Source organism: Pyrococcus kukulkanii (genome assembly GCF_041647995.1).
GTDB lineage: Archaea > Methanobacteriota_B > Thermococci > Thermococcales > Thermococcaceae > Pyrococcus.
In genome coordinates this window covers 278,196-334,620 of sequence record NZ_JARRIB010000002.1, presented here as the reverse complement: position 1 = coordinate 334,620, position 56,425 = coordinate 278,196, and the positions used below count along the sequence as shown (strand labels likewise).

Genomic DNA, 56,425 nt, shown 5'->3' with positions numbered 1-56,425 from the left:
CACCTGAAGGGGTACAGGAACCTTCAGAACATTGGGGTTGACGAGGAAGTAGATGAAATTCCCTGTCCAGAGTGCCACGGTAAAGGCGTAGTTCCCGTCTATGATACGTGCCCAACCTGTGGTGGAACTGGGAAAGTTCTAGTATGCGATATCTGTGGGCGAGTAAAGGGGCCCTGGGAACTAGGGATGGAGACAACTTGGGTCTGCCCTGAGTGCGAGAGGAAGTTTAAGGTTGTGTACGTTCTGGACAATGCCTGCGATTATGAGGATGTTGAAATAGGTAGTTATTACAAAGGAGTGATTGACAGGGTTGAAAGATTTGGAGTTTTCGTGAGGTTGAACAAGCACGTTCTCGGACTAATAAAGAAGAAGGATCTCCTGGGCAAGAAGCAGTACATCCCTGGGCGGGAAATAATAGTCCAAGTATTGGACGTCAGGCCAGATAGGAAGGAGATAGACTTCCTTGAGGCACCTCTAACGAAGTACAGGGAAGTTCAAGTAAAGAAAGAGCTTCCAGTGACACCAATTGGTGAGCTTAGGGAGGAGCTGGCCGGCAAGACGGTGAAGATTAGGGGCAAGGTTACGCAGGTTCAAGTTACCGGTGGTCCAACGGTCTTCACCTTAACGGATGGAACGGGAATCACTTGGGCAGCAGCATTTGAAGCTCCAGGAGTTAGAGCATATCCAAACATAAACGTTGGAGATATAGTTGAGGTCATCGGAAAGGTTTCATTCCACGCGGGGAAAATCCAAGTTGAAATCATTGACATGTACAGATTATGGGGACCAGAGGCCGCTGAAGTCAAGAAGAGGATAGAGGAAGAGCTTGACAGGAAAGCTAAGCCTGAAGATGTTGGCTTCTTGGTTAAGAGCGAAGTTCTCGAGGCTCTTAAGCCTAAAATTATGCAGGCAGCCTTCATGATAAGGAGAGCTATCTTCGAGGGAAGGCCAATAATACTGAGGCATCACGCGGATACTGATGGCTATACAGCCGGAGTTGCCCTCGAAACTGCCATAGTTCCGCTAATCGAAAAAGTTGCTCCAGATCCAGATGCAAGGTGGCACCTCTTCAAGAGAAGGCCTTCAAGGGCCCCATTCTACGAGCTTGAAGACGTCCTAAAGGACATAATCTTCATGATGGAGGATCACATGAGGTTCGGGGATGAGCTACCCCTTATAGTTATAGTCGACAACGGAGGAACGAGCGAGGACATCCCAGCCTACAAGAGACTTAAAGCCTATGGGGTTAAGATAGTGGTCATTGACCACCACGACCCCAGGGACTGGGTAAGCGAGGATAAAGCAGCGGTTGACGAGTACGTTGACGTTCACGTCAATCCGCACCATGTCAAGAGGGGTTATTACGAGCTAACTGCAGGAATGCTTGCTACTGAAGTTGCCAGATTCATAAACCCGGAGGTTGAGGACAGGATAAAGCACCTCCCAGCTATAGCTGGAACTGGTGACAGAAGTAAAGCCCCAGAGTTCTACCAATACCTTGAGTACGCCAAGGAGAAAGGGCTAACCGAGGAGGACCTGAAGAAGATTGCAGAGGTAATTGATCATGAAGCATTCTACTGGAAGTTCATGGACGGCAGGGGGATCATCGAGGAGATTCTACTGGTTACGGGAAACCTCCAGAGACATAGAATGCTTATTGAGTCAATCTACCCAGAGGTCAAGGCGAAGCAGGAGAAAGTCCTTAAGGCCGTCCTGCCGCACGTTAAGAGCGTTGTTTTGCCCAACGGCATAAGGTTCAACACGATAGACGTTGAGATGTACGCTCCAAAGTTTGAATATCCAAGCCCAGGGAAACTCTCAGGAATAATACACGACCACTTCAAGGAGAAGTACGGGGAGGATTCTCCAATTGTGACGCTAGCTTACGGCCCAGACTTTGCCGTGGTCAGGGCAAGTGACGGAATGGCCAAGTACAACTTCGACCTAAACAAGATCGTCAAGGTTCTCGAGGAGAAGCTTCCGGATGCTGGAGTAGAGGGAGGGGGCCACAGTTACGCTGGCTCGATAAAGTTCTTCGAGGGTAAGAGGAAGGAAGTCCTTGAGGCCTTTGCCAAGGAGATACTCAAACTGAAGGCTGGTGCATGAAATGAATCCAGTATTTGAAGCTTTCTGGTACATCCTTCCCGCTTACTTTGCAAATTCCTCCCCTGTTATCTTGGGTGGAGGAACTCCAATGGACTTCGGCAGGAAGTGGAAAGATGGAAGAAGAATCCTAGGGGACGGAAAAACTTGGAGAGGATTTTTTGGCGGCCTAATAGTGGGGACGCTCATCGGCGTCATCCAGTACTATTTAATGCCTAGTTATTATGGTTCTCTGGGGTTGGCACTTAAGCTGGCCTTTCTCCTAGCCTTGGGAACCCTAGTTGGTGATTTAATTGGTAGTTTCATAAAGAGAAGGCTAGATCTGCCCAGGGGATACCCAGCAGTTGGCCTTGACCAGTGGGGTTTTCTGATTTCAGCTTTATGCTTCGCCTATCCAGTAAAAACTATTCCTACGGGAGAAGTCCTGTTCCTGCTCGTTGTAACGCCAATAATCCACTGGGGCACGAACGTATTTGCCTACAAGATGGGATGGAAGAGCGTGCCTTGGTAGTGAGAAATACTTTTAATCATGCCCTTAAACTTCCAAAGTAGGTGAGACTGTGAGGCTGAAGAAGCTCGTCGTTAAGAATTTCAAGAGTCTTCGGAACTGTGAGATTGAGCTCGGCAAGTTTAACGTTTTAGTTGGGCCGAACGCTTCTGGAAAGTCCAATCTTGTCGAGGTCTTCAAGCTACTTCGGAAAATCTATGTGGAGAGAGACTACAATCCTTTTCTCGAGTGGTGGGGATACAATAATGTCGTCTGGGCAGGCAGAGAAGAACTTCCCATAACAATTGGAATGCTCTTCGATGTTGAAGGCTACGATGTCTACTTCGAGATGACATTTACGGGAACAGGTGGAAGTTTTAGAATTTTGAAGGAGGTCATAGAGGTTAGAGAGTACCTAACTATCGAGAAAAAGGGTCGAAATGTTCTCCTTAGATATTCTGAAGACTTTTATAGATCAATAAGGAAAACCCTTGGACTTTTTGATTCATTGTTTGTTCATCCAGAAACTGAACTCGTGTTAGAGGCCCCTGAACAGAGTTCTCTTATTTTCTTGATATCCCCTGAGAAACCAGAGGATGCCCTTGTCTCGGAATTTCTAGGAAGGTTATTTGGTATTCTACCCCTTGTTGGGGTGAGGAGGCTCGATGATAAGAAAGATATTTTCGTGGTGTCTCCAAAGATAAAAGAAGATCTCGTTATTCATCGCTTTGTTAAAGGATTTCTCCAATTACTATCCTTCCAGCAACTTAAGCAACTTGATATAAGGAAAATTAAAAATCCCCAGCATCCTCGCAAAGAAACAACACTAAAAGAAGATGCCTCAAACCTTGTTCCCCTCCTCTACAACATATGGCTCCGGGAGGGAAGACTTCCTGAAGAGATAGCCAAGCCTCTCTCCATAGTCTTTCCAGACACAAGGGTTTTCTTCCAGCTGACCGAGGATGGTAGGGTCATGATGAAGGTTTTTGAAGGCGACCTTGAGCTTGCTCCTCCCAGCATCTCGGATGGATTCTATAAGGCTCTCGCGATACTTACCGCTGTTTACCTAAAACCTCCTCTCCTGATAATAGATGAGATAGAGAACTCCCTCCATCCCGAAACCCTTGAGCTCATTATTGACACGCTTAAGGAGAGCGAAAGTCAGGTAATAATAACTACCCACTCTCCAGTGGTTGTTGACATGGTTGAACCCTCCGAATTAATCCTCGTTGATAAAGAAAAGGGCGAAACAGTATTCAAGAGGATAGAAGATCCCGAGAAAATCAAAAAGTTCCTCAACGAGAAGGGGATTACCCTCAGCGAAGGATGGCTCTACGGCTCTTTATTCGAAGGAGATTAGCAGTGATGAGCCATGACAAAGGAGATCGTCATAATAACGGAAGATGCCTACGGTGGGGAGTTCTTTAGACGGCTTCTGGAAAGGCTGAGTAGCGAGTCAATAGTAGACGTTAGGCTAAAGAAAATCCGCGGGAGGAAAAATCCTATTCACGCTCCTTTCTTATGCAATCCCAAGCTCGAGAGAATTATCAAGGCTGCGGAACTTGCTTTACCTGATTTAATACTTCTCGTTTATGACGGCGATGGTCCCTCAAGTTATGCCTCCCGGAGGAATAGGATCAAAAGACACATCCCCAGGGACTTGAAGACACCAGTTAGGATACTCCTCTTTGAGTACGAAATTGAGGAGTTGATATGCAAGAGCCTGGGATATCACTGGAGCACTAAGCCTTCGGAAGAATTAAAACTACGAGAAGGATACGCCAAGCATAGGTTACCAGACTATGTCCATAAACTCGATTTTGAGAAACTCAAGAAGAACTGCAACTCTTTTCGTGAATTTTTGAAAGTTTTGAGAGAGTGAAAATCATTAGATAGCGTATTGGGCATAATAAGCCAACGCATTCAAAAGTTCATTGAATCCCTCATAGGTTACTAGAGAGAGTAAAATCGGCCTCTGCTCAAGTCTTTTCTCTACTATTTTTGCTAATTCTTCAACTTTTTCCCTGGGAACCAGGTCTATCTTATTTATTACAACAATTATCGGTTTTTCATACCTAAACTTGAGCATGTAGTGGAGCTTTTCCATCCCCCTATGAAGCCCCTTCGTGGCATCTATCATGTGGATTATAACATCAGCATTCACAATTTCTTTTATTACTTCCTTAAACTTCTCTTCGCTGAGTACTTTCCCTCTAACTTCCTTCTCTGGATCAAAAAGACCTGCCGTATCTATAAGCACTAGCTCATCGGCACCTCCAAAAGGATTTTTCATAGTCTTTGGTAACTTAACTTTTCCAAAGTATCTTCTTATGGTTCCCTTGGTAGTTCCGGGAACCTCAGAGACCTCCGAAACTCTTCCTCCAAGTAGTGCGTTCATTAAAGTTGATTTGCCAACGTTCTCAGCTCCTATGATCGCAACCTTTATCATCTTCTCATCACCAATATTATGGTAGCCCAACGGCTTTAAGGGGTTGAGGGGGATGAAGAGGAGGGTGAAACTTGGCCATCACTATTATTATATAGTAACTCCAGACGAACTCAAAAATGGGAAGTATAAGGGCAAAAACGTTGTGGTAGAGGGAGAAATTGAGAGCAAACCTGTAATTGAATTTCTGCCAATGGAGCTTCCAAGTTATAGGACAATCTTTACGCTAGCAGGCTTAAAAATTGAGTTTTCAGGAACTCCTTATGTTAAATCCGGGGAAAAGATAAAGGTGTATGGAGTATTTGTTGGAGATGGAATAATAGCAAGGGCCATTGAGACTGAGGGTGCGATATATCTAACCGAGGAATGAGAACATGTTCAAAAGGATAAAGACAGTTGCGAGGCTGAAAACTCCTCTCAGAATGAAATGGCTATTCAAGGGTATGCCAAAGCCTGAAAGCATAGCTTATCACTCTTACCACTGCTACCTTATCATATTCCTGCTACTGAGCATTTTAGAAGGAGTGATAGGGAGAAGGCTCCCAAGAGGGCAGTATATGACATGGTTGAGGCGTAGTAACGAGCCTTCAACTTCCAGCTCAGAGATAGTTAGTTAAGTAAAAACTTTTATACTAAATAAGTTGTTAGGACTTTTAAGCGAAATCAGGAGGCTTAAGTCATGATAGAGGGTTTGGCTTTCATATTCTCTCTTGTCCTCACCTATTACATCGCAAAGATCATGAAAAAAGCTGGGATAGTTGGCAAAGATGTTCATAAGCCATATGAGGCTTATGTTGCTGAGATGGGTGGAATCTCGTTAGTTTTTTCAATAGCACTTTTTGGAGCCGTTGTTGAATCCTCACAGCAAATTTTGCTCATCTTTCTTCTCATGGGACTAGTTGGGGTCATTGACGATCTAACTAACCTCCCTCAATCCCATAAGGTATTGCTTTCGGCCCTGGCAACCCTGCCACTCCTTATGTGCTTTAGGAGGGAGTACATCATAATAGGCCCCCTAAAACTCCAAGCCCCATTCATTGTCCCAGTAATATTCTGGCTGTATACGATAGGATCAGCAAACTTGGTGAACATGCTTGCAGGTTTTAATGGCTTAGAAGTTGGTACCTCGGCAATAATATTTTTCTTCCTTTATCTACTTTCAGGAGATAAACTAGCCTTAGTTGCCTTCTTTGCTTCCCTCGGATTCTTAGTATGGAACAGGTATCCTGCAAGGGTCTTTCCTGGTGACACAGGAACACTTTCCCTTGGCGCATTGATGGCCATGATAGCCATAGACAATGGGCTTGAGTTCCCATTGGCGATAATGTTGTTTCCCCACGCTATAGATTTCCTGCTGAAGATGAGGGTTAAGTTTAAAGGGAAAAAGATGGGAGGAGCAAGACTTAGGGAGGATGGCACCTTATCCCCACCACCATATCTATCCTTTTTGGGCCTGATAATGAGGATGAAAAGGGTCAGAGAGTGGGAGCTTGTACTCTACGTGTGGATAATTGAAGTCTTGCTTGGCTTTATAGCACTTAATCTATCAGCTTGACCATTCCAAAGCCAAACCTTGTTTTTTCGCCAAAACCATTTTCATAACCAAACTTTGCTATTTCCTCTGAACCGAGGTATCTAAATACCATGAGCGATCCTCTAATATAGGAATCCCCAACCATTAACCTTGTAGGCTTGAACTTTAGCACCTCTATCTTGAATTCCTTATCCTCTGGGAGATACCCCATGATTTCGTTATAGCGAAGGAGCATTACCTTTCTCAGTCTATCCATGAATAGGTCATCATGAGGATAGAGATCCCAATGTCTAAGCTTTCCATTCTCAAACTTTATCGTCCTTACTACTATTGGACTCAGCGTAGAGAACATGTTTTCCCTTCCTACGCTCTTGACTTTTATCGCCTTTATATCACCAACAAGAAACGTTACCTCCCCTATTCTAAACTCGGGACTTTTCTCAACGGCCTCAGCAATTGTCCTAATTATCTCCTCGTTGGATGATGAAACGTAGAGGGATACATCGTCTGACAGTATTTCAATGCCCTTTTCAGGTAGTACCCTTCTCTTTCTCACGATAATCCGAGAAAACGTCCAATATCCGTGCGGAGAAGAAAGCATCTTCGACAAACCTGGCTCTATAGAATTCACTTTCTCTAATATTTGAGTGTAGACCTCATAATTGTAATTAAAAGGTAGAACGGCATTATCTTTAAGAGGAAGCAGTTTTATCTCTATTCTCATCTATACCCCTCCTTATTTGCACCGAGCTATTTTATTGGAAATAGGGTAAATAGAAATAAAAAGACTTCGTCAGCTTGAGAATGGTATTGGAACTGCTGACACTATAAATATGACAACGGCGACTATTGCAAGCATTTTCCTTCCCAACGTCAACGGTGTAACTTCATCCAGTGCTCCAGGATTACCCACCCTCCCCATCAGCAGGATGAGCAGACCCCACAGGAGCCATCCTGGCCAGAAGTAGCTCAACCCTATTGCAAGGAACCCTAGAGCATATGTTAAGACCCTGTGAATCCTTTCTGGCAGTAATGCCCTTGCAACGTGACCTCCATCCAGCTGAGCTGCAGGCATGAGGTTCAGGAATGTCACCAGTATCCCCACCCACCCCGCAATCGCTAGTGGATGGAGGATTACTCCAACATTATCTCCAAGGTTCCCTAAGACTAGCTTAGTAAGCGCGTAGAATAAAATACTTGTTCCGAAGTACACCGTTTCATTCTGCTTGAGGTATCCCATAGGAACTATAGCAGAAAGTTTAAGCCCCACAATCGTCACGGGAATCGCCACTAATAGTCCTGCAATTGGTCCGCTAACTCCCAAATCTATAGCTGCGTTTCTGGTCGGAATTGGGGATTTTACCCTTATCACGGCCCCAAGGGTTCCTATAAAGGAGGGAAATGGAATAAAGTAGGGAAACGTTGACTTAACACCATGAAGAGTTGCCGCTATTTTGTGCCCCATCTCATGAGTGCCAAGGATCGCCATTATCCCTACTGAAAAAGCTAAAGCGTTCAGATAGACATTTTTAACCCCAGGAATACCAAGATCTTCAAGGGTCTTTATGTAGTTCAAGGAGAGAACGTAGCCTGCAAAAAACGTGCTAAGTAAGGTTAAAATGAACAGTAAAATACCAATCATGGGGTTTTCTTTAGTTTCAACTCTCTGGGCTGGAAAAACATAGAGAACTACCTTTCCGTTTCTTTTTTTCAAGGCTATCCAATAACCGAGCTTTTCAACCTCCCTTAGAACTTTCTCAAAATTTTCCTCCTTTATCGAAATGACTTCATAAACTAAGACTTCTCCCCTCCTCTCAAGGAGGGGTCCCAGTTCATAGTACTTCAATAATTCCTCCTCTATTCTAGGACTCTCCTCTCCCTCTATCTCAACCTCGTAGCCGACGAGTATCATATCCCCCCCACACACGGGGCACGCACCGGGGAGAAGGGGTCGAGTTGTATCCCTAACCTCCCTGTGGCCACACTGTATGCACTCATAGATTCCCTTCGCCAATTATCTCCACCTCCCCAGTCTCGGCGTTCACCCTAACCCTCATCCCGGTTTTCAGCTTTTTAATATCTATCCCGGTTACGAGAGGTATCCCAGAGATTATTGCGCCAACTGTCACTATCGTCTCTGCGTCCTCGATGATTAATGCCTTAGGACCATTACCACTCTTTGCTAGGGCATATATTACATAAGAGCCGACGGTCGACCCTTTTCCCCTAGGGAAGGCCAATATTTTCCCCTTTATGCTCTCACCCTTTATATCGCTCTCAGCGTCCGTAATAATCCCAGTTTCTGGATCCACACCACCTAAAAATGAGAGTGGCTTCTTCGAAACTATGACTTCTCCCTCGACGATGCCTTTCCCTATGCCCTTCCCCTTTAACTTCATTATGGCGCCTCCATAATTATTTTTTCAAGGCTATCTAGTCTAACGTTCAAACCAAACGACTTAAAGTAGAACGCCGCCTTTCCGCTATTAGTTGCTACTCCAGAGTACCACTCATCTACTGGAGACACCACAAGGCAGACATCGCTTAATAATTTACCGTTGTACCTTTCAATTATCTCCGTGTAGCCTAGATAGTCCGCCAACGCTTTCACAGACCTGCTAACAGTTACGAAAAGGGGAATCTTTAGGGGCTTATCCCTCATCCTCAGCAGTTCCACTAACTCTTTGATCTCCCTGAGGGATGCATGTGGGCATCCTAATGAGATGAAGTCAACCTCCCTCCACTCGGCCGAGAACCTCTCCTTAACTTCTTGAAGATCCCTCTCATCAATTGTTATCTTTTCAACGTTATCATTTATGGCCACCTTCCATTCAGGGGTCTCCTCTTCGACGTGGTACAGGGCAACGCTACCGCTCGCAGCCATGCTCGCCCCCATGGCCTTTAGATCATCGACATCAGGCTTTACCCCTCTTATGTATGGGATACCATCCTTCACTATCTCTCCCACTCTATAACCTAAGATTGAGTAGTCTACTCTACCTTTCACTTTTGTCTCAACCTTTATTATGTGGGTGGCCTTTCTGTTCTCCTCCAAGTGAAGGCCATAGTTTGGTGTCTTCCCAACTATCGCGGCGGCTAAGCTTGAGGGGCCTCCCTCTCTGTTTGTCCTCGCACCCAACACGGAGTTAGCGAAACTTACAGCTGAGCTTTCACTCCAAGCAAGATGATCGCCGAACTTGGGGAGGTTTGGGCCATAGTAAGGGGTGCATGTGGAAGTTACCTCAATGCCCATTGCCCTGTATAGGTCAAGAATTTCCTGCTGCTTTTCCGTGAACTTCTCATCCCCGATTCCTGCAGGATTTAAGGTTGTATATACGGAAACCCTGGCTCCCATGTCAACGAAGTCCTTTAAGAACTGCATTCCATACTCCCCAAGGTTCTTATAGCTAACTCCAGCTATCTGGGCGCTTTTTATCGGAATTAATCTGTCAGCGTTGTATATATCACCGAGAACCACCAAAATTTCCATGGCTTTCTGAACGGCTGGGCCGTATTCTCCCGAAAGTGCGAGCTCTTCCTCTTTGGTCAGATACATTCACTCTCCCCATACCTTAATTATCCTGTCCATTAATAAGCTTGTATATCTTTGTTTCTCCGTCGGAATATACAAGCTTTAGCATCCTTTTTAGCTTAGGATTAATCTTGAAATCAACTAGACATGCCTTTATCTTTATACATACTCTGTGGATCTGCCGGATCATACCTAACGTATCCAACCCTACATTCAACCCCTTTCTTCCTAAGAACGCTAGCGTATTTATAAGGCACCCATATTGGATCGCTCTTTGTGAAGCCATCTATATAGATGTACGTCACGTTGTACTTTCTGAGAATTTTTAGCGATTCTTTGGTGTCATTACCTGCCAGTGCAATGGCTATATCAAAGCTTCTCCTATCATAATCTACAAATGGAGATGCATGAGTTCTCCTAAACAGTACCGTTTTCCTTCCAGAAATGGAAAACAGAAAAAATGAACTTTCATAGTTACTCAAGAACACAGTATTTATGTCGGAGTTGGTAAGTATCCAGCGCCTGAGATCATTGTACCACGGATCTTTAAACCCAATGGCAGTCCATGAAGAGTTTGCATAATCACCCACAGTCATGGCCGAAGTCCCCATAAGGAGAATAACTGCTAAAGACATTATTTTACTCCACTTCAAGTTCTCAGAGAGCCAGTTCAGCGATTCAAGGATTGCGAGGGCATTTAATGTGAAATAATACGAGGACAGCTTGTACGCTACTAAGTTGTCACCTAACACAATAAACAGAACTCCCGCTCCCAGTATTCCCAAAAGTGAAGGCAAGAATACATCACCATCCCTAATTAAGCCGAGTATAACCCCAGGAATTGTCAGCATCCCCAAGAGAATTTTTAACCCTGGGAAGGAGAGGGGGAAGCTAAGGAACGAGAGTATAAACTCGTGGAGCGTGAAGTGCCTCATTACCAGCTCCTGATACGGGTTAGGTGTTTTTGCATGATACACGAGTAATAGAGGGCCCAAAAAAGGAGGAGTATCGTAACTCCAATACTCATTGCCACGATGTTGTACCAGATTTTCACCCTCCCTATTTTATCAATGCCTGTCTTCATGAATAAAATAGATCCCGCACCAAAAGTTCCAAGTACATGCGTCAAACCTGCCAAGCCCCAGGATATCCCCAGGAATATAGCACTTTTGATATTCCTGTCTCTGGAGAACCTAAACAGAGAAAAGTAGAACAGGGGGATCATAACCATCGAAAGCATTGTTCTTGGATGTGCTTCTGGAAACTTAAGAGCCAGTGATATTAAAACAGCAACCATTGCAACTTCACGACTAAAATTCTCCCTCGCTATTTTATAGAGAACGAGCATTGAGAGTGCTAAAATAAGGATCGGAACTACCTTTGTGACTACGAAAAATATCCCGAGGATCTTGCCCAGGAAGGCGACTATAAGGTGGTACAGCCAAAGGTAGAATGCATACTCTCCAACGTTTGTTGGATCCCTAAACGGGGGATTTCCAAACATTATTGCCTGCGCAATACCCGTATGGAACTACAGATCTCCTCCGTACGGAGGTCCTGGGATAGATTTAAACTTTAGGACTAAAATTATAACTAAACCGATTGGAAACAAGAAAAGGAATGAAAGAAGGGCTGGGTCAGACGACTGTTTATTCATCATGCCTCAGCACTCGGCAAAGTCATCATCCCTGGGTTACAGGTGCTGAATGGGAGTTTCGGCACCACACGCCTCGCACTTGAGGAAGTAAAACCTGTCCCTCTTGATGATCTTCGTATCGGGACTACCGCAGACGGGACAGATGACGTACTCCTTAATGTACTTCTTCAGCTTGTTGGCTATCAGGTAGGGGGTGAACCTACCCTGGAGGATGACCCTTTTACCCTCAAGCGTTCCGGCGGTAGCTATTTCCCTGAGCAGGAATTTAAGAAGGTGCTGTGGATCCCTGTTGAGGGCCTCGGCTATATCCTTGAAGTTTTCAATTATCGTCTTATTGCCTTCAATAGTTACGAGGGCTCCAGGAACCTCGAAACGTGACTTGTGGTGCTTAACGTTCTCTGGAAGCTCTTCATACGCCTTCTCAAGCAACTTTTCATAATCGTAATAGTCAATCTCCATTATATCTCACCCCCCATTCCTGAGTATTTGTCCTCGTATATAAATCAGACGGTCTCATAGTAACTTGTAGTAGCCAGTTTCGGGCATGTATATCTGGCCCTGCTGAAGCAACTTCTCTATTATCTCCCTTGCCTCCTGCTTCTCTATTCCGAACTTCTTAGCCTCTTCAAGTATCTCGTCAATGTAGGCACCCTTCTCGCTCGTCTTCTGGAGCTTCTCAATTATGTCGAGAATCCTCTCAACCTTGCTGATCTTCCTTGCACTCTGCCCGACTTCAAGGATTGTAACGTCTATTTGGCCGGTCTCATCCGTGGCTATCTGCCTAAGGGTGTACTCCATCAGCTTAATCGCCTCCCTCGCATCTTCCCTAGTAACTATCGGACTCAGCCTCATCCTAGCGTGGGCTTCGCTCAACCTTATTAGAGCTTCAAGTTGCCTCGCGGTGATTGGAATTGGCCTTATCCCCTCGTTCTCACTTCCCCTCTTTGCACTCCTCCTCATTCTCACGTAGTACTTCTCAATTTCCTCCATAGCCTCCTCGCTTATCAGGGGGTGAACGTTCTTCTTGGCGTAAGCTATGTACTTCCTCAGCAGTTCATGAGAGATCTTAGGTGTCACCACTTCGCTCTCTCCCCTCCTCACCCTTAGGATGTGCCTCGCTATCTCACTGTCCAGCTTTTCGTCAGGCTCGTCAACGAGAACGAAGATTAAGTCGAACCTACTTAGTAGTGTAGGAGGAAGGTCTATCTGCTCGAAGAGCGGCTTCATCCTATTGAACCTACCGTGTTTTGGATTTGCGGCTGCTATAACAGTTGTTCTAGCATTTAGAGTGGCTGTTATGCCCGCTTTTGAGATACTAATCGTGTTATGAAGTACTAATCCATGGGATACGAAGAGGTGATAAGGTTCGACTGTTACATCATATACCCACTTCCAATCTTTGTTGGGTATCTTTTCTACCTTTACAATTTTGAGAAATCTAATATTGCCATCAACTATTCCTTTAATTTTTTCAAGTTCTTCTTCGATGTTCTCAATTTTCTTAGTTGCAAATTCAAAAAGGGCTTTTATTGTTTCTTCTTCTCTCCTGTTGACTCTATAGAATGTTGTAGAGTAAGGCCAACCAAAAGACTTCGCTAACTCTTTTATTGTGACAAACCTTTTTAGTATTTTGATATCCCCATCCTTTAATGCATTTTTAATCCTATAAAGCTCCTTTTCGATTTTATTAAGGTATTCTTTAACTCTCTCCCTATTTGCATTGTAAGAGCGAGATATGTTATTAGTTAGACCTCCATCATTTATGTGAATTTCATTTAATATCCTTCTAATATTAATAAGGATGTCGGAAGGTATTATGTCCCTATAATTTCTTTTCTTCTTCGATATTTCTATGAGCCTTTTTACTTTTTCTATCCTCTTATCATCTTTAATAATTTGAGAAAAGCGCTCAAGATCTTTAGTTCCACTAATAATTACTTTATAATACTTCTTATCCCCCCTAACTTCCTCGAATAGGTATGAGTATATCCCAATGCTATATAAAATATCTTGAAGATCTTCTGCCATCGCTTTTGAGGATGTTGTAAATCCAACCCTATATTTATCTACAAACCCATCTCCCTTGAAAAATGTATTTAGGAAAGCAATCTTTATGTAATACGGTGATCTAATAATTTTTGCAGGAATTCTCTTCCTCCGAGCAGGCCTTTCATTTCCACTTTCTGGGAACATTTCTGGGAACTCTCTTTTTAGTCCTAGATAGAATTCTTTCGAAATAATACGGATAGTATAAAGGGCCTTTTCTCCTTCTCTTTTTCTTACCTGAATATTAAACTTAACTCCAAGTTTATGCAGAAGCTCTTTAAACTCCTCTACTAGTTCCTCGTCGGTATTTGTGAATCCAACTTCATAATATCCATTTTTAGGATTCACATAGGCAAAGCCTTCAGAAAGTAAAAAGCCAAGAAGTCTTGCTGTTACTTCATCAACACCGTCTTTCTCAATTAACCCTTCATAAGCGCGCACTCCAACAGCAATCTCACCCTCTTTAACCTCTTCAGCTGGCTTCTCCTTAATTTCCCCATTTTCCCATATCATGATTGGGTGCTCAGGAGTAACCACTATCTCCCTTCCGTTGGAGAACTTCAGCCTTATAAAGTACTCAGGAGCTTTATGCCTACTTACACGATCTGCTTTTACTTTCACTATCCTCTTGTTTTTAAGATCGTATGCCAAGATATGGATATCATCAACGGGTAAAATTTCGGTATCTTTACCAACAATTACTCTATCCCTATTCTTCTCAATTAGCGAATCAACAAGCTCTCCAATCTTAACCTTTCTTCCATCTGCCAATAATATCTCAAAGTCATGGTGGTAACTTTGTTGCTCCAGAGCTTCATGTATAACACTCCTATCCCTGTCGCTCATCTTATCGAGCTCGTCTATCAGCGCGTAACCTCCATCTGCCAAAACTAAGGCTCCAGCCTCAAGAACCCATCCACCAGTAAACTCGTCCCTTACTGCAGCGGCCGTTAATCCTGCGGCCGAACTGCTCTTTCCGGAGGTATAGATGGCCCTAGGGGCAAGGTTAGAGACGTACCTCAGAATCTGACTTTTCGCAACCCCAGGATCACCCACCAGTAAAACATGGATGTCCCCTCTAAGCCTGGTTCCATCGGGCAAAGTCCTGGGGACTCCGCCAAATAGAGCTAAGGCTATGCCCTTCTTTACCTCCCTGTAACCGTAAATTGCTGGAGCAATAGAATCAACTATGGCCTCCACTATGTCTTTCCTCTTCGCTAGCTCCCTGATCTTTTGCTCATCTTCCGGCGTTATTTCAAGTTCCTCTATTTCCTTGCTCACGGGCTCTATATGGTTGACCTCGAGGACCTTCCTGAACACTGGAGTCTTCTCCCTTCTCTCCTGCACGACCCTAAGTATTCCAGTTACAAGAACCCTGTCACCGGGCATTGCCGTATCCACGATATCATCCAGCAGTATCCCATCAATGAATCTGGGCATCTGCCCACCCTTCAAGGTCTCCGGTCTATCCTGAATCCTAAACATCTGGAAGTTAACGAACGAGCTCTTATCAACATCTAGGTAAACGTTCTTACTTCCACAAACTTCACACTTCTTTACGACAGTAAAGCCCTCGTAAGGCCTCTGAGTTACAACCATTTCATTGCCACAATCCTTACACACAAATACGGCCTTTGAAACGAAAGGTTTTATCTCAGTTACCCTTGTTATCACTCCTTCCACTTGAATCAGCTTATTTATGTGCTCTGCCCCAATGTCCTTTACCAACAGGGTTTCCGGAAGGTTGTAGAATCTCGCGTGTATCCTGGGTAAATCCTCTCTAAGGAATTCCTCCCTTAATATTATTTGAATAGCATCTTCCGCCGCCCCAATTCCTTCTTCTGGATGCTCGAGAATCTCGCTAGCTAATTCGGGATCGTAGGAGTTTAGATGCATCCAGTTTATTGTAACCGACCTCTTGGGGGTTACGGTGAGCAGGTCTTTTATTTTACCAAGATATAGGGGCTCCTCTTCTTCAGTGTACTCCCTGAAGAACTTAACGAACCTCTCTATCATCTCTTCCCTTTCCATTCTCACTCACCGATCCACTCGTTCCTTATCTTAGAAATCTGGAGGTATATCCTCTTCTCTTCTGGAGAAAGCCTCGCAAGAATTTCCATGCTATTGGGCCTTAACCTGACGGCCTCAAGGATTTTCTTAAACCTTATCTCCTTGAGCATCTTGTACTTCTTTTTCAAATTTTGAAGCTTCGTCAACTTAGTCTGTATAACGTCTATATTCCCTCTGCTGACCTGCACGAATTTCTCGAGGTAATAGATGTAGAACTCAGCCCTCTCGTATAGAGCTTCAGGAATTGGAGAAAGGGGAGGATTTTTCCTTTCCTCCGATAAAACCCTATCTATCTCGCCGATTACTTTATCAGCTTCATCAATGACCTCAACTATCCCCATCTCCCAAAGCTCTCTGGCCTTCCAATCCTCTAGGAGGATCATATCTCCCTCTTTCCAGTTTCCGAATGATTTAAGAACCTTGACGGGTATCAAGGCCTTGCCCGTTAGCATTAACTCTTCACCCAGCGTACTCGAACTTCTCCTTCTCGTCTTAAAGCCCTTACGTTAGGTCTCCACATGTGCAGTAGTGCTCATATGCGAGCGTTTCAAGCTCTTCGAAGCCTTCCCCAGTTTTCGCTGAGAGGTATATTACCCTAACTGGAGGTGAAACCTCAGGTAGCATTGTGCACATCTTATAGGCTAACAAACCCTGGGTTGAAGGATCAAACTTAAGGCTCGCGGTTAGATATCCTATGTCCTCAAACATCCTCTTGTGCCTTTCCAGCTCTTCCCTATCAAGGAGATCTACCTTGTTTAGTGCTGGAATTGTGGTCGCTCCAAGCCTCATATCTATCAAAAGAGCGAAGAATCTTACGAAGCAGTAATCATGAGGCTTCTTCAGAATCTCCGGGTCGGAGAGGTAAACAACCAGAGGGTAGGGAAGGTTTTCCATCAACTTAACTCCAAACTCATGGAATAGGAAGGTCTCCATTTGACCGGGTGTATCTATTAAAACGTAATCGTTTTCCTCCTCAAGTTCGAGTATCGCATTCAGGTAATTATCAAACTTCTCCATTAGCCTATCATAGCTCTCCACAATGGCGCCATTTGGTCCATATCCCTCTTTCATTATCTCCTCAACCGTGACTGACTCCCTCACATCAAGATCTGGTTTGTAGGGAAGGGTTTTTACTCCAGTGTCCAAGTTGACGTACGCGACTCTATGATTCTCCTCTAGGTACTTACCAAAAGCTCCTGTTAGCGCCGTTTTTCCACTTCCCGCCGTTCCCATGAACGCTATTATCATGGCTCCTCCCAAGTTGACTAAAATTAGGTGAGCCTAAAAAGTTTTAGTACATTATCCTGGCCTTTATTCCGGCGAGCTTGTCAACTTCCTCGGCGAGCTTAACGAAGGCCTTTGCCCCCTCGCTTTCGGGCTTGTACTTTACAGCAGGGATTCCTTCTAGGGTTCCTTCCCTAATGGCGGGATCTTCTGGTATGATAGCCAGTAGGGGAACTTCCATAACCTCTTCCGCGGCCTCTGGAGGTATGTCCTTCTCGGTTCTCCCATACCTGTTAAGAACGAACCCTAAGATTGCAAGCCCCGCCTTTTTTAGGACTATCCCGACTTTCATCGTATCGGTAAGGCACGATATTTCGGGATTCGTGACGAGCAGTGCCTCTTCACCACTCAGCATCGCGCTCATTGCATCTAGCTGCAGTCCAGCGGGACAGTCTATTAGGATAAAGTCATACTGCCCCTTAAGGGATTTTATTACATCGGGCAACTTTCTTGGGTCGGCTTTTATTACATGCTCCCAGTCAACGGCCCCAGGAAGAACGTAGACGTTTTCAAATTGCGTCATGTAAATTGCATCTTCTATTTTCGCTTCTCCCGCCAATACGTCATGAAGTGTAACGTCAGCATCATCAACCCCGAGAACTAAACTAAGGTTTGCCATCGTTAAGTCGCCATCAACCGCAAGCACTTTTTTTCCTCTCTCTCCAAGAGCCACAGATAGATTAGCAGTTACGGTGGTCTTCCCAGTCCCTCCCTTGCCCGAAACTATTGAGACTATCCTTGTCATGTCTAAAAACCTCCTATTACCTTTCATTTTCAAAAATTTATAATTTTTCTCTCATTGAATTTTTCATCGAAACGTTAAGTTTTTAAGTTAAGTGGTATAATGCCCATCATGATACTTGGAGTATTGTTTGCCCTGATTTCGGCCTTTTGCTGGGGAACAGCTTCAGTATTAATTAAAATTGGCTTAAGGGATAAAACTCCAATAATTGCCAATCAAATAAGGTTACTGTCCTCTTCTCTGATTTACCTCATTATTTTCACAATTGGGGGCAATTTCCAGGAAATAGGAAGGATGCCACTGAGATATCACATTATAGCTTTCATCTCGGCTCAATTTGGATTTGTTATAGGAGATTATTTCTACTTTTCTGCTCTTAAGTCATTAGGAGTATCAAGAACGGTTCCAATAACATCCACTTATCCCCTTTGGACGTTAGTGTGGGCGTACATATTCTTAGGAAGAGAGATAACCCCAAGGATAATCATTGGTGCATTAATGATAGTTTTCGGAATAATTATCGTAAGGCAGACCGAAGTTGAGGAACATGCCGATCCAAAAGGGATTTTGTATGCCTTCCTAACGCCGATATCCTGGAGTATTGCCATAGCCCTAATGGACTGGCTCTCAAATAAGATTTCTTCTCTTACCTTGGCTGGATTAAGGATAATATACGCAACTCTCGGCCTGACTGCTACCTCTATAAGAATTTTCCCCGAAATTAGAAAAGTTACCCCCACGGAAATGGCAATAATATCAACTGCAGGCATGCTTGGACTTGTCATTGCCCAGTACACGTTCGTATCTTCTGTGGCCATGCTAGGGTCTCAAATAGCAACCCCAATCACCGCTATAAATCCAATAATATCAACACTACTCGCAATTCTTCTCCTTAAAGAACCTCCAAACTGGAAAATATGGGTAAGTTTAGGATTGATAGTTCCGGGTATATGGCTGTTGACAGCCTAATCAAACTTTACCTTCTTTAGTACCCTAACTATAAATGTTTTCCCGCTCTTTTCCCTAACTACAATGCCTTTCTTCTCGAGGCTTTGAATAATCCTGCTAATGGTCGGTCTGGAGTAACCCACTATCTCCGGCAATTCTTCCTGCTTTATCTCTCCCCCATTTTCAACGATTGCCTTTAAAACAACGATTTCTTTTTCGTTTAATGATTCAAACAACTCCTGTTTTCTTTCAGCCCGCTTCTTATTTAAATAAACTATAAATGGACCCATGATGAGGAATGCAACCAACATCCCCATTATGAAAGATAAGCCAGCCCCCTTACCAGATGGCGGTGGAGTTGTGGTAGTGTTAGTTTCTATGGGAAGTGGCTCTATATCTCTCCCAATCCAATAAGTTTCATATCCCATCCCCTCCAAGGTCTTCTCAATTGTTTCATTTAAACCGAGACCAACCAGAATGACCATATTCGGATGAAGACTCTTTATTCCAGCCAACGCTACGGGAGAAAGTTGATTCTCCCATGTTAACAACAGAGGATACTTATACTCCATGGCGAATTTTGCAGCTGCTAGTGTAGACCCATAGTCCCAAGCACTAGCAAGCACAACAACTTTGCTCCCATTTGGGTAGAAATGTAAGGCCAGTTTTTCTGCTGTCTCCGCTCTATCTGCCCCGCCAATTCTTACAACTTCAAATCCCATATTCTTGAGCTCATTCTCAATATTTATGCTCACTGCATTTGCACTTCCAACGATAAGGATTTTATTTCTGCCAAGTTGGATATATGAGTATAGCTGAGCTTTCGTTACCTTATCTAACTTCTTAGGATTTACTGGCAGAATTGGAACATTTATTAAGTGGGAATATGGAAGAGCTATCAAGTAATCTATTATGTCATCGTTCCTTACAATTATTAAATCATATTGGGGGTAAGATGCATATACATACCCCAGGAAGATGGACATGAGAATTACTGAAACTAAAACTCTCTTCACTTAAACTCCCTCCTCTCTAACCCCAAGGTTTTTAAACTATTTAAATTTTCATGCATCGGGCTAAGGGGGAACCCGATGAATCCCGCTGATGAAAGTGGAGGTGGGAGGAAATGGCGACGTTCAAGTTGGTTATATCTGACCCAAAGAGCGGGATAGCAAAGCAGATTGAAATCACTGGAGATGCTGCAGAGAAGCTCATAGGAAAGAAGATAGGAGACCAAATACCAGTTAAAGAGCTTGGAATAGACCTAAACGCAGTATTTGGCAAGGAGTTTCCAGAAGATGTAAAAATGGAAATTAGGGGAGGAACTGACAAAGACGGCTTCCCAATGAGACCAGACGTACATGGGCCAAGGAGAGTTAGGATACTCCTTTCAAAGGGACCGGGATTTAGACCAAGGGAGAAGGGTGAGAGGAGGAAGAAGACGGTAAGAGGTAACACAATAAGCCCTGAAATAGTTCAGGTTAACGTTAAGTTAGTATATTAAAGTTTTTAATATCCTGCTTCTTATCATTCTTTGCGCGGCTCAGGCCGGCTGAAGCCGAAGCGATGGGGCCGCGCTGGATCAGGCTACATCGGGGTGTTGCTTTTGATATCACTAACGATCTTAATTTTAATTTTAGCTCCAGTATTGCTAATTACGATCATCTGGGATTCAAAAGAAAGTCAGTATCTGATTATAGCATCCCTTTTATATGTGCTTCTTCTTCCACAGAAGTATTTTCCCATGATAATTTTAATACCGGCGGTATTTACATTAGCACCAAAATTTGCTAGAGAAATGGGGTTTTTGATCCTTGGCCTATTCCTAATGGATCCTCAGGTAAGAGAAGGACTCACACCAATTAACATCTTAATCCTTTCAGCGTTTAGCCTGGTATTGGCCCTGAGGATATCACCTCTTCCCTCTGGAAAATTTACAAGAGCGCTTTATACTGGAATTCTGGGTATTCTATCTGGACTCCTTGGAATATTCATTCCTCCACTCCCTCTACTCTCAATAGCGCACATGATTGTATTTCCGCTAACTCCTCTGAGTTATGCGTATGCCTTTATAACTGTATTAACGTCCGTGGTACTCCATGAACTTGGACTCTATTCTTTTCCAGATCCAACGCTTCCAAGCCCCAAGATCTTAACAGCAATTGCTGTCCCCATAGTTATAATTATTTACTCAATTTACGTTGAGAAAGGGAACATATTAAGAAAAAGACAGACACTTACATTATTGGTATTCTCCCTATTTATGGCTCCCTTTATCCCCTATGCAACGCAAGCGTTTGTTCTGCTTTTGGCGGCTACCAGTGTTAGGTTAGTCATCTCTCTCCCTCATCCCGAGGAAACTTTATAGCTCCTATCTTGGCTGGCTTTATATATGGTCCTATTTCCTTTATAATTCCTGGAGCGTGGGTTCCTTTTTTTAAGATCAGCATAGTTTCCATAAGTCCAAGTTCTTCTATCCTTCTAACGTCTCTGCTATGGCCGGTTTCCACTAGCGCCCTCTCAACCTTCTCACTAATCGTTCCAACGATGAATAACTTATCGTACTTATCACTTGTCCATCCTTTTATCTTTTTGATCCACCTCTCCGTGAAGTATGCTTCAATTTCCTGGGCTAGTCTTTCAACTTTTTCTATTCTAATTTCTACTGGGAGATAGTCTACCCATCCAAACTCCCTTATCATTTGTCTTACAGGCTTTTCCCCAAATGTCCGCTTGAGCCAGTATAAGGGGACTAGAGCATCTTTGGGTCTTGGTTTTAATATTCCTATGTCAACATAAATGCCATATCCAACTTTACCAAGATCTATTAACCGACCAAAAAAGACATCCCCTTCATTTATATTCGACAGTGAATAAGGAATTTCACCCCATTCCTCTCTAATAAGGTTCATCGATATCTCCTCATCCTCCCCTTCAAGGGTTATCTTAACCCACTGCCTTGTAGTTATGGAAATTTTCCAGTTAACATCTAAATCTCCAATTAACGATTTTAACCTTTTATTTAACTTATTAAACCCGCTCCTGTCCCCATATATCTTTTGGGGAATCATGACTTCCATGACCCTTCACTTTTTCCTACTTTTTTTAGTTTTAGATTTTGGAGGTTTTCTGAGGCCTAACTCGATTTCCAGTTCTTCAATTCTCTTTTTGAGTTCTTCTATTATTGCTGAATTATCGTATTCATGAAGTATCTCCCCGCATATTGGACACGTAAACCCGTACTCAAAAGCTTCATCAAACGTTAACTTTGGATGTCCTGGGGTGCCGCAATGATAGTACACTTCATTAGTCTCTTCTTGTAACATTTTCTTTAGTTTTTCAAGTTCCTGCATTTTCCTAGCCCTAATTATTTCGGGCAATCTTTTAGTTTCTATGTGCCAATAATAGTAGTACCATCCCGTTTCATCATCTCTTATTCTCTTAAAATCCGCCAACTTAGCATCGTAAAGTGCATAAAGAATCTTCCTGACTGTATTAACCCTAATCCCAGTAATTTCAGCAAGCTCTTCATCAGTAGCTTCTCCTTTCTTTTCGAGAGCTTTTATAACCTCAACAGCTTCTTCCCCTCCGATATCTCTTGCTATTTCAAGAAGGGCCTTGCTCCTTCTGGCCATCCCCTTGACCTCCCAATTTTAACCACTTCTCCCAATGAATTAATATGGACATAACCCTATATATACTTTAAGGAAGATATTCAAGAAGGGTGGGGAAAGATCATTTCGTCAAATACTCATCGACAAGCTCTTTAGCGGAGGGTTTATATATCTCAAGAACTTCAATATCCTCTATTACATTTCCCTCTCTTAGCTTAAGCTTGACTTTTCCACCATAAACCTGCAAATCGAGAAGACCATAGACCACATCCTCTGCCTCTATTGGGCTCTTAAACTTCATAATGTACTCTCCATCTTCAGTGATAAGCTTTACCCACCACTCATTCTTTCTCTTAAACGGTCTGGTAACTTTTGGCTTGAACTTCTCGATGATTACTTCCAACTATGTCACCCCCACCTCTCTGAAGTTGCTGGCCCCTCAGGGATTTATCAACATAGCTCTCCACAAAAAAGCTTATAAAACTTCTGGCGAGTTACTCATCGGGTGGGCCGGTAGCTCAGCCTGGTTAGAGCACCGGGCTTTTAACCCGGTGGTCGCGGGTTCAAATCCCGCCCGGCCCGCCAAAGTCATTCTAACTTCTTTTGTCTTTTGGAAGCAAATTTTTATGTAAAAGCCTCATTATAATGGCCTCCTCAATAAATTGACTCCTATTTCTCGTAATCTTATCAAGAACATCGAACACAACTGGATCGAGCGTGATGCGGACAGGTATCCTAACTCTCTTTTTGGTTTTTGAGCCATATCACTCTTCCCATTAGTGTGGCGCACCATCGTTATATATCACCATCGTTATATATTATGCACAACTGGCTTTATAACCCTCTTAAAGGTTCTAAATAATAAGAGAGAATCGACGAGGTGATGAGTCATCCTAATTATCGGAATTGATATAATCAGTGAGAATCCCAAAAGGTTTGCTGTTGTAACTTGGTTTAATGGAAAGATTGAGAGAAAGGGAGAGTTTAACTTATATCGACTAATCCGGTTTATTAGGGCCAAGAGACCAGACATAATTGCCATGGATAGTGTTACCGAGTTAGGGGAGGATTTGAGGAAGTTCCTTCGTGCACTTCCCGAGGGGACCAAATTAGTTCAAGTAACTGGAAGACCAGGGGAACAAAGATCACTGTGGAGTTTAGCTAAGGAGCACGGAATTAGGATTACGGATAAGTTCGATCCATACGAGGAAGCAAAGGTTGCTGCCCTTCTCGCTTCTAAAGGAGTTGGTTATGAGGTCTTAGCTTTTGAAGACGAAGTCTTAATAACGGTAACTAGGGGAAGGAGTCAAGGGAAAGGAGGATGGAGCCAAGATAGGTACAGAAGGAGGGTGCATAGCTTAGTCCAGGCTAAGGTTAGACAGATTGAGGAAGCCCTCAGGAGGGCAGATATACCCTTTGACTTGGAGATAGAGGAGAGGGATTACGGCGTCTCGAGAGGAGAGTTCAAAGTTTATGCCAGCAGGGAGGAGCTTGCAGGGTTGGTAAAACCAATGCGAGGTGGAGACGTTGAAGTTAGGATAAAGCCAGTCGAAAGGAAAGTTCTTGAATTCGTCCCCCTAAAGGCCGAAACTGCAATAGAGGAAAGGAAGAGTATCATAGTTGGTCTGGATCCTGGGATAACCGTTGGGATCGCCGCGATAGACCTTGACGGTAAGGTACTTGCAATATACAGTGAGAAGAATATGGCCCTAAGCGAGATAGTCCGGTTTATAAGTGAAATTGGGCATCCGGTGATAGTTGCCACCGACGTTAATCCTGCCCCAGGATTAGTTGAAAAGATAGCAAGGTCGTTTAAAGCACAACTTTTCGTCCCCAAGGAAAGCCTCAAGGTGGAAGAAAAGAATGAACTCTTAAGGAACCTCGGAATTTCCGTTGAAGATGATCACCAAAGGGATGCCCTGGCCGCCGCCTACAAAGCATACCTAAGGTACAAGCCAAAATTCGAGCACATTGAAGCCAAGTTAAGAGAAGTTGGCTTATGGAAGAAAAGAAACGAAATAAAAGCTCTCGTTTTAACGGGATACAGCCTCGGAGAGGCCATAATGAAAGTTAAGCTTGCTGAGAGGCCAAAGGAGGAGCATCATGAAGATGTTAAGCCCGAGGTTGATGTAACACCCTACATTGAGAAGATAAAGGCCCTCGAAGAGGCAATAACGGAACTTGAGAGGGAAAATGCCGAGCTTAGGGCGGTAATCGAAGAGCAAAGGAAGATTATTGAAAGGCTGGAGAGGAAACTTGCTGAATTTGATGAAGAAGTAAGGTTTAGGGTCCTGAAAGAGCGTGAAATTAGAGCAAGAGATGAAAGAATAGCTATTTTGGAGAAGAAGCTAAGAGAAGAAAAAGAGAAAGTTGAAATTTTAGCAAGAAAACTTGCTCAAACTAGGAAGATGCATAGACTCGAGCTTAGTGGAAAAGTGTACCCGATGAAAGTTCTTGAGAGCCTAACTTGGAAGGCATTAGAGGAGCTTGAAGAAGATATCGGAATAAAGAGAGGCGATATATTATACGTGATAAACCCCGCCGGGGCGGGAAAGAAGATAGCAGAGCACCTCGTAAAGAAAAAGATAAAAGCCATAGTTTCCCAAAAGGAGTTGCCAGTTTCAGTTTATGAAGTGTTCAAGGAAGAGAGAATCCCCGTCCTGCTCGAGGGAGAGGATATCGAGGTAATAAGACTTGATGACTTTGCCGTTGTCAAGAGGGACGAGCTTGAGGAGGTTATTAAGAGGAAAATTAAGGAATGGGAGGAGGAAGAAAAGAGGGAAGAACTAGAGAGCGTCTTGAGGGTGATAGAGGAATACAGGATAGAGAGAGTTAAGGAGCTCATCAGAAGGGCAGAGGAGGAGAGACAATGATACTAATCATTGCCGAAAAGCCCAATGTTGCAAGGAAGATAGCTGGAGCTTTAGCCGAGGGAAGACCTGTAAAGAAGAGCCTTTTTGGAGTCCCATACTACGAGCTCTTCAGGGATGGTAAAAAGTTAATCGTTGCCCCCGCTGTGGGCCACCTCTATGGGCTAGCTCCTAAGCAGGATTTCTTTGGCTACCCAATATTCGACATAGAGTGGGTTCCAGTTTATATAGCCGAAAAAGGAAAAGAATACGCTAAGGACTACATAAAGCTTCTCTCAATCCTTGCTAAAAGGGTTAAGGAGTTCGTAGTGGCATGTGACTATGATACCGAAGGCGAAGTTATAGGGTACACAGCTCTCAAGTACGCCTGCGATGTGGATCCCAGGAGAGCGAAGAGGATGAAGTTCTCCGCGCTAACTAAGAGGGACTTAGTGAAGGCATGGTACAATCTTGAGCCTACAATAAACTTTGGAATGGCAAATGCCGGAATCGCAAGGCATGTGCTTGACTGGTACTGGGGAGTAAACCTATCTAGAGCATTAACCCACGCAATAAAGAAGGCTAGCGGAAAATGGATAGTCCTAAGCACAGGTAGGGTTCAGGGGCCTACATTAAAGTTCCTTGTTGAAAGGGAAAGGGAAATTCAGAATTTCGTTCCAAAGCCTTACTGGGTTATAAAGCTTATCCTTGAAAAGAATGGGCAAAAATTCACCGCCAATTACGAGAAGGACAAAGTCTGGAATGAGAACGAGGCGAAGAGAATAGTTCTCGAGGCGAAGAAAGGGCCAGTAAGAGTAGCCGATATCGAGGTTAAAAGACAAAAAAGAAATCCGCCGGTTCCCTTTGACCTTGGAACCCTGCAGAGAGAAGCTTACTCCGCATTTGGTTTCAGCCCCAAGAAAACCCTAGATTTGGCTCAAAGCCTATACGAAAAGGGATTCTCTTCTTACCCCAGGACTGAAAGTCAAAAACTACCAAAGAACTTGAACTTTAGGTACATAATTCAAAGCCTAGCCAAGATGCCCCAGTACAGGCCCTACGCCCATGTTCTCTTAGGCATGCCCGAACTTAAGCCAGTGGAGGGCAAAAAGGAAGATCCAGCACATCCAGCAATCTATCCAACGGGTGAAGTTCCCAGACCCGGCGACCTAACAAAGGACGAGGAGAAGCTCTATGACATGATAGTTAGAAGGTTCCTCGCGCTATTTATGGAACCCGCCGTAAGGGAGAGCGTAAAGGTCACCATTAAAGCTGGCCCTCACAAGTTCATACTTTCTGGTGGCAGGACTGTCAAAGAGGGATGGCTTGCTGTTTACGGAAAGTACGTTAAGTTTGAAGAGGTAACTCTCCCAACGTTCCTAGTTGGAGAGAGAGTTAAGGTTCTACAAATAAAGAGGGAGAAAAAGAAGACCAAGCCCCCAGCAAGGTATTCGCCAGCTGCCGTAATAAAGAAGATGGAAGACCTTGGCTTAGGAACAAAGGCGACCAGAGCTCAAATCCTCGAAACACTATATCAGAGGGGCTATATAGAGGGGAAGAAGAGCATAAAAGTAACTCCCCTGGGAATGAAAGTTATTGAGACCCTAGAAAAGTACGTCCCTGAGATAATCAGCGTTGAGCTAACGAGAGAATTCGAGAAGAAGATGGAACTTATAATGCAGGGAAAGCTCACTAAAGAGGAAGTCATCGAAGAGGCAAAGCAAAAATTAACCAAGATACTTGAGGAGTTCAAAAAGAAAGAACTCGAAATTGGCACTGAGCTGGCTAAAATAGTCGTCGGAGAAGATAAGGTAGAAAAACCTCTCGTAGTTGGAAAGTGTCCAAAGTGCGGAGGAGATCTAATTGTTAAGTACAACAAGAAAACGGGAAAGAGATTCATTGGTTGCTCAAACTGGCCTAAGTGCGATGTTACCTATCCAATCCTTCAGAAAGGTGAGATAATCCCCACAGGAAGAACGTGTTGCAATGGTGCCCCCATAGTCATAATTAAGGATGGGAAGGAAAGGAGGGTGATCTGTCTCGATATGAACTGCAAGGGGTGGGAAGGTATTTAAAATAATTCACCTTTATTCATCCTATGTCACTTGAAGAACTATACAGGTATCTAAGGTGGAGAATGGATCCCGAAGATGAAGGGGCAAGGAAGCGATTCCAGAGGATAGTTGAGGTGGCAAAAAAGCTTGAACTTCCAAGAAATGGGAGAATACTAGATATCTGTGCTGGAACGGGAATAGCGGGCGCCTTTGCTTTAGCTACCAACGCCTCAAAACTTACAGTTCTTGATATGAGAAGAGATGATTTGGAGAAGGTCGACGAGTGGATTAGGATTTCAGGGAGAGAAGTACAAGTAGATAAAGTCGTTGGAGACGCTAGAAGTGTTCACGAGCTCGTTGGAGAACACGATATCGCAGTGCTTTGGGGATTGACGATGCCTCACTTCGATGCATTTGATGCAATAAAACTGTTTGCTTCAGTTGCCCTAATCCTCTCGAAGGATGGATACTTCGTGATCGAAGAGACCGATAGAGTTTATGGGATAATGTACATGATAGGTTATAAGGACTTCCTCGTTGAGAGCGAGGGGGAAGATTATCAGCTGGTGTCGGTGCATTCAGGCTACGATAAGAGGAGGGGAGCATTTAAGAGGACTTATTATAAGCTTCCAGGGTTCGAGAAGGTCACTGAAGAATACCACAGGCTCTGGGATCTAGCCTCTCAACTTGCCATCGGCTTAATATTCTTTAAGGAGTACAAGCTTCTTGATAGATTTCAGCATGGAGTGCATGGAGTTTCCGATGTCATAGTATTCAGAAAGCCAAGAAAAAATGTTGCAGAGGAAATTATTCATTCTCCGCCTTCGACCTTTTGAACTGCTATTCTTTTTCCAAATTCCACTAATTCCTTTGCATAATTTATCAGCTTCCTCGCTATCTCTTCCGAGTAGTACTCGTAGGGAGAACCTTCAGAGTATGCTAAGGGATACCTTGATGTTATGTAGTTCCTGTCAAGCTCCATTGCCATATTATAGAGTTCCTCAGGTACCTTAATTCCATGCTCCTCTAAGGCTTTAAGGAGTTTCGTTATGGAGTGACCTGGGAGCATAATTCCGAGAGCCCTTGTTATTGCTTTCATTGCTAATTCCGCCGCTTGCTGTGCCTTAAAGCTTGCCCACTCATAATCTTTATGCTCTAAATCCCTCTCTGCAGACTTTAATGTTCTCTCCGCTTGTCTTATCCACCTGTCATACTCACTACCTTCGAACATTTCTCATCCCATAGGTAGTTATTTCCAGTGAGATATAACTATTTCTGAATTAGATAAGATTAATTTTCTGATTTAGGGCCCTTAGAAAACCTTTTTAAGAAGGAATAAGTCGAAGTAAAAGTAAGAGGGAGAAGTTATGAAGGCGATTTATAGGGGAATGTGTCCAAACTGTAGCGGTGCCATAACCGACGATAGGCTTGCCAGCAAGAATCCGTGTGATGCGTGCCTTGATGAGCCTGAAATTCATGAAGATTACTTCAAGCTAATAGCGGCTGTGAGGAACGCTCTAAAACTTAGGGGAACGCTAAAAGAGTGGGAGGAGGTATACAGGTTAAATAAAGAGGTTGGAGATGTTGAGGAGTTCTTTAAAAAAGCCACAGGCTTTACGTTTTGGAGTGCTCAGAGAACCTGGGTTAAAAGAATAATCAAGGGGAAGAGCTTCTCCATAATCGCCCCCACAGGAATGGGGAAGAGCACATTTGGTGCCTTCATTTCGATATACTTCGCAACTAAGGGAAAGAAAAGCTACATTGTAGTTCCGACAACGCCTCTCGTAATCCAGACAGTTAAAAAGATAAAGGGAATGATTGAAAGGGCTGGCGTTTCTGTAAAACTTGTCTACTATCACGGCAATTTAAAGAAAAAGGAGAAAGAGGAAGCCCTAGAAAAAATAAGATCAGGAGATTTTGACATCCTTGTAACGTCAAGCCAGTTTTTGGCGACTAGGTTCGATGAACTTTTAAAGGACAAGCACTTTGACTTGATATTCGTTGATGACGTTGATGCATTCCTTAAGGCAAGTAAGAACATAGATAGGTCACTTTTAATGCTTGGCTTTAATGAGGAGATTATAGGGAAGGCCTGGGAGATAATAAAGCTGAAGAAGCAACTAGCAAAACTTCTTTCAAAGGAGAATTCTAACGAAGAAATAGAGAAGCTAAACAAAGAAATCGAGAAGCTTGAGAGGGAAATTGAGAGGTACAAAAGAGAAAATGAGATAGGAATTCTAATAGTGGCATCTGCTACGGGAAGCGCGAAAGGCGATAGAATTAAGCTTTATCGTGAACTTTTGGGCTTTGAAGTTGGAAGCGGGAGGAGCGTCCTTAGGAACATAGTTGACACATACATAATCCCAGATAAGAGCATGGAGGAGCATGTTGCAGAGTTGCTGAAAAAGCTGGGTAAAGGAGGCTTAATCTTTGTCCCAATTGACAAGGGAATAGAGTATGCGGAGCACCTAGCCAATTATCTGAGGGAGAGAGGCTTCAAGGTTGAGCTAGTCTCCGCTAAGAACAAGAAGGGATTGGAGCTCTTTGAGCAGGAGGAGGTAGATTATCTGGTTGGCGTCGCAACTTATTATGGAACCATAGTTAGGGGGTTAGACCTGCCTCACCTTATAAGATTCGCAATATTCACAGGGGTTCCAAAGTTCAGGTTTTCTCTTGATCTCGAGCAACCTACAATCTACAGGGTTCTTGGCCTAATGAGTGAAATCCTTGAGTTCCTACCTGAGGAAAGGAGGAGCGAGGGAGAAAAATTATACGCAAGGCTCAGGAGACTTATCAGGAACATTCCCCAGTTTGAGCTTATGAAGATAGAGGAAGCCCTAGCGGAGAGCCTAGAGCTTGAAGGGTTCCACAATCATGTCCTTGAGGTGTTCAGGCAGGCCGTTGAGTTCTTGAGATCTGTCCTCAAGGATGAGGAAGTTCTTAGGAAAATAGCCGAAAATCCCTTCCTAAGCTTAAAGAAAGAGGGTGAGAAGTGGTACATTGAAATTCCAGATGTAAGAACCTACATCCAGGCAAGTGGAAGAACGTCAAGACTCTTTGCTGGAGGAATCACAAAGGGGCTCAGCGTTATCCTTGTCGATGATCAGAAAGTCTTTAATGGCCTAGTGAGGCAAATGCGCTGGCGCTTTGTAGAGTTCGAGATAAAGAGGTTCGATGAGATCGACCTTGAGGAGATCCTCAAGGAGATTGATAGAGATAGGGAAAAGGTAAAATTAGTAATTGAGGGCAAGATAAGCGAGCAGGTAAAGGATCTCGTAAAATCCGCCTTAATGATTGTGGAGAGTCCAAATAAAGCGAGAACAATAGCGAACTTCTTCGGCCAGCCAAGCAAGAGGAGAATTGGAGATCTTGTCGCTTATGAGGTCAGCATTGGAGATAAGATGCTCACGATATTAGCCAGTGGGGGCCATATGTTCGATCTCGTCACCACGGAAGGTTATCATGGAGTTTTAATGCTTGAGAGGGAAGGAAAGAAGTATTTCGTTCCCGTCTATGACACAATCAAGAGGTGCAGGGATTGCGGTCACCAGTTTGTTGACTGGGAGCAGAAAGGGGTTTGCCCTAAGTGTGGAAGCAGAAACGTTCATGACGCCCTTGAAAACGTCAAGGCGATGAGAGATCTTGCCCAAGAAGTTGATGAGATATTAATCGGTACAGACCCAGATACAGAGGGAGAGAAGATAGCCTGGGATATAAGAAACGTTCTATCTCCATATGCCCCGAACATAAAGAGGATAGAGTTCCACGAGGTAACGAGGCCAGCAATTCTCAAGGCGATAAAGGAGGCAAGGGACATAAATGAGGACAGGGTAAATGCCCAGCTCGTCAGGAGAATAGAGGACAGATGGATAGGGTTTGAGCTGAGCCAAAAGCTGTGGCAAGTCTTCGAGAACAGGAACCTCTCCGCGGGTAGAGTTCAAACTCCTGTCCTGGGATGGATAGTCCAGAGGTACAAGGAGTTTACCGAGAGTGAAACGGACTTCCTGGGGATAACCCTTGAAAACGGCATAAGCGTGACCCTTGAGGGGGTTAAAGGCAAAATTGAGGAGGTCACGGTTAAGGAGGTAACGATAGAGGAAAGGGAAATCAATCCACTTCCACCGTACACCACCGATGCAATGCTTCAGGATGCTTCAAGGTTCCTGGGCTTTTCTGCAACGAAGACCATGCAGCTAGCCCAGGATCTTTTCGAGTTAGGTCTAACGAGCTATCACAGAACTGATTCAACTCACGTGAGCAATACCGGAATAGAGATAGCTAAGGAGTACATAACCCAGGAGATTGGGGAAGAGTACTTTGCTCCAAGGAAGTGGGGCGAAGAAGGGGCCCATGAAGCGATAAGACCAACAAGGCCTATAGATACTGGAAGGCTAATTCAGCTAATTAGAGACGGCATAATAACGCTCCCCAGGAACTTAACGAGAGACCATTTCAAACTTTACGATATGATATTTAGGAGATTCATAGCAAGCCAGATGAAGCCGGCTAAAGTTGTCTATGAAAAGGCAGTCCTCGAGACCCCGTTTGGAGACGTTGAGGTTGAGGGATATATTGAGGTACTATATGACGGGTGGTCTAAGGTAAAGCCGTTACCCCTAAAGCAGATGCCTAAGCTCGAGAAGGGCCAGAAGATCAAGGTGAAAGATGTAAGACACTGGAGAGCTCCAAAGGTATCACTGTACACCCAGGGTGATGTTATTGCACTAATGAAGGAGAGGGGAATCGGTAGGCCCTCAACCTACGCAAAGATTGTCCAGACTCTCTTACAGAGGGGCTATGTAATAGAAACAAAGGGTAAAAAGAAGCTGGTTCCCACAGATAAAGGAATAAAGGTCTACCATTATTTAGTAAGCAAATACAAAGACTTAGTAAGCGAGGAAAGGACAAGACAATTGGAGAAAATCATGGATGATATTGAAGAAGCTAAGGCCAATTATCAGGAAGTTCTTAATGAGCTTTATGAAGAAATTCGGAGATACGTCACATCTTCCTGAATTCAATTTTCCTTTTCCAAGTTAGTGTTCCATATTTGGAACTATTAATCTGCATTTGGTTAGCATGGTATTATCAAAAATCTTATTAGGTAGAAATTATATGCATAACCATGCAATCCAGCTATGAAGATAATAAGTATTTAGCTCTTCGATAATATAAGGTTAAAGCTTTATAATAATGTGGGGAAACTTTTATATAACAGTTAAGCTCCATTTGTATTGACAAGTTTGTGATGGTGGTAAAGATGAGCAAGGACAGAATGGTAGAGCTATTACAAGAACATTTTGAGTTGAACTTATATGAGGCCAGAGCTTATGTTGCCTTAGTAGCGTTTGGTGTTCTTACACCTGCTGAGTTGGCAAGTGTTTCCGAGGTGCCTGCTCCAAGAACTTACGACGTTCTGAGGAGCCTTGAGAAGAAGGGCTTCGCAATGAATCAGCCAGGAAAGACGAACAAGTACAGGCCAGTACATCCAGCTAACATCCTCGAAAAGTTCATTCAGGAGTGGCAGGAAAGAGTTAAGGAGGAACTTGAGGCAAAGAAGAAGGCTAAGGAGGAGCTACTCGAGCTCATGGCTCCATTAATAGAAACAGAGGTTCCAAAGTACGGGGTCGAGAGGGTTTGGGTCGTCAGGGGAATCAAGAACTCAACCCTTAAGACTAAGGAGATGCTTGAGGAAGTTCAGAATGAGCTTCTCCTTGCAGATGATGGCTTCATAGCAATCAACCTTGAGGACGATATAATTAAGGCCGTTGACAGGGGTGTCAAGGCAAGAATTATCCTAACCAAGAGCCTACTACCCAGAATAAAGGGTTCAAAGATCGTTCAATATGCAAACGATGGAAAGATTGAGCTTAAGGTTCTCGAGAAATTTGACCTTCCAATGCTGGTCTGCGATGAGGAAGTGTTCTTTGCACTTGAAGATCTTGCAGCAAGGTACTTCAATTATGAGACCCAGGTATGGATCAAAGACCACAGGGTCGTCAACTTATTCAAGAAGAAGTTTGAGGAGTACTGGGAGAAGGCAGAGAACGCCTAGAACGCCTAGAGGTACTTAAATTCCTCTTCTTCTGGCCTCTTCTCCCTTATCTTCCAGAAAATTTGGCCCTCTCTCTGGAAGCTCTCAACTTTTCCTTGTTCAGCAAGCCTAAGGAGAAATCTTCTCGTTTCAAGTCTTGAGAGTCCAGTCACTTTGGCTATTTCTTCTTCACTCTTCTCACCACTTTCAAGGACTTTTAGTATCCTTAAGTGCTTCATTTTCCTCCCTCCAGCTTTTTATACCTCTCAATTATTGTTAGTAGCTTCTCCATAGCCTCAAGGTGAGGCTTAAGTTTTTCAACTTCCGTAGGCATTGAATTCGCTAGCTCTTTAAACTTTTCCATTAGAACCTCCTCGATCCCCTTAAGCTCCTTCTTCACCCTCTTTTCCCTATACTCACAAACTGGGCAGAATACCCTGCCATCTTTTTCGAAAAGGGGAGAACCGCACTTAGGACAGTGTTTGTCAAGCATCTTTGCACCTGAAAGTAGTAAAGGTGCTATGACCTTCCTGATTTCTTCATCCGTAATCATCCCATCACCTCCCTGATTAAAGAGAACACCTCTATTACTGCTCTTCTACCAAGCTTTGATCTCGCCACCCTATCGCTAACCTCTGCAATGTCAGCTGCAACGACATTAAATTTCTCAAATATAGCCTCCACGATCTTCATCAGTTCCTTTAGTGTTAACTCTCCATGCTGGAACCTAGCTATCCTGTATTCTGGCCTCAACACATCTAGGTCTATCGTGAGATAAATCTCGTCACCAAGGAATCTCCTAGCTTCATCTATAACCTCAAGTCTATGCTGCTCTAGGTTCATGTATCTCCTCCACCTTCCTCTCACTCTCCTGGTTCTTGGGAGAGCTGGGAATATTTTAACGTTCTTCGTCCATAGCTTTGTTCTTTCAGTGGTAGGAATCATTAAAACTGCCCCTATAACGCTAGCCCTCTCAACTATCTTATCCTTAAGTGCGTAGGCAAGCCATGAAGCATGATCAAAATAATCCTGCATCAAATCAGTGTGGGCATCTATGCTTAATACAGAGCGCGGTTTTAGGATCTGGAGGATACTGTAAGTTCCGGAATGATCACCAACAACGTAAATCCTGTCTTCCCTGGGGTTCTCCGTTATTACATAATCATCTACTAAGCCTTCCCTTCTAAGGAGCCTTGCCACGTACATTACCCCATCCCTGTTGGGCTTCTCGCCCACGGTCAGGAATGTTACCATGTTAACCCCCTCAGGTCTTGTATACTCTCAAATCCAAGACGACGTGCCAGACTCCTGGGGCGTACCTCTTTATTCTGAGTTCATTTAACTTTTCAACTTCATATCCATGTTCCTTAGCCATTCTTCTGAAAGTTTCAAAGGGCTCCCTTGGCATTAACTTTTCGGGAACGGTGTTGTGATAGTGAATTATTGCCTCGTCCTTGGCTATTTCAAGGGCCTTGGGGATGAATTCGTGGGTTTTAACAACGTATCCCATAAGTATTCTATCGGCTATATTCTCCCCAGGGAAGTCTCTGTTGTCCATGTTGTAAGCCGTCATCCTGTCTTGAACTTTGTTAAGGTGAATGTTTTCGACCAAGAACTTGAAGGTGTAAGGGTCTTTTTCTATCGCTATTACCCTAGCCTTACAGTGAACGGCTATTGGGAGGCTTAAGTGTCCTATACCGGCGAACATGTCGACAACTAACTCGTCAGGCTTGGCAATGCTCGCCATTCTAACCCTCTCTTTGACGTTCGCAGGAGAGAACATTATCCTGGCAACATCGAGCTTATACTTAATCCCGTTCTCAACGTGAACCGTTATTGTGTCCTGTCCATAAAGTAGTTCGTAATCTGGTTTTCTCGTTTCCCCGTGTATGTGGCCCTTCCTCAAGACGGCCTTTGCCCCAATGACCTCAGCGTACACTCGAGCTATCCTACACTTGTAGGGCTCAAGCTCCGGTCTAAGTGGAAGTAATATAACATCCCCTATCTTGACCCACCTCTTTGGGAGCAACTTCACAAGCCCAGGAGGAAGTTCTTTGGAAAGGATTTCCCTAATCCTTGGCTTTATCACCTGGGTTCTCATTTTTCAGTCCCCTCTTAATCTTCCCTAGGATCTCCGCGAAAACTTCGTTTCTATTCTCCGGGGTCAACCAGTAGTACTCCCCTAGAGGCCTGTACCTGTCGACTAATCTTCTGTGAACCGTAGCTAGTAGGGGCTTTTCACTCTTGAGCACTAGGCCAAGTGCCTTCAGGAATTCATTGCTCTTGAACTCCATTGGTCCTATCTCATCTATTACAATTAAGTTAGCCTCTCTTAGAGCTCTTGATATCGCTGGAATCGCAACCCTCTCAAACCCTTCAACGTCTATCACGTACTTACCAAGCCTTGGCTGTCCGTAACCAACGTACGCTAGCCTACCGATCTCGCCAGTGTCTATAGCTATCACCTTAAAGCCTACCCTTTTCGAACCACTCCTTATTTCCTGAGTTATTATTCCTCCAACTTTGTAGCCCTCTCGCCTTATTTCATCCGCTATCCTCTTGGCCAATGTCGTCTTTCCAACTCCGGGCATTCCGCTTACGAAGAACCTCATGGTTTAAAGTAGTCTTGAGGCTTAATAACATTAAGGTATTACTGCCTTTATCCCATTGGCCTTGATAACTTTGGGCATTACATTGTAGCTCTCCCATATCACCTTTTCCGGGATCTCACTGGAAGAACCTTGCCAAAGAACCCTGCCGTACTTGAGAACGAGTATCTTATCTGCATAGTTAAGGGCTATATTAAGATCATGGAGGACGGCCACTATAATCTTCCCCTCTTTAAGCTTGAGCAGAAGGTCAATAACCTCCTTTGCATGGTTTATGTCAAGGTGGCTCGTTGGCTCATCCAGCAACATGACATCACTGCCCTGGGCTAAGGCCCTCGCTATTAAGGCCAACTGGTACTCGCCACCGCTAAGGTTAGTTATCAATTCATTTTTCTTTTCCAAAAGTCCAACACTTCTCAAAGCCTCTTCGACGTCTCCCCCACTCGCATAGGTTCCAAGCTCAACAAACTCTCCAACGGTAAAGGCAAATTCGGGAAAAGAGCTCTGAGGAACGTAGGAAACTATCTTAGCTCTTTCCTTTGGCCTCAAGCTAATTAGGTCTATGTTTCCGTACTTTATCTCACCCTCCGGCTTCAGTATCCCAGCTATGCACTTAAGTAGGGTGGACTTCCCCGATCCGTTAGGGCCTATTATCGCCAGCAACTCACCTTTTTTCGCATTGAATTTAACATCATCTAAGATCTTCCTTCTCCCATATGAAAATGATATGTGAACATGAAGGTCAGGCATACAACTCACCCCTTTTCTTCCTCATCAGGAGGTAGGCAAAGAACGGGGCTCCGAAAAGAGCGGTAACTATCCCTATTGGAATTTCAACAGGAGCTGCTACAGTTCTGGATATCAAGTCAGAGAGAACCATTAGAATGCCCCCAAACATGGCGGCCGTAGGAAGCAATCTCTTATGATTCGGCCCAACTATGAGTCTCATTACGTGCGGGCTTACGAGCCCCACGAATCCAATTATTCCGCTCTCAGCAACGGCAACTCCCGTCATTATCGAAACTGCAAATATTATCATCTTTCTGTATAGATTAATATCCAAGCCCAAGGCTATGCTTTCCTCCCCTAAGAGAAGGAGATTTAGCTCCCTCCAGCTTAAGAACAGGAAGATAGCTCCTATCATTGTGACTCCTGACATTACCCCAACTTTCTTCCACGTTGCAAGCGCAAAAGTCCCGAAGAGCCACAGTAAGCCCTGGTGCACCTTATCCTTGTTCATATAGAGGATGTAGGAGGTTACCGCATTGGAGAAGAACCCCACCGCTATCCCCGCCAGTAGAAGGATATCGACCGGAATATGTCCATTGACCTTCGATATTGAGTACACTGTGTAAACGGCAAGGATCGCACCTAGGAATGCCGCAACCTCAGTGTACCTTGGAGCGTAAACTAAAGCCAACGCCGCCCCTATCGATGCTCCCCCACTTATCCCTAAGATATAGGGATCCGCGAGGGGGTTCTTGAAGAGGGCTTGAGTCGCTGTTCCGGATAGGGCAAGCGAGAATCCAACGAGGTACGCCAGCAAAACTCTCGGCAACCTAATTCCAAGGACTATAAATTCTGGGCCTGAAAGGTTTCCCCTCCTGTAAAGGGAAATCGTTGAGGGATTTAAAGATGAAAAAACTTCCCTAAGCGGAATCTTAACTGAGCCGAGCGATAAGGCAACTATTATGGAGACTATCGAGAGTAGGAGGAGTGAGAGGTTTACTTTCTTCACGATTTGGATAAATATTCCATCAGCTTATATCGTTTTCTTCCTTGATTATATGTTTATAGTAGTACCACAACCCCCTAACTATGTCCCTAAGCTCTATCATTGTATAAAGTTCGGTCCTGTTTATCAACTTAGCAGTTTCCTTCCAATCATGAGCTTGGAGAACCCTGTGAATTAAGAGAACTATTTGCCTCTCATCGAGGTATGGCCTCATCCAGCCGTCGAGGAAGTACATCTTAACGAGAGGTTTAACTGCATCCACCACAGTATCGTACGTTAAAACCCTCTTTATGAACATCTCAAGCCTTCTCTTCTGGGTCTTAGTGAGGTATATTGGGTAGCTGACGGCCTCGCCGAAGGGCGTTTCAAAGAGCCACCTCGCTATCTCAGGCTCAAGATCTCTGTGGGTATCGCCTAACCATTCCGTGAGCCTTAGCCTGAACTCGTCATTGGCCTTCTTAACGATCTCCTTGGCCCTCTCGCTTATCGGCTTTATGACTATTGCAGTATACTCACCGCTCACGGGGTTTCTTGTTGGGCTTAGGTGAACTACAGCGAAACCATTCCTCACCCAGAATCTTATTAGCTCGGGACTCGCACCGAAGCCTGAGCCAACCCAGTCAAGGCCTTTCTCCTCAGCTTCCTTAACGAGTAACTCAAGGGCCTTGCTCCCTAAGCCTAGATCCATTGCATCTGGGTGCGTTGCTATCCTTACAACCCTGTAGCCCCTAAGCTTTGCAAACTCCTTTGCATAGTGGTGCTTAACCATCATATCTGGGATTATATTGCCGGGAGGCTTGTAGCCTTTAGCCATCTTATCTATTACCGCCTTTGGAATTCCTCCCTCCTTGGCTATCTGGATTGCAGTAACGATTTTCCCATTTTTCAACCTTAGAACCCTTGCTTCATGATGAGGAGCATCGGCCAACAAAGCTACATCACTTGGCCTGTTCCTGTAGTGGGCTAAAACATAGATCCCAACGAAGTGCCTCAGATCTTCTCTGTCGTTCTCGAACCAGTCATCTAGATCAGGCTCCTCCAAGTAAACTTCCATCTTCCTTATTAGCTCATAATCCTCCTCGGTTAGCTCAACGGGCTCAGCGTCAAGTAATAAAACGTCAAACAGCCACTTCTCTATTGGATCTCCCTCCCCATACCTTATTGGAACTGAGAGGTGAACTTCCTTGTACTCCCTCTTCTCCTTGGCCTTCTTGAGGAACTTAACTGAGAATCCTCTTCCAGCTCCCTCATAACCATGTATAGTTGAGGAGAACACTACTCTATCCTTTTCGAGGTACCTGTGCAGAATTGGAACGTGAATTCCCGCTGCTTCATCAACTATGTAAAGGTCGGCCTTCTGCTTGAATCCTTTCGTTGGGGGATAGTACCTCAAGGCTATTCCCCTAGCGTACAGCTCTTTTATCAGGCCGTTCTCTTTCACGGTCTTAGTCTTGTAACCCAACACTTCCAAGCTCTTCTTCGCGAACCTGAACAGGCTCTGAACGTTCTCTATTTCTGGGGCTGTAACAACTATCCTAAACCTCTTCTTCTTGCTTGTAACGGCGAGCCCAACGGCAGCTATTCCAACGGAGACACTCTTACCTCTTCCCCTATCAGCAGTTAGGACTATCATTCCCTCGTCTTCTATTAGACTCTCGAGGGCCTTCAGGACTTCGACTTGGCCTCTGGTTAGGCACAGCTCGTACAGCTCCCTGGGGAACCTCGTATCCTTTGGGATCTCAATTTTCTCCCTCTCCGGGAGCTTTGCTTGGCTCTTGTACTTCCTGGGCTTCCTTTCAACCTTTTTCTTGTCGGCGTTTATTATGTATATTCCCCTGTGTTCCGCGAACTTTCTGATTAGCCTCCTGTTAAACCTCTTCTTCACGTCCTCTATCGTGTACGGGGGGGTAACCAAACTCTTGTGAAATCCAGTCCACATGTCCTTCCACTTCTCAAATGGGTTCGTGAGAACGAAGATTATCCCGCCACCCCTAACCGTTTCGATGATTCTCCCCAGGTCGTTCGGCGAGTAGTCATAGCTAAGGTCAATTATCAGGACATCAAAAGTCCTCCCCAGGATATCCCTACTGTACTTAAAGGTCACCGATGTTAATTCCGCATTCGGGGCAAGAACAGAGAAATGCTTCCTAAATTCTTCAAATCTTTTTCTCCCGTACGTTTCCTCGCCTAGGGCATCTGTAGCGTACAGAACCTCTACCCTGTCGGTATCCCTAAGCTTCCTTTCGAGGAATTCTGGAATGTACTCGGAGAGAACTCGAGCGACGCCTCCGGCAAGAATTCCAGCAAGTTTAGCCTTCTCTAAAGTTTCACCTTGGAGAACTATCATCCTCCTATGAAAATTCTCAATGGCCTGTGCTAAAGCCGTTTCAGTGAGCTTGATGAATGATTCTTTAACCTTCTCATTTCTCGCGTACTCGCGAATATCTTTTGGAAATCTTACCTTGAGCGTCATCTTCCATCCCAGTAAAAGAATGTGATGGGGGCTTAAAAACTTCAGCTTTTCTGCCCTTTTAGTATCTGCTGGATGTCGTTGTAAATTGTATCCCTAGAAACACCAAACATCCTAGCAAGCTCTGAGATATTTAATGCCTTTGGGTTAAAATTCACCAGCTCAAGTAACTTCGCAAGGATTTTCCTCCTATTCTGCAATTTTAACTCTTCGAAATTACTCTTAACCGGCCTGTTATAAAGGACGATTGCAACGGCGTAGGTTCTTCTGGTCACTGGAGTTGTGTACGTCTCTAAGGAGAAATCCTTAATTTCCATGTCAGGGGTTATCTTGGAGTTTAGCTTTTCCTGAAGTTCCTCTATAGCCTTCTCTTTATTCCCAGAGACCGCGTAGTCCACTATTATTCCAGGCTTATAGGGCTCCCCCAAGTCAAAAACCGCCATTATCGATATTGAAAGAAAAGCACCCATTGATATCTTTATTTTTGAAGTTGTGACTTTTCCACGTGGTGGGAACTTTCTTTGAGCCAAATTATTTAAGTTTTTTATTGATTCTCTAACATTTGCGCCCTCTGAGTGTAGTATAACGAGCATATTTCAACACCCACAAAAATGGTTTATATCATAAGCAGAATTGAGGGTTAATGTATATATAGGCTTCGATGAAAATAGTTAATAGAAAGGATATTTAGGGGGTGGAAGGCATGAGGAGGGCCCAAGGTGCAATAGAATACCTCTTCATGATTGCAGCTGCGTTGATTATAGTTGCAGTAGTGATTAAGTACCTAAGGAGTACTGGTGAAACTGCTGGAGCGCAGGCAAACAATACAGTAAGCCAGGCAGGACAGCTTATTCAGAGTGCTATAAGCAAGGCAATTAGTAACGCAACCAAAGAGTGAAGACATTTCTCCTTATTAAACCCTTTTTAAATTTATAATAAAACTTTTAAAGGTGAATCTAGTGAGGAGGTCACAGGGTTCTATTGAATATCTAATACTATTGGGAATTACAATAGTAATAATATTTATAGTCGTTGGCTATGTAGCAACTTATACCCATAGTGAGGCTTCTATAGCTAACAGAACAGCAGGAAATGTTATGTCCAATGTAAAGGAGGGCATATTAAATATCACAAGCGAGGAAACTAAGGGATAGTGCTGATCTTTATTATTATCTTTCCCTCTCTCCCTTTGACTTCAATATATCCATTTTTGGCATCTATTTCCCCCCCAACGAATATCTTGTATTTTCCAAAAAATACGGTACTGTTAAGGATCGTAAAGTTCCCTGGAACTTTCAATATAGCCTCCCGGGCATGAATGACAAGGCTAGAATCCATTAAGCTAATTCCTACTGAAGTGTTATCCTGAACTACTGCGTAATCGTTGCCACTTGCCACCACCTTTAGTGAAATCGGATTCTTATGAAAACTTAACTCTACAATTTTATCCCCATTGTAAAACAGCACTAAACGGCCCCTCTCTGTTCCTATATTCAACGATTTAATGCTACCCTTTTTATAAACTTCAACAACTTCACCGTCTGAATAAGAATGGGCATAGGTGAGAGTGTAATTAGTGTGGAGAATGTCCAGGATTTCCCTGTACTTTTCTCCCAACCCTGGTTTTTTAAGCATCGAATAGAGCCATGTGTCAACTATTATCGTTGACACGTTCCCAAGCATCTTCATGAAATCCCCGGGATCAAGCTTTCTTAAGTATAGAAGGCCAAAGTTGTCAATATAGTAAGGGGGCTCCCGAATGCCATAAATGAAGGTTATCATTGGATTGAAGGAATAAGCATTGCCCTCAACCTCTAGCTCCCAAAGAATTTCTTCATGGTTAAGGAATGCTACTGGAAGCTTTCCCTGGGGCAGTGTGGCTGAGAATATTAAAGATATTACCAAGAAAGGAGTAACTTTTTTTGGGTCTCTCAGCGAAGTTGAAAGCGCCATCATTGCCAAGAGAATTAGAGGATATACAAAGCGAGGAGCCCCAGGCATTGGGGCTAAGACATAAAATAGGGTACCAAAAAACAGTGTCTTAGCTAAATCCCCCACCATTTTCTCCCCCACAGCTACGTAGAGGAGTAGCAGAAAGAACAGAAAAGTGTAGGGATACAGCATTTCAAAATTTGATCCTCTTATATTCGAGATAACATCAGCCAACGCTGAGGGTAGGCCCATAAAAAGTATTCCTCTTCCTTTATTTGCCAAGTAGACATCTCTCACATACTCATTGCCACATAATATGAAAAATGGCAGTTCAACTATCGCCTTCCCAATTATAGCATACGAGAGCAGAGAAAATGGCTTGTATAAGTCACGGGAAGCGTCGAATTCAACGGCCTTCTCCTTAAGCGTGAAATACGTCAACAGAAGCAGGAAGGTAAGTAATCCGTACTTCGCTCCTATAATCTCAATTGAAGAGAACCCAGGTACTGGGAATATGCCTTTAGTTAGCCTATAGGGATACAGGATTGCCACTGGCGTGATAATGAGAATGTACGCTAGATACGCCTCTACCAATGCCTTGAAGATGCTCCTTTTAACCCTCACATTCACAATCATACTCATCAGCATTGCAGCCGCAAAAGGCAAGAACGTGTGCTTGACTGAGGTTCCTATTCCAAGAACAAAAGCAGAGAGCTTTGGCTTTCCCTTAACATAGAGATATACACTCAAGAAAACAAAGAGCTCAAGGAGAGTCTCATGTAATGCCAAAGAGTTAAGGAATATCGTCTGAAGATCCAAAGCGGGAATTAATGTCACAAGAATCCCCCTTCCTCCCAAGGCCTCACCTATTTTATAGGCCAATATGACCGAAACAAGGCCAAGGAACAATGATAGCACTCTTCCCCAGACGTACGTTATAGGAAATACCTTAAACCACAAAGCTAGGAGAATGTAGTAAAGGGGCGGATGAACTGTGAATATGTCCCTATACGGCATAGTTCCCTCCGCAAATTCTTTTCCTATCATTAGGTAAGTCCCCTCATCGTAGTCAAAAGATCCATAGAAGTGAAAGAGGAGTGGCACCCTTAGGAGGAAATATACTGCAACCACGAGTATGAGGGTTATCTCCTTTCTCACTTCAACCACCTTCAAGCCTCACGTATTCAACTCCTAGGGGATTTAGGTATGAGCAATTGCATGATATCCTTATATAGTGAAGACCTGGAGTAAGATCTACTGGAATTCTCAGAATCTTGGGCCTTTCTGAGAGTTTAGTCGTTAGAGCCAGCTTGTCGTCAACGTAGATATTGGCTTTCTCACGCCCTTTTCCTATTGCAACTTTCATCTCAAGCATTTTAATGTAGTCCCTTGTACAGAACAGTATCGTTGAATTCCTTGATACCGAGACAGCGTAAGGGTACCCCATAAGCCTTAGCTTTTGGGTGGCATAGTTCTTTACTATAAAGCCATGGACAAAATACTTCGTTGAGTTCAGCCAACTTATCTCCCCCAATGCTAGGTAATATGAGCACACCTTCTCCATGATCCTGCTAGAGGTCTTATTTACCCGGGACAACAACCAGAGGCCATTGTAAAATTCAAGTATTCCATATTTAGAGTAGAGCCGGGTGACATCTAGTGGATACGCCCTAAGCTCCCCCGCACCTCTGCTATCAACGTATATGTAGGTTGCATTGTCAACTCCTCCCTCATAGCACTTTATGGGAGTATTGGTCAGTATCGGTATCCATCTTCCCGAGTCGAAATCACATGCCGTCAACACTTCGTGATCTCCAACGATTTTGTGAACTTTCAGAATGAAATTCACGGTTTCATCGTCTAACAAGTAGGAGGACTCACTCGCGAGGTGCTCCATTCTCACATGTGGAAAGGCGAGTGTAACCCCTGTGATTAAAAGAAACACCCCAAAGGACTTCCATCGCCTTATTATCAGGTAGAACCCCTGGGCACTTATTATCGGTACTAGAGGTGTGGCAAGCATAAATGCCCTCTCCGAGTTCCATATGGCAGATACTATCGGAACATGAAGCCTAAAGAATATTTTGTTGAGGATTATAAGTAGGATAGCAACAAAAGTTCCTGAGATTGGTCTGTAGACAAGGAGACCAAGTAAAAATGCAAGACCAAGGATGACTTGACCATTTGACACAAAGGTATATTTCAGTATGTGTTTAAGGAACTCGGGGTTATCCTTGTTTGGATAGTAGCTGTTGACCTTAATCATTCCCTCGGCATATCTCTGAGGGTGAGGCATAAAAATTACCATTAGTACTAGGCTCGTCGCCAATTGATATGAGAACTTCTTAAGATCCTTCAAGACAAGAAGTGTCATTATCTGAAAGATTATGTACTGATAAGGGTGAACAACCCCCATGATCCCACCAAAAATTCCAAGTATTGCTGGGCTCAATTTATTCTCCCTGATTTCAAATAAGACAAACGCGGAAAACAGAAAAAGAAGATAATTGAAAAAGGCTGGCAACAAAGCATATTGGACAAAGTAGAAATAGAGGGCAGAAACGGCAACAAGGGGAGCTGCTATTAACCCAATCTCTCGCTTTATCTTCTTACCAACCAAATAGGTAGCAACCGGAAGGTACGCTATTTCAAAAAGCCTCAAGGCATTCATAGCATATATAATCTCCCTACTAACCCCACCAGTATAGAAAGCAACGAGAACATGATAGCCCGGGGGATAATTCGAAATTGTCTTGCTGAAGTATTCAGGAACAAGTGAAGAAGAAAAATAGGGGGTATTGAAAAGCAATATCATTTTGACTTTCGAGCCATGAAACCATGTATCAGCGGCTCTATAGTCTGGAAGAAGGAAATAAAAGCCTCTAACCAAGAACGAGAGGAAGATCGATGCCAGAAGAACTGCACCGTCAAACTTCTCAAGTTTAAGCCTTATATCCGCGTTTAAACTTAAGACAATCGAAAGAACAGCCATAGTCGGCCAGATAGCGGAAAAAGGAACTCTCATCCTGCCAAAAACTAGCCCAACCAGAATTACTATAACGAAGCCAATCCCAGGGCTCAAAAGCAGAACTTCCCAAGGATCAAGCCCCTTGAATAACCTGAGCCCGGCTAGAAAGCCCAATATAGATGTTGCTAGGATCAAAAGAAAGGGATGTTTAGTGAGGAAGAGGAATGCTATAATAAATCCTCCGGACACTCGCAAGGCTTTTTCCCACAATATGGACACACCCCAGGATACTTCTTCTTCGCAGCTTCCTCCAAATCTATTCCCACTAGGTTAGCTAAACTCGCAAGCCAAGCCAAAACATCGGCAAATTCCTCTTCCAAGGCCTCCCTATCGTTCTTTCTTAATGCTTCAGCTAATTCCCCAACCTCCTCAACGAACCAGAAGAACGTTCTCTCAACCCCTCTCTTCTTATCCTTGTGATAGTAAATCTCCTTGATCATCTCTTGAAACTCGCTAATCCTCATTTTCTCACCCCCTGGGTTTTTCTATCATAGCATAATATGTAGAACGCCAGAAGAGACTTCCACTTCCCATAGGGCTCTATAATCTCCCTAACGTCCTTCTCTTTCACATCCTTCACCCTCAGCCCAAATATCTTGGCTATTCCCCTTCTCAGACCTAAATCTCCAGCCGGATAAACGTTCTTTCTAAGCCCGTACATTAGGAACAGCTCCGCACTCCACTTTCCAATGCCCTTGAACTTCGTTAGGTATCTTATTGCCTCCTCTTCATTCAACTCCCATAGATCAAGCCTCAAATTTCCCTTAATGAACTCCCGAGTTACGGAAAGGATGTAGTTAGCTCTGTAACCAAGCTTTGCCTCCCTGATTTTATCTCCCAAGGAAAGGATGTCCTGGGGTTCTGGAAATAAATAGAGATCACCAATTTTCCTCCCAACTAGCCTCACCAGGTTGTAGATTGCCTTCTGCGCGAACTCAAAGCTTATCTGCTGCTGGGCTATAACCTCAACGATCGCCTGATACAAGCTTGGAGCCCCAGGAATCGTCAAGCCATAAAATTCCTCAATCAAAAACGCGAACTTTGAGTCGCTTATCTCGGAGTAAAAGGAATCTAAATCTGTATCAAGCCCAAGGATAAACCTTATCTTTTCCATGACCTCCTTCCTCTCTCTTCGTGAGAGATTCTCGGGAACTATGAAGTCTCCATCGTAACCAACTATGCCCTGAGGCAAAGCTTGCCAGAACACTCCTCCCTCGTACTTCCACGTCCCATTCTTTATCATCTCATGCGTCGTTTTCTTCAGATCGATCATCTCAATCACGCTCAGCAAGGCCCTGTCATCACTTTTCAGTGCAGTTCGCTCTCATCATCGCTGGCCACTATGTTTTTTAATGCCCAACTTAAAAGGCTTAATGGGGAAAGTCATGGCTAAGGCTAAGCCAAGGTACTGTGAGCTTTGTGGAAGGGAGATAAGGGGGCAGGGGCACGTTATAAGGATTGAAGGTGCCGAACTTTTGGTTTGTGATGAGTGCTACAGGAAGTACGGAAGGAAGCCTGGAACCTTTAGCATAATGCCAAGGAGGGAGCCAACGAGGAGAATCTCAACTCCAAGGCCCAAGCCCCAGGTGAAAAGGGAGAGGCCGTTGATAACCGAGGACATCGTTGAGGATTACGCTGAAAAGGTAATGGAGGCGATAAGGAAGAGCGGGCTGAGTTATGAAGAGCTCTCCCATAAAGTTGGTCTCTCGGTTAACGTACTAAGGAGAATAGCCCACGGGGAGTACACGCCAACAATTGAAGAGGCTAGGAAGCTTGAAAAGTTCTTCAAGATAAAGCTCATTGAAAAAGTCGAAGCCGACTTCGAACAAAGGCCTCTAATCCCCAAGGACTACGAGCCAACTCTAGGAGACATAGCTAGAATAAAAATTAGGAAGAGGAAGAAGAAGTAGCTAGTGCCATGTTACAACTTTCCTCTCAACTTTTCCAGCCATAGCATCCTTGATCGCCTGCTCAATTATCTCCAAGGCCTTCTCTGCAACTTCCTGGGTTAGGACGAGTGGTGGGGTTATTCTTATCACGTTCCCAAACATTCCATAGCTTGGCAGGATTAGGCCAAGCTCGAATGCCCTCCAGCAGATCTTCCCTGTCATTTCTGGGTCTGGCTTACCTCCTTCTTTAACTATCTCCACCCCTATCATTAGTCCTTTTCCCCTGACGTCGCCTATTATCTCGTACCTCTCCTGCATCTCCCTTAGTCTTTTCATTATAAACTCTCCAACCTTCAGGGTATTCTCTAACAGTTTTTCCTCCTCTATTATTTCTAAAGTGGCCTCAGCAGCTGCTGATATCACCGGATTTGCGGCTGGTGTAAGCAGAGCGGAACCGCTTGTCATTTCCATTAGCTCTTCCTTTCCAATGACCCCACTTAGACCCATTCCGCTTGCAACGCCTTTGCCAAAGATCATTAAATCAGGCTCAACCTCGAACCACTCACTTCCCCACCACTTTCCAGTCCTTCCTATTCCTGTCTGAACTTCATCCATGACCAAAAGAATTCCATGCTCCTCAAGGATCGGCTTTAGCTTCTTGAAGAAGTTCTCCGGCGGGACAACTATTCCCGCATCGCCCTGAATTGGTTCAGCAAAGAGGGCAGCAACTTCATCCGGAGGAACAACGTGGGCGAACACATAGTTTTCGAGGTAGTCAAGGAACCTGTTTACAAGCTCATCGGGCTCCTCGTAACCGTTAATTCCCCACACGTTCCTGTAGGGGTTAGGGTAGGGAAGCCAGAACACTTGGGGCATCAATGGAGAATAACCCCTCTTCTGGGAGACTTGGAAGGACGCTATGGAGGTTGCCCCAAAGGTCTGCCCATGATATGCGCCTATGAAGGCCAGTATCCATGGCCTCCTCGTTGAAAACTTCGAAACTTTAATTGCCATATCCACGGCATCGCTCCCGCTTAGCCCGAATATTATCTTGGGGTTCTTTATTATCGAGATCTTTGCCAGTTTTTCGGCAACCCTTATTGCCCTTTCATTGTGGGTGTAACCTATCATCGAGTGTTGAATTAGCTCTACTTGCTCCTGAACTGCCCTCACAAGCTTCGGATGAGCGTATCCCGTGGACGCGGCAGCAGCTCCTGCCAAGAAGTCTATGAATACGTTACCATCGACATCCTCTATAAATGGCCCAAATCCCCGCCTGGGAACTAAGGGGAATAATTTGACTCCAATTCCGGTCGATAACACCTTCCTTTCTCTCTCAATAAGCTCCTTTGCCTTTGGCCCAGGGGGTTTGACCACGATCTTAGGGTACTCCATAATGCATCATCTCGGAGAAATATTATGGAGGCAAAAAATATAAAGTTAAGCGAAAAAAGTTGGAAAAGTGACAAACGTTATGGGTTCTTAGATATGAAGTCCTCCGTATAGTGCTTGATTACTGGGTACAGGACTATTAGTCCAATGAGATTTGGAATCGCCATTAGCCCGTTCATCATATCTGAGAAGTTCCAGACGTCCTCAAGTGGCTTAACGGCACCGATGTAGATGAAGATCACGAAGAGTAGGTTGTAGATGAGGTGGAGCTTTGGATAGAGGTTGGCGAACTTGTTTGGATCCTGGGTGATCCACTTGGCTAGGTACATGACGTTCTGCCTTCCGTAGAATGACCACGCTAGGATCGTCGAGTACGCGAAGAGCACTATTCCTATTGCCACCATTATCTTTCCTATCTGTCCGAACGCCTCAGCAAAAGCTGCCTGGGTGAGGGGTGCACCGTTTAGGTCTGGGTACTTTGCGTAAGCTCCGGTGACTACTATGCTTATTCCCGTGAGCGAACATATTATCAGGGTGTCAATGAATGGGCCAAGCATAGCAACGTGAGCCTGCCTAGAGGGATGGTCGGTTCTAGCTGCAGCGTGGGCGAGGGTTGCCGTTCCAAGACCAGCCTCATTGGAGAAGAGACCTCTCTTAACACCCCAGATTATAACCTGCCCTATGGCACCGCCAGCAACTGCCTTCCCTGTAAATGCGTCCTTGAATACGGTTGCAATTGCACTTGGTATCTGGCCTGCAAACTTAATCCAAACTCCAATCGCGAAGAGGAAGTAGATTATAGCCATGAATGGAACTAGCATCTCGGCAACTTCACCGATTCTCTTGATACCACCGATAACTACTACGAAGGTTAGAACCGCTAGTGCTAATCCCGTAACCCAATCAGGAACTCCGAATGCTGATTCAATGGCATCGGCGACTGAATTTGCCTGTGTCATGTTACCAATACCGAATGCAGCAATTGCTGCAAACAGAGCAAACAGCACTGCCAAGATCTTACCAACTGTGGGTAGATAGTCCTCCCTTAGCAGTGCAAGGCCAAGTGCTGCGAATAGTATCGCTATGATAAACGCTAGAATTTTGAGACCTCCAGTGAGACCAAGTCCATCTTTTGCGATAAAGATTGCAAATAATATCGTCATTATTGAGGCTATAACCCTACTAGTTCCAGTCCCCTTGACCTCTGAAAATCCCCTCTCAAGGAAGTTGAACGTTCCTCCGATCATCGTTCCATCTGGTAGTTTGCCTCTGAATGCAACTCCCAAAAGTCCTTCTGAGTACCTTGTGGTCATTCCCACTAATGCGGTGATCCACATCCAGAAGAGTGCCCCAGGACCACCGAAGTGAATTGCAGTCGCAACTCCAGCTATGTTACCAATTCCTACCGTTCCTGAGATAGTGGCCATTAAAGCCTGAAATGGTGTAATATCGCCCTCGCCTGTCTTTTTTCTTCCCTGGAAGAGCGTGTACCTAATTGACCATCCTAACCTTCTGAACTGTATTCCCTTGAGCACTGTTGTCAATAGCAGTCCAGTACCTACCAGCAAGACTATCATTGGCGGTCCCCAAACCTCGCCGTCCAGCCAATTAACGAAGTCCATAATTCCGCCCATCAATGCACCCCCATGTTGACTATCGAAGTTCATTATTATAAAATGCCATATTTAAGACTTACTTGTCTCTGTTTTGTCATAAGTGAAAATAATTGCACCATTAGAAAAGTTTAAACTGAGCGCGGTTTATTATAAGATCAATGAGGAAGCTTGAGCTATTATTCTTTATCCTGCTATTAATTGGAATGGGGCTCATAGGTAGCGGGGTTCATAGCCAATGGAGAACATTTAGCCTTGAGATTCTAGTTGACATACTTGTGGTAGTTTACATTTTCCTGGGAGTCTTATTGCTCTTTTTGGCCTTATCTGTCAGGGATAAGGATCTAATTAGGAAAAGCAAGGAAGCTTCTATAAAATTTAGGGAGATACTCCTATTACTTACATCATCTATTCTTGTTGCCTTCTATTTTCTCTTAATTGCCAAATTATTGCCATATCTTAAGAGCTTAAGGAACTTAAAGGAAGTCAGTAATGTCACAATGACAAACGCTACTGTTATACCGCCGTCCCTCTTACACCAGAAATACTCCTCTCCAATATTATTTTACTTACCAGTCCTACTACTTATCTTTGTTTTCGTTTTAGGCCTAATTAATACGACTAGTGAACTGAGAGAAGTTAGGAAGAAAAGAGAGGTCAAAAAACACCTACAAGAGTTCGATAAAAAGCTTGAAGAGAAAGGGCTTGACTTATTTTCCAATCCCAGAGAGGCCGTCATAGAGCTCTATAAAAAGGCCGTTCTATGGCTTGAGATGCTTGGGATACCATACAAGGAAAGCTGGACCCATTGGGAGCATGCAGAGAAAGTGATGTATAAGAGGAAAGCCTATGTGGAATTAGCTAAGTTGTTTGAAAAAGCTAAATATGCTCCAGAGAAAGTTACATTAGAGGATGCAAAGAGAGCGTACAGGCTTTACATGGTGATTAAAGGTGAGGAGTAAGCTACTGATTCCCTTAATTACTGCTCTCCTAGCCATCCTTGCGGGTTCGTACGTTATTAGATGGATATTTGCGGTACTCACTGCAACAATATTATTTGTGTATTCCATAGAAGGGTGGGAGCCCAAATTAAGGAGACCGAGGCAAGAAAGTTTTAGTGAGGAGGAGATTAGGAGACTCGCTAAAATAGTCGCAAGGTCAAGGTACAGCGAAGTTTCTAGGAAGATAATAAGGGATCACATACTCGAAGCGTACCACCTTCTAGGATATGAATATCCTCAGCTTAGAGAAAATCCCCCTGAGGGGTTAAAGGTGCTAGATGAACATGAAAATTTCATAAATGGGTTGGAAAAGTCTTTGAGGTTATTAGAGGAGGAGGTAAAATGAAAGTGCACAAGAAGGCCGAAATGATATTAGAGGAAGTTAAAAGGGCCATAGTTGGAAAAGATGATGTTCTTAAGTTAATGCTTGCAACAATACTTGCAGACGGCCACGTCCTAATAGAGGATCTCCCAGGACTCGCGAAGACATTAATGGCCAAGAGCTTTGCCAGAGCTTTAGGCTTAGATTTCAAAAGGGTTCAATTTACCCCCGATTTACTCCCAAGCGACATTCTTGGGGTTAACGTATTCAACCAAAAGACCCTCGAGTTCGAGTTTAGGAGGGGGCCAATATTCACTAATGTTCTTCTTGCGGATGAGATAAACAGGGCACCACCAAAGACGCAATCAGCCCTTCTAGAGGCGATGCAAGAAAAGCAGGTAACAATAGAGGGAAAAACGTACCCCCTGCCAAGGCCTTTCATAGTTATAGCAACCCAAAACCCAATAGAGCAGGAGGGAACGTACCCTCTGCCCGAGGCTCAATTAGATAGGTTCCTTGTGAGATTAAGGATTGGCTATCCTAGTAAGGAGGACGAAAAAGAAATACTAAGGAGGAGGATAGAAAGAAAGAAGGAAGAGGTAGACATAAATCCCGTCGTGAGTGCCGAGGAAGTTATTGAAATGCAACGTGAAGTAGAGGATGTTTACGTAAGTGAAGCCATAATAGAGTACATAACCTCCATAGTTTGGGCGACGAGGGAAGATAAAAGGGACATCGAAGTTGGAGTTTCTCCTCGAGGTAGCTTAGCCCTGCTAAAGCTTTCAAGGGCTTACGCAGCCATAGAGGGAAGGGATTACGTTATTCCAGATGACGTAAAGAAGGTAGCAATACCTGCACTAAGCCACAGGATTATACTAAAAAGGGAGCTCTGGTACACAAGGGTAAGTCAAGAGAGTGTAATTAGGAAGATCTTAGAGAGGGTTCCAGTACCTAAGTTTGAGTGATGAGTATGAAGCCCACGGGAAAGGCCTATGGACTACTTTCTGTTGTATGGATAATAGTGATTTCATCCTACTTGTTTGTTAGATGGGAAGGTATAGCTTTAACCCTTCCAATTCTCACGTTATTTCTCTTTGCATCCCTCTTTTACAAGCCGGTCTTAGATGTTGAAGTGAAGAGGGAAGTCTCAGGCACTCGGGTTATAGAGGGGAGCGAAGTTGAGATTACTATAAAGATCAAGGCAAACTCAAAGATAAATTCCCTCCTTGTCGAGGACTTAGTCCCAGATGCTCTCAAGATAGTAGCCGGCAAAAGCTGGGGCGTATTTTCTTTTGATGGGGATGAAAAAGAATTCTCGTATAGGGTGAAGGTTCCAAGAGGTCTTCATGAATTTTTAGGGGTAAGGATAGTGTACACTGATCCCTTCGGTCTTTTTGAAGAGGACAAAATAATAGAGGTCTACGATGAAATAGTAGGAGTTCCCAGGCTTGAGGAAATCATCACTCCGTACATAACCAAGGGGACTAAGGTTACCGTTGGCCCACTTCCATCTCCAAGACTTGGAGAGGGATTGGAATTTCACGCCGTAAGGGAATACTATCCTGGGGATCCGATGAAGTACATAAATTGGAAAGCAACCGCTAAGTCTGGCAGAATAATGGTTAATGAGTACGAAAGCGAGAGGAAGGTTGATGTTGTTGTTATAGTCGATGCCACATATAAAGCAACAAAAATATTTGACCACATGATGAGAGTAGCAGCTTCTATTCTTTTAGATGCCCTTGAAAATGGCATGAGTTTTGGTCTCCTGATATCTGAAGCGGTTCCAATATGGGTTAACGTTGACTACGGAAAAAGGCATTTCTTTAGGTGCGTAGATGTACTTAGCATGGCCAAACCTGACAAGAATAACTTAATCTTTTATCAAGTGGATCATTTAGCAAGGACAAAAATTCCTCCTAGAGCCCAGATAATCTTTATATCCCCTTTCTTAACCCAAGAAAGCGAGGAATCCCTTAGACTTCTTTACACATTTGGTTATAAGGTTGTAGCAATAAGTCCAAATCCCTATTCCTTATGGGAGGCAAAAGGAAAGGAGGAAGAACTCGCCCTCAAGATCCTAGACCTCAAGAGGAAAGCAAGGTTAAAACGACTAAAGAGGTACGCTCTAGTAATCGACTGGAATGTGAAAACCCCGTTAAAATCGGCGATAATGGAGGTGTTAAAATTATGAAGTACTCACTAATTACCTGGCTTGTTTTTCTTGGCTTCGTTATAAAGCTCCCTCACCCATGGGTGCCGATATTGATCTCAACCTTAGCCCTCACCTCTACAACCCTTGGAATCGTTGCAACAATGGGACTCGCGTTATACTTAATACTCACGGGTATCACTAATTTCCTGGGTGTTGCAATAATTGCCCTCCTCCTGCTAACTCTTGAAATTAGAGAAATGGAAAAGAAGAGAGCACCATTTAATCACTATCTTTCTGCTGTCTCTGCTATAGGTTCCTCCATGGTCTTTTATACTATCGTATATGCCTTCTATTTAATTAAGGTTCCCCTAGAGGTAACGTGGATAGCAGTGGCTTTTGCTTTTTTATTGTACGCATTTATCAGACGAGCACTCCTCCACGGGTAGCTTCATCCTGCTAACCACTATGAGAGTTGCTATACCGACCAGGGGCATTAAAGTTAGTTCAGCCAATGCCAAAGTCTCACTGTGTCTAGCTAGGATATCAGTTATTGTTGGAGCTATTGCATTGGCCGAGTTTGAAATTAGCCCCAGGGCAAAGTTAGCCCTGGGCACAACTTCTTGTGGATAAGTAGCAGGAGCGCTTGTCCAAAATGCCGGACCCGTCCCCTGCAGGGCTCCTACCAAGGTGACGCTTGCTAGGGCCAATGTGTAATTTCCATCAAGCATGGCCTTTGAGTACACGACAAGCCCGGCGAAGGCTATTGCATAGGCCATTATCATTACCTTAACAATTGCATTGAATAACCCTCTTGGGTTCGTATTCTTCCTTGAGAGTTGGTAGCCAAGGTAACCAAATCCTATACTCCAGAGAGCCTTGGAGACATTTAACGTCGTGGAAAGGGTAGCCACATGCTCCTTAGTCCATCCTATTTTATATCCAAGGCTACTTGAAAATCCGATTATCGTGAATATAACCCAGAGAGCGGGGAAAAAGGTGAACCCTAAGACCCAAGTAAAAGGCAATTTCCAAATGTTCACGCTGGCTTCTCCAGCTTTTGGATGTCTTATCTCAAAGTCCTCTACAAGGAAGTACCAAATTACGTAGACGATGTATATTATCACGCCAGTAATTATAAATCCCATACTCCAAGAAACGTACCCAAGTAAATATCTTGCACTTATACTCCCAAATACTCCTCCCCAGAATATTCCGGAGAGTATTATTCCCTTTGCAAATGGTCTTTCTGCAACAAAGTATCTCGCTATCTGAGTGCTAAATAATGGAACCAAACCAACGACAAATCCCTGAATGAACCTTAAGAATACAACCACGTTCCAGTTGCCGACAAATGGAATCAGCATCTGAGGTATAGCCGCCCATGAAACCGCAATTCCGACGCTCCTCTTGAACGAACCTTCATAAAGTCTCGTGTGTCCTATTATGAATGCGACGAATAAACCGAAGACATAAGCTATGTGTTGCAACTCGTAAGCGGATTCTGGAATGCCAAAATGCTTAATTATGTCAGGTCTAGCCACGCTCATAAAGGTAAGCGTCCCAAATCCCGCAGTCATGAGTAAAGTGTCCAACAGTACTGCTCCCCATCTTTTCATTTTAGGCACCTCCTCACAGTTTTCCAAAGATCATTAGGATGCCGAAGGTTATGAACAAAATTCCAGCGAATTTGTGGATGACCTCCAGGGGAAGATAATCCCTAATTTTCTCTCCAATTAGAGCCCCAATTAGGTTAACAAGAGCCAATCCCGAGATAGCTCCTATGAAAGCTTTCCACCACCCATACTTCGATGCGAAAGCTATCGTAGCGAGCTGAGTTTTATCTCCAAGCTCGGCCAAAAAAATAGCCAAGAAAATCTGAAAGATCTCTTTCATCATTTCACCTCACTCAGGGCTTTCTCTATTCTGTCCATCGCTTCGATGAGTTTCTCCCTGCTTGTCGCGTAGCTTATCCTTACGTATCCCTCTCCATTCTTACCAAATGCCGTCCCAGGAATTACAACGACCTTTGCCTTTTCAAGTAACCACTCGCTGAATTCTTCACTACTCATTTCGGTTTCACTTATGTTCGGGAAGATATAAAATGCCCCTTTCGGCTCTCTGACCTTTATATAAGGCATTTTCTTTAGCCTGTCAAGGACAATTTTTCTCCTCTCTGCGTACTCCTTTCTCATTTCTTCAACGGCCTTCCAGCTCTCCTCACTCCTCAACGCTTCAACTCCAGCAATCTGAACGAATGAAGTTACGTTTCCTATAACATAGGCATGAAGCTTTACCATATCTCTAATGATTTGACTTGGAGCTATTGCAAACCCTAACCTCCATCCGGTCATTGCAAAGGTCTTTGAGAATGAGTTAACAAGGATAGTGTTCTCGGGAGCGAACTTTATCATCGGATAGTGCTTTGCGCCATCGTAGAGGAAGTGTTCATATGGTTCATCACTCAATATGTAGATGTTATAATCCTGGGCTATGTCAGCTATGGCTTTAACAACTTCTTTTTTCAGAACCGCCCCCGTTGGATTGTTAGGGTAGTTGATAACTATCATCCTTGTTCTCTTTGTTATTAGTTCAAGCAACTCATCTGGATCCACCATGAAATCATTCTCTTCCCTTAGAGGTATCCTTATGGGCTTAGCTTCAGCAAGCTTTGCATCTTCAGCATAACTAACGAATGCTGGATCTGGTATTATAACTTCATCTCCCTGCTCAAGAAGAGTTTCGAATGCTATATAGGTTGCTTCATAAGCTCCCGCGGTAACTATGACATTATCAACCTCAATGTCAACATCATAGAATCTCTTGTAATACTCAACAATGGCCTCTCTAAGCTCCTGGATTCCTGCATTTGGGGTATAATG

The 56,425-nt window shown here is 44.0% G+C and carries 58 protein-coding genes and 1 tRNA gene (2 of these 59 only partly in view); 24 read left to right on the top strand and 35 right to left on the bottom strand.

The genetic code is table 11. The features are described from left to right. The 4 genes in view from P8X24_RS05910 to P8X24_RS05895 are tightly spaced (at most 49 nt apart) and all read left to right on the top strand, a layout consistent with a single transcriptional unit that may run on beyond the window. A protein-coding gene (locus P8X24_RS05910) for an OB-fold nucleic acid binding domain-containing protein (protein WP_372914510.1) crosses the window boundary here: on the top strand, positions 1-2,106 show its 3' portion. Its footprint begins 117 nt before the window's first position; the window shows 2,106 of its 2,223 coding nt (coding positions 118-2,223); its start codon lies beyond the left edge, outside the window; it ends in the stop codon at positions 2,104-2,106. A 1-nt stretch (position 2,107) separates the two neighbouring features. Beyond that, positions 2,108-2,614 carry a CDP-2,3-bis-(O-geranylgeranyl)-sn-glycerol synthase gene (locus P8X24_RS05905; protein WP_372914509.1) on the top strand — a complete coding sequence of 169 codons (507 nt, stop codon included), beginning with the start codon at positions 2,108-2,110 and terminating at the stop codon, positions 2,612-2,614. 49 nt (positions 2,615-2,663) lie between these two features. Continuing rightward, on the top strand, positions 2,664-3,950 hold the full coding sequence (locus P8X24_RS05900; RefSeq protein ID WP_372914508.1) for an AAA family ATPase: 1,287 nt from the start codon (positions 2,664-2,666) through the stop codon (positions 3,948-3,950). Positions 3,951-3,962: 12 nt separating this feature from the next. Further along, positions 3,963-4,472: a hypothetical protein gene (locus P8X24_RS05895; RefSeq protein WP_372914507.1), complete on the top strand. Its 510-nt coding sequence runs from the start codon at positions 3,963-3,965 to the stop codon at positions 4,470-4,472. 6 nt (positions 4,473-4,478) lie between these two features. On the opposite strand, the gene P8X24_RS05890 is transcribed toward P8X24_RS05895, so the two are convergent. Continuing rightward, on the bottom strand, positions 4,479-5,039 hold the full coding sequence (locus P8X24_RS05890; RefSeq protein WP_372914506.1) for an Era-like GTP-binding protein: 561 nt from the start codon (positions 5,037-5,039) through the stop codon (positions 4,479-4,481). A 52-nt stretch (positions 5,040-5,091) separates the two neighbouring features. Here P8X24_RS05890 and P8X24_RS05885 point away from each other — a divergent pair, with 52 nt between their 5' ends. From P8X24_RS05885 to P8X24_RS05875, 3 genes are all read left to right on the top strand, one after another. Further along, positions 5,092-5,406 carry a GTP-binding protein gene (locus tag P8X24_RS05885; protein WP_372914505.1) on the top strand — a complete coding sequence of 105 codons (315 nt, stop codon included), beginning with the start codon at positions 5,092-5,094 and terminating at the stop codon, positions 5,404-5,406. Positions 5,407-5,410: 4 nt separating this feature from the next. Further along, positions 5,411-5,653 (top strand): HD domain-containing protein, encoded by a 243-nt coding sequence (locus tag P8X24_RS05880; protein WP_372914504.1) that lies wholly within the window; start codon positions 5,411-5,413, stop codon positions 5,651-5,653. A 62-nt stretch (positions 5,654-5,715) separates the two neighbouring features. After that, positions 5,716-6,591: an MraY family glycosyltransferase gene (locus P8X24_RS05875; protein WP_372914503.1), complete on the top strand. Its 876-nt coding sequence runs from the start codon at positions 5,716-5,718 to the stop codon at positions 6,589-6,591. Here the strand turns inward: P8X24_RS05875 and cas6 are convergent. The 11 genes from cas6 to minD all read right to left on the bottom strand — a co-directional run bounded on the left by cas6 (position 6,575) and on the right by minD (position 17,904). Further along, on the bottom strand, positions 6,575-7,294 hold the full coding sequence (gene cas6 / locus P8X24_RS05870; protein WP_372914502.1) for a CRISPR-associated endoribonuclease Cas6: 720 nt from the start codon (positions 7,292-7,294) through the stop codon (positions 6,575-6,577). The two genes, P8X24_RS05875 and cas6, sit on opposite strands and share 17 nt — an antisense overlap. Positions 7,295-7,363: 69 nt before the next feature. Then, complete coding sequence (locus tag P8X24_RS05865) at positions 7,364-8,584, bottom strand: site-2 protease family protein (RefSeq protein WP_372914501.1); 1,221 nt, start codon at positions 8,582-8,584, stop codon at positions 7,364-7,366. Then, entirely contained in the window at positions 8,565-8,969 is a 405-nt protein-coding gene (locus P8X24_RS05860; RefSeq protein WP_372914500.1) for a DUF126 domain-containing protein, read from the bottom strand. Before P8X24_RS05860 ends, P8X24_RS05865 begins: the two co-directional genes overlap by 20 nt. Then, complete coding sequence (locus P8X24_RS05855) at positions 8,969-10,126, bottom strand: aconitase X catalytic domain-containing protein (protein WP_372914499.1); 1,158 nt, start codon at positions 10,124-10,126, stop codon at positions 8,969-8,971. Before P8X24_RS05855 ends, P8X24_RS05860 begins: the two co-directional genes overlap by 1 nt. A 113-nt stretch (positions 10,127-10,239) precedes the next feature. Next, a complete protein-coding gene (locus P8X24_RS05850; protein WP_372914498.1) occupies positions 10,240-11,037 on the bottom strand; it encodes a hypothetical protein in 798 nt (265 codons plus the stop codon). Further along, positions 11,037-11,606, bottom strand: coding sequence for a hypothetical protein (locus P8X24_RS05845; protein ID WP_372914497.1), 570 nt, complete (start codon positions 11,604-11,606; stop codon positions 11,037-11,039). The genes P8X24_RS05850 and P8X24_RS05845 overlap by 1 nt, the downstream gene beginning before the upstream one ends. A 189-nt stretch (positions 11,607-11,795) precedes the next feature. After that, complete coding sequence (locus tag P8X24_RS05840) at positions 11,796-12,218, bottom strand: translation initiation factor IF-2 subunit beta (protein WP_068321064.1); 423 nt, start codon at positions 12,216-12,218, stop codon at positions 11,796-11,798. Between the two features lie 54 nt (positions 12,219-12,272). Continuing rightward, positions 12,273-15,836 (bottom strand): LAGLIDADG family homing endonuclease, encoded by a 3,564-nt coding sequence (locus P8X24_RS05835; protein ID WP_372914496.1) that lies wholly within the window; start codon positions 15,834-15,836, stop codon positions 12,273-12,275. Positions 15,837-15,838: 2 nt separating this feature from the next. Continuing rightward, positions 15,839-16,327, bottom strand: coding sequence for a hypothetical protein (locus P8X24_RS05830; RefSeq protein WP_372914495.1), 489 nt, complete (start codon positions 16,325-16,327; stop codon positions 15,839-15,841). 49 nt (positions 16,328-16,376) lie between these two features. Further along, positions 16,377-17,123 carry an ATP/GTP-binding protein gene (locus P8X24_RS05825; protein WP_372914605.1) on the bottom strand — a complete coding sequence of 249 codons (747 nt, stop codon included), beginning with the start codon at positions 17,121-17,123 and terminating at the stop codon, positions 16,377-16,379. A gap of 43 nt (positions 17,124-17,166) precedes the next feature. Next, positions 17,167-17,904 (bottom strand): cell division ATPase MinD, encoded by a 738-nt coding sequence (gene minD, locus P8X24_RS05820; protein ID WP_372914603.1) that lies wholly within the window; start codon positions 17,902-17,904, stop codon positions 17,167-17,169. A 108-nt stretch (positions 17,905-18,012) separates the two neighbouring features. Between minD and P8X24_RS05815 the strand changes: the two genes are divergently transcribed. Beyond that, on the top strand, positions 18,013-18,870 hold the full coding sequence (locus P8X24_RS05815; protein WP_372914494.1) for a DMT family transporter: 858 nt from the start codon (positions 18,013-18,015) through the stop codon (positions 18,868-18,870). Here P8X24_RS05815 and P8X24_RS05810 read toward each other — a convergent pair. Next, positions 18,867-19,835 (bottom strand): cell wall-binding repeat-containing protein, encoded by a 969-nt coding sequence (locus P8X24_RS05810; RefSeq protein ID WP_372914601.1) that lies wholly within the window; start codon positions 19,833-19,835, stop codon positions 18,867-18,869. The two genes, P8X24_RS05815 and P8X24_RS05810, sit on opposite strands and share 4 nt — an antisense overlap. Positions 19,836-19,975: 140 nt before the next feature. Between P8X24_RS05810 and P8X24_RS05805 the strand changes: the two genes are divergently transcribed. Then, complete coding sequence (locus P8X24_RS05805) at positions 19,976-20,353, top strand: 30S ribosomal protein S6e (RefSeq protein ID WP_372914493.1); 378 nt, start codon at positions 19,976-19,978, stop codon at positions 20,351-20,353. 102 nt (positions 20,354-20,455) lie between these two features. Beyond that, on the top strand, positions 20,456-21,217 hold the full coding sequence (locus tag P8X24_RS05800) for a hypothetical protein (RefSeq protein WP_372914492.1): 762 nt from the start codon (positions 20,456-20,458) through the stop codon (positions 21,215-21,217). Here the strand turns inward: P8X24_RS05800 and P8X24_RS05795 are convergent. From P8X24_RS05795 to P8X24_RS05785, 3 genes are all read right to left on the bottom strand, one after another. After that, positions 21,183-21,929, bottom strand: a complete 747-nt coding sequence (locus P8X24_RS05795) for a DUF2110 family protein (RefSeq protein ID WP_372914491.1) — start codon at positions 21,927-21,929, stop codon at positions 21,183-21,185. The two genes, P8X24_RS05800 and P8X24_RS05795, sit on opposite strands and share 35 nt — an antisense overlap. A 6-nt stretch (positions 21,930-21,935) precedes the next feature. After that, positions 21,936-22,484, bottom strand: a complete 549-nt coding sequence (gene tfe / locus P8X24_RS05790) for a transcription factor E (protein WP_372914490.1) — start codon at positions 22,482-22,484, stop codon at positions 21,936-21,938. Between the two features lie 100 nt (positions 22,485-22,584). After that, complete coding sequence (locus P8X24_RS05785) at positions 22,585-22,866, bottom strand: hypothetical protein (RefSeq protein WP_068321048.1); 282 nt, start codon at positions 22,864-22,866, stop codon at positions 22,585-22,587. 104 nt (positions 22,867-22,970) lie between these two features. Here P8X24_RS05785 and P8X24_RS05780 point away from each other — a divergent pair. The 4 genes from P8X24_RS05780 to P8X24_RS05765 all read left to right on the top strand — a co-directional run bounded on the left by P8X24_RS05780 (position 22,971) and on the right by P8X24_RS05765 (position 28,202). Beyond that, positions 22,971-23,048: transfer RNA gene (locus P8X24_RS05780), tRNA-Lys, on the top strand. A gap of 455 nt (positions 23,049-23,503) precedes the next feature. Next, entirely contained in the window at positions 23,504-25,336 is a 1,833-nt protein-coding gene (locus P8X24_RS05775) for a DUF460 domain-containing protein (RefSeq protein WP_372914489.1), read from the top strand. Further along, positions 25,333-27,387, top strand: coding sequence for a DNA topoisomerase I (gene topA / locus P8X24_RS05770; protein WP_372914488.1), 2,055 nt, complete (start codon positions 25,333-25,335; stop codon positions 27,385-27,387). The genes P8X24_RS05775 and topA overlap by 4 nt, the downstream gene beginning before the upstream one ends. 23 nt (positions 27,388-27,410) lie before the next feature. After that, complete coding sequence (locus P8X24_RS05765) at positions 27,411-28,202, top strand: methyltransferase domain-containing protein (RefSeq protein WP_372914487.1); 792 nt, start codon at positions 27,411-27,413, stop codon at positions 28,200-28,202. Here the strand turns inward: P8X24_RS05765 and P8X24_RS05760 are convergent. Further along, positions 28,178-28,597, bottom strand: a complete 420-nt coding sequence (locus P8X24_RS05760) for a HEPN domain-containing protein (protein ID WP_372914486.1) — start codon at positions 28,595-28,597, stop codon at positions 28,178-28,180. The genes P8X24_RS05765 and P8X24_RS05760 overlap by 25 nt on opposite strands. 136 nt (positions 28,598-28,733) lie before the next feature. Here P8X24_RS05760 and rgy point away from each other — a divergent pair, with 136 nt between their 5' ends. Beyond that, entirely contained in the window at positions 28,734-32,381 is a 3,648-nt protein-coding gene (gene rgy / locus P8X24_RS05755) for a reverse gyrase (protein WP_372914485.1), read from the top strand. A gap of 245 nt (positions 32,382-32,626) precedes the next feature. After that, positions 32,627-33,421, top strand: a complete 795-nt coding sequence (gene trmBL2, locus P8X24_RS05750) for an HTH-type transcriptional regulator TrmBL2 (RefSeq protein ID WP_372914599.1) — start codon at positions 32,627-32,629, stop codon at positions 33,419-33,421. A 5-nt stretch (positions 33,422-33,426) separates the two neighbouring features. Here the strand turns inward: trmBL2 and P8X24_RS05745 are convergent, their stop codons facing one another. Genes P8X24_RS05745 through P8X24_RS05705 form a run of 9 tightly spaced genes read right to left on the bottom strand, consistent with a single transcriptional unit; the run spans position 33,427 to position 40,807 of the window. Continuing rightward, positions 33,427-33,639, bottom strand: a complete 213-nt coding sequence (locus tag P8X24_RS05745) for an ArsR family transcriptional regulator (RefSeq protein ID WP_372914484.1) — start codon at positions 33,637-33,639, stop codon at positions 33,427-33,429. Beyond that, on the bottom strand, positions 33,636-33,953 hold the full coding sequence (locus P8X24_RS05740; RefSeq protein WP_372914483.1) for an Sjogren's syndrome/scleroderma autoantigen 1 family protein: 318 nt from the start codon (positions 33,951-33,953) through the stop codon (positions 33,636-33,638). Before P8X24_RS05740 ends, P8X24_RS05745 begins: the two co-directional genes overlap by 4 nt. After that, positions 33,950-34,654 carry an arginase family protein gene (locus P8X24_RS05735; RefSeq protein WP_372914482.1) on the bottom strand — a complete coding sequence of 235 codons (705 nt, stop codon included), beginning with the start codon at positions 34,652-34,654 and terminating at the stop codon, positions 33,950-33,952. Before P8X24_RS05735 ends, P8X24_RS05740 begins: the two co-directional genes overlap by 4 nt. A 10-nt stretch (positions 34,655-34,664) precedes the next feature. After that, entirely contained in the window at positions 34,665-35,501 is an 837-nt protein-coding gene (gene taw2 / locus P8X24_RS05730; protein WP_372914481.1) for a tRNA(Phe) (4-demethylwyosine(37)-C(7)) aminocarboxypropyltransferase Taw2, read from the bottom strand. Next, positions 35,470-36,012 (bottom strand): NTPase, encoded by a 543-nt coding sequence (locus P8X24_RS05725; RefSeq protein ID WP_372914480.1) that lies wholly within the window; start codon positions 36,010-36,012, stop codon positions 35,470-35,472. The genes taw2 and P8X24_RS05725 overlap by 32 nt, the downstream gene beginning before the upstream one ends. 30 nt (positions 36,013-36,042) lie before the next feature. Further along, complete coding sequence (locus P8X24_RS05720; protein WP_372914479.1) at positions 36,043-36,759, bottom strand: ABC transporter ATP-binding protein; 717 nt, start codon at positions 36,757-36,759, stop codon at positions 36,043-36,045. Then, complete coding sequence (locus P8X24_RS05715) at positions 36,752-37,747, bottom strand: FecCD family ABC transporter permease (protein ID WP_372914478.1); 996 nt, start codon at positions 37,745-37,747, stop codon at positions 36,752-36,754. Before P8X24_RS05715 ends, P8X24_RS05720 begins: the two co-directional genes overlap by 8 nt. Before the next feature lie 19 nt (positions 37,748-37,766). After that, positions 37,767-40,217: a tRNA(Met) cytidine acetyltransferase TmcA gene (locus P8X24_RS05710; RefSeq protein ID WP_372914477.1), complete on the bottom strand. Its 2,451-nt coding sequence runs from the start codon at positions 40,215-40,217 to the stop codon at positions 37,767-37,769. Between the two features lie 41 nt (positions 40,218-40,258). Beyond that, the gene (locus P8X24_RS05705; protein ID WP_372914476.1) at positions 40,259-40,807 is read right to left on the bottom strand and encodes a helix-turn-helix domain-containing protein; all 549 of its coding nucleotides are present in this window, start codon (positions 40,805-40,807) and stop codon (positions 40,259-40,261) included. A gap of 110 nt (positions 40,808-40,917) precedes the next feature. Between P8X24_RS05705 and P8X24_RS05700 the strand changes: the two genes are divergently transcribed. Then, positions 40,918-41,112 (top strand): class III signal peptide-containing protein, encoded by a 195-nt coding sequence (locus P8X24_RS05700; RefSeq protein ID WP_372841955.1) that lies wholly within the window; start codon positions 40,918-40,920, stop codon positions 41,110-41,112. Positions 41,113-41,164: 52 nt separating this feature from the next. Beyond that, a complete protein-coding gene (locus P8X24_RS05695; RefSeq protein ID WP_227805319.1) occupies positions 41,165-41,368 on the top strand; it encodes a hypothetical protein in 204 nt (67 codons plus the stop codon). On the opposite strand, the gene P8X24_RS05690 is transcribed toward P8X24_RS05695, so the two are convergent. From P8X24_RS05690 to P8X24_RS05675, 4 genes are read right to left on the bottom strand one after another with little or no spacing between them, the layout of a single operon-like run. Next, entirely contained in the window at positions 41,358-43,304 is a 1,947-nt protein-coding gene (locus P8X24_RS05690; protein WP_372914475.1) for an ArnT family glycosyltransferase, read from the bottom strand. The genes P8X24_RS05695 and P8X24_RS05690 overlap by 11 nt on opposite strands. 1 nt (position 43,305) lies before the next feature. Continuing rightward, entirely contained in the window at positions 43,306-45,384 is a 2,079-nt protein-coding gene (locus P8X24_RS05685) for a hypothetical protein (RefSeq protein ID WP_372914474.1), read from the bottom strand. Continuing rightward, positions 45,342-45,638, bottom strand: a complete 297-nt coding sequence (locus P8X24_RS05680) for a MazG nucleotide pyrophosphohydrolase domain-containing protein (protein WP_068321014.1) — start codon at positions 45,636-45,638, stop codon at positions 45,342-45,344. The genes P8X24_RS05685 and P8X24_RS05680 overlap by 43 nt, the downstream gene beginning before the upstream one ends. Further along, positions 45,635-46,447 (bottom strand): DNA-3-methyladenine glycosylase family protein, encoded by an 813-nt coding sequence (locus tag P8X24_RS05675; protein ID WP_372914473.1) that lies wholly within the window; start codon positions 46,445-46,447, stop codon positions 45,635-45,637. The genes P8X24_RS05680 and P8X24_RS05675 overlap by 4 nt, the downstream gene beginning before the upstream one ends. A 112-nt stretch (positions 46,448-46,559) precedes the next feature. Here P8X24_RS05675 and P8X24_RS05670 point away from each other — a divergent pair, with 112 nt between their 5' ends. Next, complete coding sequence (locus P8X24_RS05670; protein WP_372914597.1) at positions 46,560-47,084, top strand: multiprotein bridging factor aMBF1; 525 nt, start codon at positions 46,560-46,562, stop codon at positions 47,082-47,084. On the opposite strand, the gene P8X24_RS05665 is transcribed toward P8X24_RS05670, so the two are convergent. Together P8X24_RS05665 and P8X24_RS05660 are read right to left on the bottom strand one after the other, a co-directional pair. Next, entirely contained in the window at positions 47,085-48,458 is a 1,374-nt protein-coding gene (locus tag P8X24_RS05665; protein ID WP_372914472.1) for an acetyl ornithine aminotransferase family protein, read from the bottom strand. It lies immediately after the preceding gene. A 77-nt stretch (positions 48,459-48,535) separates the two neighbouring features. Next, positions 48,536-50,089 carry an alanine/glycine:cation symporter family protein gene (locus P8X24_RS05660; RefSeq protein WP_372914471.1) on the bottom strand — a complete coding sequence of 518 codons (1,554 nt, stop codon included), beginning with the start codon at positions 50,087-50,089 and terminating at the stop codon, positions 48,536-48,538. A 140-nt stretch (positions 50,090-50,229) separates the two neighbouring features. Between P8X24_RS05660 and P8X24_RS05655 the strand changes: the two genes are divergently transcribed. From P8X24_RS05655 to P8X24_RS05635, 5 genes are read left to right on the top strand one after another with little or no spacing between them, the layout of a single operon-like run. Then, positions 50,230-51,030: a DUF4129 domain-containing protein gene (locus P8X24_RS05655; protein ID WP_372914470.1), complete on the top strand. Its 801-nt coding sequence runs from the start codon at positions 50,230-50,232 to the stop codon at positions 51,028-51,030. After that, a complete protein-coding gene (locus tag P8X24_RS05650; protein WP_372914469.1) occupies positions 51,020-51,415 on the top strand; it encodes a hypothetical protein in 396 nt (131 codons plus the stop codon). Before P8X24_RS05655 ends, P8X24_RS05650 begins: the two co-directional genes overlap by 11 nt. Further along, the gene (locus P8X24_RS05645) at positions 51,412-52,356 is read left to right on the top strand and encodes an AAA family ATPase (protein WP_372914468.1); all 945 of its coding nucleotides are present in this window, start codon (positions 51,412-51,414) and stop codon (positions 52,354-52,356) included. Before P8X24_RS05650 ends, P8X24_RS05645 begins: the two co-directional genes overlap by 4 nt. Before the next feature lie 5 nt (positions 52,357-52,361). Continuing rightward, positions 52,362-53,585: a DUF58 domain-containing protein gene (locus P8X24_RS05640; RefSeq protein WP_372914467.1), complete on the top strand. Its 1,224-nt coding sequence runs from the start codon at positions 52,362-52,364 to the stop codon at positions 53,583-53,585. Continuing rightward, on the top strand, positions 53,582-53,992 hold the full coding sequence (locus P8X24_RS05635) for a hypothetical protein (protein ID WP_372914466.1): 411 nt from the start codon (positions 53,582-53,584) through the stop codon (positions 53,990-53,992). Before P8X24_RS05640 ends, P8X24_RS05635 begins: the two co-directional genes overlap by 4 nt. On the opposite strand, the gene P8X24_RS05630 is transcribed toward P8X24_RS05635, so the two are convergent. The 3 genes in view from P8X24_RS05630 to P8X24_RS05620 are tightly spaced (at most 13 nt apart) and all read right to left on the bottom strand, a layout consistent with a single transcriptional unit that may run on beyond the window. Continuing rightward, a complete protein-coding gene (locus P8X24_RS05630) occupies positions 53,951-55,162 on the bottom strand; it encodes an MFS transporter (RefSeq protein WP_372914465.1) in 1,212 nt (403 codons plus the stop codon). The genes P8X24_RS05635 and P8X24_RS05630 overlap by 42 nt on opposite strands. Positions 55,163-55,175: 13 nt before the next feature. After that, complete coding sequence (locus P8X24_RS05625; protein ID WP_372914464.1) at positions 55,176-55,439, bottom strand: TMEM165/GDT1 family protein; 264 nt, start codon at positions 55,437-55,439, stop codon at positions 55,176-55,178. Then, positions 55,439-56,425, bottom strand: partial view of an aminotransferase class I/II-fold pyridoxal phosphate-dependent enzyme gene (locus tag P8X24_RS05620; RefSeq protein WP_372914463.1) — the 3' portion only. It continues 189 nt past the right edge of the window; 987 of the gene's 1,176 nt are visible here — the last part of the coding sequence; the start codon falls outside the window, past its right edge — the gene reads right to left on this strand; the stop codon is at positions 55,439-55,441. Before P8X24_RS05620 ends, P8X24_RS05625 begins: the two co-directional genes overlap by 1 nt.

Bases quoted from the DNA above. Each gene is read 5' to 3' on its own strand.
- topA (WP_372914488.1), top strand. From the start codon at position 25,333: ATGATACTAATCATTGCCGAAAAGCCCAATGTTGCAAGGAAGATAGCT.
- P8X24_RS05660 (WP_372914471.1), bottom strand. From the start codon at position 50,089: ATGGGCGGAATTATGGACTTCGTTAATTGGCTGGACGGCGAGGTTTGG.
- taw2 (WP_372914481.1), bottom strand. From the start codon at position 35,501: ATGAGAACCCAGGTGATAAAGCCAAGGATTAGGGAAATCCTTTCCAAA.
- P8X24_RS05775 (WP_372914489.1), top strand. From the start codon at position 23,504: ATGGATAGTGTTACCGAGTTAGGGGAGGATTTGAGGAAGTTCCTTCGT.
- rgy (WP_372914485.1), top strand. From the start codon at position 28,734: ATGAAGGCGATTTATAGGGGAATGTGTCCAAACTGTAGCGGTGCCATA.
- P8X24_RS05895 (WP_372914507.1), top strand. From the start codon at position 3,963: ATGACAAAGGAGATCGTCATAATAACGGAAGATGCCTACGGTGGGGAG.
- P8X24_RS05875 (WP_372914503.1), top strand. From the start codon at position 5,716: ATGATAGAGGGTTTGGCTTTCATATTCTCTCTTGTCCTCACCTATTAC.
- P8X24_RS05840 (WP_068321064.1), bottom strand. From the start codon at position 12,218: ATGGAGATTGACTATTACGATTATGAAAAGTTGCTTGAGAAGGCGTAT.
- P8X24_RS05905 (WP_372914509.1), top strand. From the start codon at position 2,108: ATGAATCCAGTATTTGAAGCTTTCTGGTACATCCTTCCCGCTTACTTT.
- P8X24_RS05825 (WP_372914605.1), bottom strand. From the start codon at position 17,123: ATGATAATAGCGTTCATGGGAACGGCGGGAAGTGGAAAAACGGCGCTA.
- P8X24_RS05795 (WP_372914491.1), bottom strand. From the start codon at position 21,929: ATGGAAGTCATGATTCCCCAAAAGATATATGGGGACAGGAGCGGGTTT.
- trmBL2 (WP_372914599.1), top strand. From the start codon at position 32,627: ATGAGCAAGGACAGAATGGTAGAGCTATTACAAGAACATTTTGAGTTG.
- P8X24_RS05845 (WP_372914497.1), bottom strand. From the start codon at position 11,606: ATGTTTGGAAATCCCCCGTTTAGGGATCCAACAAACGTTGGAGAGTAT.
- P8X24_RS05705 (WP_372914476.1), bottom strand. From the start codon at position 40,807: ATGCTCGTTATACTACACTCAGAGGGCGCAAATGTTAGAGAATCAATA.
- cas6 (WP_372914502.1), bottom strand. From the start codon at position 7,294: ATGAGAATAGAGATAAAACTGCTTCCTCTTAAAGATAATGCCGTTCTA.
- tfe (WP_372914490.1), bottom strand. From the start codon at position 22,484: ATGGCCAGAAGGAGCAAGGCCCTTCTTGAAATAGCAAGAGATATCGGA.
- P8X24_RS05680 (WP_068321014.1), bottom strand. From the start codon at position 45,638: ATGAGGATTAGCGAGTTTCAAGAGATGATCAAGGAGATTTACTATCAC.
- P8X24_RS05700 (WP_372841955.1), top strand. From the start codon at position 40,918: ATGAGGAGGGCCCAAGGTGCAATAGAATACCTCTTCATGATTGCAGCT.
- P8X24_RS05655 (WP_372914470.1), top strand. From the start codon at position 50,230: ATGAGGAAGCTTGAGCTATTATTCTTTATCCTGCTATTAATTGGAATG.
- P8X24_RS05885 (WP_372914505.1), top strand. From the start codon at position 5,092: ATGAAGAGGAGGGTGAAACTTGGCCATCACTATTATTATATAGTAACT.
- P8X24_RS05710 (WP_372914477.1), bottom strand. From the start codon at position 40,217: ATGACGCTCAAGGTAAGATTTCCAAAAGATATTCGCGAGTACGCGAGA.
- P8X24_RS05765 (WP_372914487.1), top strand. From the start codon at position 27,411: ATGTCACTTGAAGAACTATACAGGTATCTAAGGTGGAGAATGGATCCC.
- P8X24_RS05855 (WP_372914499.1), bottom strand. From the start codon at position 10,126: ATGTATCTGACCAAAGAGGAAGAGCTCGCACTTTCGGGAGAATACGGC.
- P8X24_RS05860 (WP_372914500.1), bottom strand. From the start codon at position 8,969: ATGAAGTTAAAGGGGAAGGGCATAGGGAAAGGCATCGTCGAGGGAGAA.
- P8X24_RS05745 (WP_372914484.1), bottom strand. From the start codon at position 33,639: ATGAAGCACTTAAGGATACTAAAAGTCCTTGAAAGTGGTGAGAAGAGT.
- P8X24_RS05735 (WP_372914482.1), bottom strand. From the start codon at position 34,654: ATGGTAACATTCCTGACCGTGGGCGAGAAGCCCAACAGGGATGGGGTA.
- P8X24_RS05815 (WP_372914494.1), top strand. From the start codon at position 18,013: ATGATACTTGGAGTATTGTTTGCCCTGATTTCGGCCTTTTGCTGGGGA.
- P8X24_RS05625 (WP_372914464.1), bottom strand. From the start codon at position 55,439: ATGAAAGAGATCTTTCAGATTTTCTTGGCTATTTTTTTGGCCGAGCTT.
- P8X24_RS05810 (WP_372914601.1), bottom strand. From the start codon at position 19,835: ATGTCCATCTTCCTGGGGTATGTATATGCATCTTACCCCCAATATGAT.
- P8X24_RS05835 (WP_372914496.1), bottom strand. From the start codon at position 15,836: ATGGAAAGGGAAGAGATGATAGAGAGGTTCGTTAAGTTCTTCAGGGAG.
- P8X24_RS05850 (WP_372914498.1), bottom strand. From the start codon at position 11,037: ATGAGGCACTTCACGCTCCACGAGTTTATACTCTCGTTCCTTAGCTTC.
- P8X24_RS05830 (WP_372914495.1), bottom strand. From the start codon at position 16,327: ATGCTAACGGGCAAGGCCTTGATACCCGTCAAGGTTCTTAAATCATTC.
- P8X24_RS05880 (WP_372914504.1), top strand. From the start codon at position 5,411: ATGTTCAAAAGGATAAAGACAGTTGCGAGGCTGAAAACTCCTCTCAGA.
- P8X24_RS05805 (WP_372914493.1), top strand. From the start codon at position 19,976: ATGGCGACGTTCAAGTTGGTTATATCTGACCCAAAGAGCGGGATAGCA.
- P8X24_RS05740 (WP_372914483.1), bottom strand. From the start codon at position 33,953: ATGATTACGGATGAAGAAATCAGGAAGGTCATAGCACCTTTACTACTT.
- P8X24_RS05665 (WP_372914472.1), bottom strand. From the start codon at position 48,458: ATGGAGTACCCTAAGATCGTGGTCAAACCCCCTGGGCCAAAGGCAAAG.
- P8X24_RS05725 (WP_372914480.1), bottom strand. From the start codon at position 36,012: ATGAGGTTCTTCGTAAGCGGAATGCCCGGAGTTGGAAAGACGACATTG.
- P8X24_RS05645 (WP_372914468.1), top strand. From the start codon at position 51,412: ATGAAAGTGCACAAGAAGGCCGAAATGATATTAGAGGAAGTTAAAAGG.
- P8X24_RS05630 (WP_372914465.1), bottom strand. From the start codon at position 55,162: ATGAAAAGATGGGGAGCAGTACTGTTGGACACTTTACTCATGACTGCG.
- minD (WP_372914603.1), bottom strand. From the start codon at position 17,904: ATGACAAGGATAGTCTCAATAGTTTCGGGCAAGGGAGGGACTGGGAAG.
- P8X24_RS05720 (WP_372914479.1), bottom strand. From the start codon at position 36,759: ATGCCTGACCTTCATGTTCACATATCATTTTCATATGGGAGAAGGAAG.
- P8X24_RS05640 (WP_372914467.1), top strand. From the start codon at position 52,362: ATGAAGCCCACGGGAAAGGCCTATGGACTACTTTCTGTTGTATGGATA.
- P8X24_RS05890 (WP_372914506.1), bottom strand. From the start codon at position 5,039: ATGATAAAGGTTGCGATCATAGGAGCTGAGAACGTTGGCAAATCAACT.
- P8X24_RS05760 (WP_372914486.1), bottom strand. From the start codon at position 28,597: ATGTTCGAAGGTAGTGAGTATGACAGGTGGATAAGACAAGCGGAGAGA.
- P8X24_RS05670 (WP_372914597.1), top strand. From the start codon at position 46,560: ATGGCTAAGGCTAAGCCAAGGTACTGTGAGCTTTGTGGAAGGGAGATA.
- P8X24_RS05635 (WP_372914466.1), top strand. From the start codon at position 53,582: ATGAAGTACTCACTAATTACCTGGCTTGTTTTTCTTGGCTTCGTTATA.
- P8X24_RS05675 (WP_372914473.1), bottom strand. From the start codon at position 46,447: ATGATCGATCTGAAGAAAACGACGCATGAGATGATAAAGAATGGGACG.